Raw genomic sequence first — 51,115 nt, 5'->3', positions numbered from 1 at the left:
CCGGGAGCCGGGAGCCGGGAGCCGGGAGCCGGGAGCCGGGAGCCGGGAGCCGGGAGCCGGGAGCCGGGAGCCGGGAGCCGGGAGCCGGGAGCCGGACTGACGGCGGTGTAGGCGGTTCCGCGGCCGGGCGGAGGCAGGCGGTGGATTCCGGCTCCGGTTCCGGTTCCGGTCCCGATGGACACCTTCTCGTGCCGGTTGGTCCCGAAGCTCAGCGGTGGCGCACCTTCAGCGGCGAGCGGACGCTGGTGGTGGCGGCGCGGACCATGACGTCGCTGGTGCGCGTACTGGATGTGGTGCCCGAGGTGGTGCACGACGATCCCCGCGTGACGGTGGTGTTCGCCTACGACCCGTCGTCGGCCTTCAACGACGGCGTGCTCGACCGTCTCCGGGCGTTGGGCTGCCGGACGCTTCCCTGGTCTCAACTCCCGGACATCACACCGGACTTGATGATCTCCGCCTCCGAGAACATCGATGTCCCCCCGGGCGACTACCCGGTCCTGATCCTGCCGCACGGAGTGGGCTTCCAGAAGTTCGTCCCCGATTCGGCCGGCACGGGCACACGGTTGTCGGGGCTGGTCCCCGACAGTCTGTTGGCCACCAAGCGTGCCTGGCTCGCGGTATCGCACCCCGAGCAGGAGAAACAGCTCGCGGCCGCGCATCCCGGAACGGTCGGCCGGACGGTGCAGGTGGGCGACCCCTGCTACGACCGGCTCCGGGCCAGCATCCGGTGGCGTGAGCGGTACCGGGCCGCCCTGGACGTGCTGCCCGGCCAGCGCCTGATCCTGGTGAGTTCCACGTGGGGGGCCGAGTCACTGATCGGCAGCCGTCCCGGGCTGCCGACGGAGCTGCTGTCCCAGCTTCCCGTCGACGAGTTCCGCGTCGCACTGGTCCTGCATCCGAACGTATGGGCCGGTCACGGCGCCTGGCAAGTCCGGGTCATGCAGCAGGCCGCCCTGGAGGCCGGTCTGATCGGCATCAGCCCAACCGATGGCTGGCAGCAGGCTGTCATCGCCTCTGACCTGGTGGTGGGGGACCATGGCTCGGTGACGCTCTATGGAGCGGCCATGGAACGGCCGGTGCTGCTCGGCGCGTTCGGATCCGAGGCCGTGCCCGGCACCGCTGGATACGCGCTCCAGTCAGCAGCGGATCGGCTGGTTGCCGGCGCACCCCTCCGCGGACAGCTCGACGCGGCGATGGCGGGCCACCGGCCGGACCGGTACACCGATGTCGCCGCCCGGGCTTTCGCCGATCCCGGAACGGCGCTCCCCCGCCTCCGCAGCCTGGTCTACGACCTGCTGAGCCTGGCCCGGCCCGAAGAAACCGGCCGCCACCCCGGCAGAGGTGCGCGGGCCTTCGCCCTCCCTGTTCCGCAGACCGTACGCCCGCAGTCATTGCTGGTCCGTACCACGGCCGAGCGGACATCCGGTGCGGGGGTTTGTGTGGAGGTCAGCCGCTTCCCGGCCGGGACCACCGTGGCAGGTGAAGAGGGCACGCGGTCGTTCTGGCACCTCGCCTGCGATGCGGACGAGCCGGACACGCGCCTCACCGAGAGCGCCGCGGTGGTGCTCTGCGGTTCGACCGTCTACTCCGGGGAATCAGCGATCGCTCGCATGGCCCAGTTGCTGACGGACCATCCCGGTGCCCGGCTCGCGGCGCTGGCCGGCGAGGGCGGGTGCCTGGTCGGCTTGCGGGACGGCAGGGTGCTGGAAGCGAGGGGCACGGCGGGTCCGGGCTCCTGCCCCGACCCCGGCTCGGCAGCGGCGGCGGTGTACACCTGTCTGCGGCTCGGCATGAGCCTGGACGAGACCGCGCTGACGCTGAAGTACGGACAGCTACGGTATGACCTGCTGCTCCGCCCGGTCCGGACGTCGCCGCACCGTCCCCAACCAGGCGATCAGCGCACCAGGCGTGCCCGTACCTCCTCGGCCCGCGGGCTCCCGCCCTCCTCGTAGACGGCGAGGGCTCGCTGAAGGCAGGGCCGGATCTCGTCGGGGTCGTCCAGCAGGTCCGCCAGGTCCTCCAACGCCTGCGCCTCATAGTGGAAGGCGTGGTGCCGGCGCAGCCCGTCGGCCGCGTCGCCCAGTGCCGACGCGGCACCGGCACGGTCACCGAGCCGGGAGCGTGCACGGCCGATGTCCGCCAAGGCCCGTGCCGCCATCCGCCCGTCCGCCAGGGCCACGAACGCGGTCCTGGCAGCCGAGAGCGCTTCGAGTGCGATGTCGTGGTCTCCGGCCGCGCTGTGGGCGCAGCCGAGGAAGTAGCGGGCCAGCGCCTCGCCGCGGTTTTCGCGGGCTTCCGCGTTCAGCGCCAGGGAAGTGCGGTACGCGGCGATCGCGAGGGAGGGATCGTGCCGGTCCCAGTAACGGCCGAGGAACTCCTGTACCGATGCCTGGAGTACGAGGTTCCCCGACTCCACGGCGAGCCGTTCGGCCCGTGCCAGCTCGGTGTACGCCTGCTCGTCGTGGCCCAGGTCGAGCAAGGGCCTGGAGAGCAGGCTGCGGAGCCGGGCCTCGGCGGCCGCCTGCCCGTCCCGCCCGGCCGCCTGCGCCCCCAGGTCGAGGGACTCCCGCCAGTCGGCGAGATGGCGGTGGTGCAGGAACAGGACGGTGAACACCTCGGCGAGCTGCCAGACCTGACGGTCGAAGCCGCACCGGAGCGCGGCGCGGAGTACGGCGAGGATGTTGGGCCGTTCCGCCTCCAGCCAGCTTATGGCGTCCCGCCCGGGATCCTCCGCCTGAGCGAACGGGCCGGCGGTGTCGCGGCCCCCTCGGCCCCGTCCCGGCCCGAGGATCTCGGCGGTCTCGGCGATGCGCAGCCGGTCGGCCCGCACCGTCAGGTCGGCCATGGCGGCCAGGGCCAGGTAGTGGCCGACGGACCGGCGGACGACCTCGCGCTCGGTACCGGGCGGTTCGGTCTCCCTGGCCGCCCCGACGGCATGGAGCCGGACCAGGTCGTGCATCCGGTAGCGGACGTCCGGGGTGACGGTGAGGAGGCTCGCTTCGTCGAGGACGTCCAGGTGACGCTGGGCCTCCTTCCTCCCCAACTCCGCCGCCACGGCCGCGAGAGCGGTGTCGAAGCTCCGCCCCGGCAGGCAGCCGAGTACGCGGTACAGGCGCGCCACGGGTTCCGGAAGGTCACGGTAGGCCAGTTCGAGTGCTGCCGACACGGTGCGCTCCTCGCGGGCCGAGGTCACGGAGATACGGCTGAGGCGGCTCTGCTCGTCGGACAGTTCCTCGACGAGGGCGCGCATTGTCAGACGGCGGTGCATGAGCAGCTTCGCGGCAGTGATGCGCAGCGCGATGGGCAGTCCCCCGCACAGTGCGCTCAGACGGGTGGCGGCGTCCGGTTCGTCGGCGATCCGCTGACGGCCGCAGAGTGCGGTGAGCAGGTCCATGGCGCTCGGGGCGTCGAGGACGTCCAGCGGCAGCAGGGCGGCCCCGTCCAGGGCCAACTCGCCCAGTCGCCAGGTGCTGGTGGCGAGGACGGCGCTGCCGGTGCCCTGCGGCACCAAGGCGGACACCTGAGCCGGGCGGGATACGTCGTCCAGCACCACCAGCAGCCGACGGTCCGCCGACAACGTCCGGTACAGGGTGGTGCGGTCGGCCAGGCCCGTCGGCATGAAGGAGTCGCGCACGCCGAGGGCGCGCAGGCACATGGCCAGGGCCTCGGAGACGTCGGCGCCCGCGCCCGCACGCAGCGCCGCGAAGTCGACGAACAACTGGCCGTCGGGGAACCGGTGCCGGTTGCGGTGGGCCCACTGGCAGGCGGCTGCCGTCTTCCCGATTCCGGGAAGGCCGCTGAACACGCCGATCGGGCAATCGGGTGCGTCACCGTCACCGAATAAGCCGTCGAGTTCCGCCAGGGCGTGCAGGCGGTTCACGAACCAGCGGGGCGGCCGAGGCACGCCGTCCGGTCGTTGGCCCGCGAACTCGGCGGCGTACCCGAAGCGGTAGTTGAACGTGATGCCGCCGTGGACGGCACCTGCTTGCACCGACGGTCCGTGAACGGTGCCGGCCGACGTGTTGACCACGGGCACCGCGGGTCGCGCCGCGTCTCCTTGCGCGCTCATGGACCACCACCTCTCCGGCTCGCCCGACCATCGGCCACGGTACTGGACACGGCCCCGGAAGCAGACGGCCCGCCCCCGGTACGATCAAGGCGATGCCACGGGAGGCACGCGACGATTCCAGGAGCATCGGCACAGACAGCCACAGCAGAAGTGAGTTATCCGATACAATGACCGTTTTGCGGGCAGCGGGCAGCGGGCAGCGGGCAGCGGGCAGCGGGCAGCGGGCAGCGGGCAGCGGGCTGTGCTCGTGGCCGTGCGGTCGGCCGGGGCGCTGCACCGGCTCCTCGATGTGCTGCCCGTGTTCGACGGTGACGAGCGCATCAGCGTCCGGTTCACCCTCGTACCCGGATCGGACTTCGACGTGGACGCCCTCGCGGCCCTGGAACACTCCGGCGCCCGCACCATCACGTGGGACGCGGCCCGCGCCGGCCGGCACGACCTGATCCTGACCGCGAGCCCGAAGGGCGCCCTCCGCGTGCTGTCCGGGCCCCTGGCCCTGCTGCCGCACGGCGCCGGTTTCAACAAGACCATCGACGGTGACGGGTCGCCGTGCCTGCCGTCCGGCCTCGACCCGCACTACCTGCTCACGCGCGGCGAGCCCTGGGCCGATCTGTACGCCCTCGCCCACGACGACCAGTTGGCCCGCCTCGGCCGGTGCTGCCCGCCGGCCGCCGCCCGGGCGACCGTGGTGGGCGACCCGACCCTGGACCGGCTGCTCGCCTCCGCCCACCATCGGGAGAGCTACCGCGAAGCCCTGGGGACGGGCCTGCGCAAACTCGTCGTCCTCACGTCGACCTGGGGGCCGGAATCCCTGCTGGCCCGCCGGCCCGGCCTCCCCGGTGAACTCGCCGGCCGCCTCCCCCACGACGCCTACCAGCTCGCCCTGATACTGCACCCGAACGAACACAGCAAGATCGGCTCCCTCGACCTGTCCCGGCAGCTCGTCCCCGCGTTGGACGCGGGTCTGGTCCTCGCCGCCCCGTACGAGGAATGGGCCGCCGTCCTGGTCGCGGCCGACGCCGTCGTCACCGACCACGGCTCCACCGCCCTGTACGCCGCCGCGCTGGGCCGCCCCGTCATCGGCGCCTACGACGGCACAGACGAACTCATCCCGGACAGCCCCATGGCGCGGCTGCTCCAGCAGGTGCCGGCGCTGTCCGCTGCCGACGCCCTGGAGGACGCCCTTGCGGCTGCCGGGTCGGTGGACACGGTCGGCCTGGCGAATGCCGCGTTCGCCCGGCAGCGGCAGTCCCTCGACCAGTTGCGGCACGAGTTCTACCGGCTGCTCGGCCTGCGTCCGCGCCCCGTCGCGGTGACCGCGTCCTGTCTCCCCTCCCCCACCACCGCACCTCGCCGGCCCGTGGCCTTCGCCGTACGGGCCGCGGTGTCCGGGCAGCGGATCAGCGTCGCGCGCCTCGCCCCGCACACCCGCGAAACCGCGCACCACCTCGCGGTCGAGCAGCCGGTGGCGGGACAGCGTCAGGCGGAGAGCGCCGCCGTGCTGTGGCGTCGGGCCTCGCACCAGGCCCCCGCCCTGCCCGGCGGTGCGTGGACGGCCGACGGCTGGACCGCCCGCATCCTGGACGAATACCCCGGCTGCCGGACCGCCGCCGCGGTGCTCACTCCGACGCGCTGCCTGGTCCGGCATCGCACGGCCGGACCGCTCAGCGTCCGCATCGCACCGCACCGGGCCGACGGGCAGGTCCTGCGCCCCGACCCGGCCGCCGTGGTCTCGGCCGTCCATGCCTGGCTGGGCAGCGCCGCACGGCCGGAACCGCCGGTGTCGCTCGTGTGCGACACCGGCCCGCTCACGGTCCGCGTACACCTCACGGCAGCGCACGCCACCGACCTCGGCTACGAACTCTGACCGTCCTCGGGCAGGCCACCGGCCCGTACGGTCAGCCGTCGCGCCGCGGTGCGGTGCCGCTCGGCCTCGCCGGCGTCCCCCCGTTCGTCGGCCAGCGCCGCCAGTTCGCCCAGGACCCGGACCTCGTCGGTCTCCGAGCCGCGCTCGCGGGCGCCCATCAGGGCCGCACGCACCAGGTCTTCCGCCTCCGCCGCGCGGCCGATACGCCGCAGCGCGCGACCCAACTCGAAACCCGTCCGCGCCGTCATGCGTTCCCGCTGCTGCTCGCGGGCCATCCGGTGCGCCTCGTCCAACAGGCGGACCGCCTGCTCCGCATCGCCCCGGGCCAGGGCCGCGCGCCCCAGCAGGTACGTCTGGAGCAGCACGCCGTACGCGTTGTCGATCCGTACGTGAATCGCCCGCGCGACTTCGAAATCGGCGGCTGCCGCGGCCCAGTCGCCGCGCGCCGACTTCAGCAGCCCGTGGAACTCCATCGTCGACGCCTTCAGCTTCTGTTCCTTCTTGGATCCACCCAGGGAACGGGAGGCGCCGAGTGCCTGCCGCAGATACTCCTCCGCCTCGTCGTAACGCTCCTGTTCCCACAGCGGCCTGGCCAACTGGCAGCGCATCCGCACCATGGCCGGCAGGTACTCCGCGCGGTCGGCGGCCGCCACGCCCGTGCGGAAGGCTTCCGTGACGTCCGCGTAGTGGGGGTGGTCGAGGAAGTGGGTCCACAGGGGCTCGCACAGGGCCCAGGCGTCCTCGTAGCACCCGGCGTCGAACGCGAGCCGGACGCAGCCGTACAGGGCGAGGCGCTCCGACTGCAGCCACCTGAGTGCCCCGGCCTTGTCGGCGAATTCGACGTCGCCCCTTTCCGGACCGGTGCCTCCGGGCAGCTCGGCGACCGTCATTCGGGGGCCGGCCGCCAGCAGGTCCGCACGGCCGGCCTGCCGCCGGTACCACCGCACCAGCCGCCGCCGCGCCGCGGCGCGGTCCGCCCCTTCCGGGTCCGCCTTCCGGGCACAGCGCTCGGCGTGGCCACGCAGCAGACCGTGCATCCGGAACCCCTCGGACCGGCCCTCCAGCAGCCCTGCCGACTCCAGTTCCTCCATCGCGTCGGCCGCTTCCCGCGGCCCGCACCCGAGCAGCGCTGCCGCCACCGCCGCCGTGACGACGGGAGCCGGATGCTGCGGCAGCAGGCGGTAGAGAGACTGCCCCTGCCGTCCGAGCCCCGCGTACGCGGCGTCCCATACCGCCTCGACCATGGGGATGCCCTTCTCGCGCAGTTCGCCGGTCAGTTCGGCGACCAGCCGGGACAGGCTGCGCCTGCGGTACCTGCGGACCCAGTGGCCGGCCACCTGGAGCGCGGCCGGCAGGCCGGCGCAGCCACGGGCCAGTTCGGACACGGCGTCCGGCTCGGCGGCGAAACGCGTGTCGTCCACGATGTTCCGGAGCAGCCGCACGGCATCGTCCGCCGACAGCGGGTTCACCGCCACCTCGACGGCCGACATGCTGTCGAGGTCGTACAGGGACCCCTGACTGGCGACGATCGCCATGCTGCCCGCGGACGCCGGAAGCAGCGGTACGACCTCGCTGCCGTACCGGGCGTTGTCGATGACCACGATGAGTCTCTTGTCGCGGGTCCGCGTCCAGTACTGCTTCGACCGGCCCGCGAAGGATCGCTCCAGCCAGTCCGGTACGACCCCCAGGCCGGACAGCAGTTCACCGACCGCGTCCGCGACCGCGACCGCCCCGTCCCGGCGCAGGTCGTCGAGATCGACGTACAGGACGCCGTCGGGGAAGCGGTCACTGAGCCGACGCGCCATGTGGAAGCCCAACGTCGTCTTCCCGATCCCGCCGATGCCTGTCAGGGCCACGACGAGCGGCCCGGCGTGATCCGCGTGGGCGTCGACCGCCCGCGTGATGCGCTCCTGCTCGGTGTGGCGGTTCTCGAAGCGCGAGAGGACCGGCGGCAACTGGAAGGGGACCGGCTGATGCGATGGCGCGGCGCCGTGCAGGTGCTGATGCAGTTCTCCGATGCGTCCGGCTTGGACCACCACTTCCGCTTGCCCGTTCAGGCTGTTACGCGTCTCCTCGGCCATGCCCCAACACTATGGCCTCACAGGTGGCATGACGGGGCGGCAGCCTGTTCTGTGAGCACGACAGGGCGGCAGTCTCCCGGTCGCCGGTCCAGGGGCCGGCGCCGTGCAAGCGCCCCGCAGACATGCCGAAAACGCGGACCACACTCCGGGGTCGTTCGGTCCCAGGCCGACGATGCGGTGGACGCCCCTAAGCTACGGCTACCAACCACTGAACCAGGGAGCGCACCATGGACCCGATCACCGCCGCGGCCCTTACCTCACTGGCCGGGAGCCTCGGTGGCGAAGCCGGAAGAAACGCCTGGCAGGGCCTCTCCTCGCTGGTGCGACGGCCCTTCCGGCACGCGGCGCGGGAGGAGTCCGGGGACGGCTGCGGCCCGAGTTCGGGCGCGGCGGAACTCACCAGGCTGGAGAGCGACCCGGCCAACCCGGCGCACGCCCAGGCCCTGGCCACGGCGCTGGGCGTGCGCGCGGCCCTCGACACCGAGTTCAGGACGCTCCTGGAAGCGTGGTGGCAGCACGCGCACATCAGTCCGGCCGACGCGGTGCACAACCACATCACCGGCGGAACGCAGAACGGACCGGTTGTTCAGGGCAGGGATTTCTCCCATCTCACGTTCACCATCGGGCAGACCGGTCCCGCCCCCGGGCACAACAGCTAGGGCCGGTTGGGCAAGCGCCGGTCACAGCCGTTCGGGCGGGCCGCGAACACCGTTGCCCCAGATCATCGAGTGGGCAATCATGGAGGGAGCGGCGGTCCGGGGCACGGTGAACTCCCCTGAGGTGCGGCTCAACCGGCGTTCCGTACAACGGCAGTGAGTCCCGTGTCCACCATCAGCATGATCGGCAGCGGGCAGGCCGGCAGCACCCTCGCGCGGCTGGCGGTCGGCGCCGGCCATGACGTCGTGCTTTCCAACTCGCGTGGCCCCGAGACCCTGTGGGCCCGGCTGGGCGCGCTCGGGCCGCGGGCCCGGGCGGCGACGGCCGAGGACACCGCCGAAGCGGGGGACATCGTGGTGGTCACCGTGCCGCTGAAGCACTACCGCCGGCTTCCCGCCGCCGCGTCGGCGGGCAAGACGGTGATCGACACCATCAACTACCACCCCCGACGCGACGAAGCCGTCCCCGCCCTGGACGCGAAACGGACCACCACCAGTCAGCTCGTGCCGGAGCACCTCAAGGACTCCCGACCGGTGAAGTTGTCCAACAACATCTGGTTCCACCACCCGGGCCTGTTGGGCCGTCCCGCCGGCGCCGCCGACCGTGGCGCGCTGCCAGGGATCAGGCCGGCTTCGGCTCGTGCACGCAGGCCGGAGCACGGTTCGCACTCGTCTCGATGGTGGCCTACGGGCCCCAGGTCAGCAGCCGCCGGGCCGCCCGAGCCGGCTCCGGCAAGGCCCCGGCCCGTCACAGGCCCCCTCGCAGGGCTCGGCCGCGCGCCCGGGGGCGGACTTTTCCGGTTGTTCGAACGGCAGGAGCACGGGTTCACCCAACTGAGGAAATCTGCCATGGCGAGAGTAGACATAGGGGTGTGCCGGAGTTAATGTCGAGCTCGTAGCCAAGAGTCGACAAGGCGCGGCAGAGGCGTTGCCGCGCGCGGGTCCCCAGCAGCGGCCCGGCAGTGGTGCGGCGGGGCCGGACGTTCCAAGGGTCCTTCCGCCGACTGCCGGGCCGCGGCCCACCGGGGCCGCAGGCCGTGCCCGCAGGTGCAATGCATTCACCGGCAAGAGAGAAGAAAGAAGGAGGCAGACGCCATCAGGATCGCCCGGGCCGGAAACTGGTCGGCCCGGGTACCGCAGACCCCCGGAACGGAAGGTGGTCCCACGGTCCCCCATCCGCGATCCCCGCACCCGCCCCTCTCCCCCTCGGGGCGGTGCGGACGGAAAAGCCCGGCACCGCAGTAGGCCGGCAGATGGTGTTCATATCCTCGGGGCCCTGGTGCCGTACGGCATCAGGGCCCCTCGACGCGTTCCCCGACAGAGGTGTACATGACCGCAGAAAACCCTCTCGGCCGTCTCGATGACGACGACTATCCCGCCTACACGATGGGCCGTGCCGCCGAGATACTCGGCACCACCCCGGGCTTCCTCCGCGCCATCGGCGAGGCCCGCCTCATCACCCCGCTGCGCTCGCAGGGCGGGCACCGCCGCTACTCCCGCTATCAGTTGAAGATCGCCTCCCGCGCCCGCGAACTCGTCGACCAGGGCACCCCCGTCGAGGCCGCCTGCCGCATCGTCATTCTCGAAGACCAGCTCGAAGAGGCCCAGCGCATCAACGACGAGCTACGGCGCTCCACCGCCGGGCCCGGCCTCGCGGACGACGATTGATCTTCGGTCCCGCCGCGCCCGGGAGCCGGCGCCGGCGCACACCCACCGGCCGGACCCCGGCGGCCCGGCCGGCCCACACCACGCGTGTCGGCGTTTCGACCGACCCGAACCATATCTGTGGCCGCGAAATGAGAAATGCGACCAGGGCGCGATGAAAACACCTGTCATGGCGCACCGAATGGAATTTTCCGCTATTCAGTTCCGGCTCCGGCGTGCTAGTGTCGACCACAGTTGCAGTTGTGGTTCCCAAAAACTTCAAGTGCCCCCGTCGGCCGACTGGCCGTAAGGAGCACTTTTGTTATTCTCGGTCATTTTTCCGAATGGGGTAATCATCGCAGCGACGCGGTATCGGCGCAGTGCTGATACCGAACACTGCCCCTAAGGAGATTGACATGGCATCTGGCACCGTGAAGTGGTTCAACGCGGAAAAGGGCTTCGGCTTCATCGAGCAGGACGGTGGCGGCGCCGACGTGTTCGCCCACTACTCGAACATCGCCGCCCAGGGCTTCCGTGAGCTGCTCGAAGGCCAGAAGGTGAGCTTCGACATCGCGCAGGGCCAGAAGGGCCCGATGGCCGAGAACATCGTTCCCGCCTGACACCGGCGCACCGTACGAGCAGGGGCCCGCACCTCGGGGTGCGGGCCCCTGCTCGTACCGGCCTGCCCGTACCGGGGCCCGCTCCTCGCTTGAGGGCTCGCGCGGTACGACGGCGCAGCGTGCCGGAGCCGGTCCCGGCGGCGGGTAAAGGCCCGCGCCGGCGGACTGCTCAGCACATTCCAGCGGACGGCCCGTCGTTTCTTCGCCTCGGCCCCGCTTGCATTTCTGCTTTCATTCCGGCTCGTTCTCGCGATTCCCGGCGTTGCCCATCTGCCGCGGGAATTCCTTGGTACGCGCCGTATCAAGGAGGTTCCGTATGAACCGCTCACGCACGAACGACCGATTTTCCCGCTCCCGGTCCGGTGGCACCGGTGGTTCCGGCCGGAGCAGCGGCTCCCGCGGGTCGAACCGCTCGGCCGGCCAGAGCCGTCGGCCCGCCGCGTTGCAGGGCGAGTTCGCTCCCCCGAAGACGATCTCACCGGCGCTGCCGGCCGCCGAGACGTTCGCCGATCTCGACATGCCCCGCCACCTGCTCGCCGAGCTGACCGCTCAGGGGATGCGCGTGCCGTTCCCGATCCAGGGCGCGACGCTGCCGAACACGCTCGCGGGCCGTGACGTACTCGGCCGCGGACGGACCGGTTCCGGCAAGACGCTGGCCTTCGGCCTCGCGCTGCTGGCCCGTACCGCCGGGCAGCGCGCCGAGCCCCGGCAGCCCCTCGCACTCGTCCTCGTCCCCACCCGGGAACTCGCGCAGCAGGTCACCGACGCGCTCGTCCCGTACGCCCGGTCCGTAAAGCTGCGGCTGGCCACCGTCGTCGGCGGGATGTCGATCGGCCGCCAGGCCGGTGCGCTGCGCGGCGGCGCCGAGGTCGTCGTCGCCACGCCCGGGAGGCTCAAGGACCTCATCGAGCGCGGCGACTGCCGGTTGGACCAGGTCGGCGTCACCGTGCTGGACGAGGCCGACCAGATGGCCGACATGGGCTTCATGCCCCAGGTCACCGCCCTGCTCGACCAGGTCCGGCCGGAAGGGCAGCGGATGCTGTTCTCCGCCACTCTGGACCGCAACGTCGACCTCCTGGTCCGGCGCTACCTCACCGACCCGGTGGTCCACTCCGTCGACCCCACGGCGGGCGCGGTCACCACGATGGAACACCACCTGCTGCACGTTCTCGGCAGCGACAAGCACGCCGCCGTGACCGAGATCGGCGCTCGCGAAGGCCGGTCCATCATGTTCCTGGACACCAAGCACGCCGTCGACAAGCTGACCAGGCACCTGCTCGGCAGCGGTGTCCGGGCCGCCGCCCTGCACGGCGGCAAGTCCCAGCCGCAGCGCACCCGCACCCTGGCCCAGTTCAAGGCCGGGCACGTCACGGTCCTGGTGGCCACCAACGTCGCCGCCCGCGGCATCCACGTCGACGACCTCGATCTCGTCGTCAACGTCGATCCGCCCGGCGACCACAAGGACTACCTGCATCGCGGCGGCCGCACCGCCCGGGCCGGCGCCTCCGGCAGGGTCGTCACCCTGGTCCTGCCCAACCAGCGGCGCGAAATGGACCGTCTGATGGCTGACGCGGGCATCACCCCGCAGTCCACCCAGGTCCGCTCCGGACAGGCCGAACTGCACCGCATCACCGGCGCCCGGACCCCCTCCGGGATTCCCGTCACCCTCCCCACGCCGCCCGTCGAACCCTCCCGGCGCAGCAGCTCCACCCGGCGCGGCCGGCGTGGCCGCACCGCGCAGACGACGCGCCGAGCCGCCCAGCAGCAGCCGGCGTTCGACGCGGCGGCCTGAAGATCGTCCGTGCACGGGACACCGGTCCATCTCCGCAGGAGGCACCTTGTGACAGTGGTTCAGATACGGTCCTGCCCGGCGGACCCCGCCCCCGTCGGCACCGTGTCCAGGGCGGCGTCCGGACGCCGTGGCCGCCCGGACGCCGCCGGGTCCCGGGGCCGGGACGACATGACCGTCGAAGTGGCCCTGTCCGTCATGGCCGGCGCCCGTACGGAACGCCTGCTCGTCTGCGACGACGACGGCGAGGACGCCCATGTGGTCACCCGGGCCCAGCTCACCGCCGTCCGCGACGGCTCCACATACACCGACCGGGCCCGCCTGCGTGAGGTCCCCGGCGGCAGCGGCCCCCTCGCCGCGCCCGGCCGACGGCCACGGCCGGGCGCGGGGCGTCCTGCCCCGTTGAACCGGCTCACCCCCGGCCTGCCTTCCCACCCCTTTTCCTGCGAGGTCTCATGCGCTGTGTCATCGCCCGCTTCCCCTTCGACCTGACCAAGGCCGGCGTCCTGCAGTCGATGCAGACCGTCCGGCCGGAACCGGTCACCGGCGAGTCCGTGACCATCGGCCGCCGCACCTATCCCCTCAAGCAGGTGGGCCAGGTGATCACCCGCCAGGACCGCCGCGACTTCACCGCCGCCGAAGTCCAGCGGGCCATGACCCGCCTCGGCTTCACCTGCCACACCGCCCCGGCACCGGCCCCGGCCGCCTCTTCCGCGCCCGGCCTCAGCCCGTTCCAAAGGGCGTCCGCGATGCTCGGTACGCCTGAGTCGGCCTGACCGCCCGCACAGCCGAACGACGGTGGGCGCCCCGCCATCGAGACGGGCGGGGGCGCCCACCGTCGTGGTTTCCTTTTCCCGGCGACGCCGGCACGCGTCGGCCGGATGGCGCCCGTACGTCGGTGCCGTGGCGCTCTTCGCCGCGCGGCACGCTGTCCGGGCCGGGGGTCACTCCGTACGGCGTCCCGACGGGCGCGGCGACGGCTCCAGGGCTCGCCCGCGTGACCGCACGCCTGGCCCGGCGTGTCCCGGGCCGGCCGCCCCGCCCGCGCGGCGCTCAGCGTTCGAAGGCGACCGTCGAGACGACGTAGACCACCGGGTGGTCCGGGTCGTCGAAGTTCACGGTGATGTTCTGGCTCGGGTGGGGGTCCTCGGCCTCGATGGAGGTGCCGGCCCACTGGCCGCCGCCGGCCAGGTCCCAGCCGACCTTCGCCGCCTGCGCGCCGGTGATGGTGATCTCGCCGTCCATCAGGGCCTCGCGGCTGGTGCCGGCCCACTTCAGGTAGTGGTCCAGTCCCCAGTCGTTGGTGCGGAACTGCACGTACAGGGAGCTGCGGTGCCAGGCGTTGGACTCGTAGTAGTAGACCGGCGTGGCTCCGACCGGGACCGGGACGTTGTAGATGCGCTGCTGCACCTTGGAGGGGTAGTCGTTGTAGAGGCCGGTGGCGGCCGCCTCCTCCTCCTTGCTCTGGCCGCTGTCCCGGCTCTGCTCGGCGGAGATGACGATGTAGCCCGCCGGGATGGCGATCAGCAGGAAGATCACGAGTGCGGTGAGCCAGCGGCGGCGCCGGCTCGGCCGGGGGGCCGCGGAGGCGCCGGCCGGGGGCCCGCCCGGCGGCTCGGGCCGTTCCGGTGCCTCGCGCCCGGCCCGCCCCGGCTCGGACCGGGCCGGACCGTGTTCCTCGGTCATGGGCGGGTTGGCCGGTTCCGTCATCGGCGGCCCGACCGTTCGTAGCGCTCGTAGCGCTCCACGCGGCGGCGGTTGGCGCGCCGGAAGCGGCGAGCCACCAGGCGCGCCAGGTCGGCGGCGCCGACCATGCCGGCCTCGGGGCCGAGCTGGGCCTTGGCGATACGGGCCTCGGGGCGGTAGCCGCGACCGGTCAGGGTGCGCCGGAAGGCGTCCCGGGCCGGGCCGATGAGCAGGTCGTCGGCGGCGCTGACGCCGCCGCCGATCACGAAGCAGGAGGGGTCCAGCGCGGCGGCCAGGTTGGCGATGCCGACGCCCAGCCACTGGCCGATGTCCTGGAGCAGTTCGACGCACATGGCGTCGCCCTCGCGGGCCAGCTCGGTGATGAGCGGCCCGGTGATGTCGGTGACGCGGCCGCCGACCCGGTCGATGATGTTGTACGCGACCGGGGAGTCCGCGGCGGCCAGCTCGCGGGCCTCGCGGACCAGGGCGTTGCCGGAGCTGTACTGCTCCCAGCAGCCGCGGTTGCCGCACGGGCAGCGGTGCCCGGCCGGCACCACCTGCATATGGCCGAACTCGCCGGCCACGCCGTACTTGCCGCGCTTGACCGCGCCGTCCTCCAGGATCGCGCCGCCGATGCCGGTACCGAGCGTGATCATGACGAGGTGGTCCTCGCCGCGGCCCGCGCCGAAGCGCCACTCGGCCCAGGCGGCCGTGTTGGCGTCGTTGTCGACCATGACGGGGACCGCGAGGCGGCCCGCGAGGCGGTCCCGCAGCGGCTCGTTGCGCCAGTTCAAGTGGGGTGCGAACAGGACGGTGCTGCGCTCGGCGTCGACCCAGCCGGCCGCGCCGATGCCCACCGCGTGCACGTCGTGCCGGTCGGAGAGGTCCAGCACCAGCTCGGTGATGACATCCTCGACGACCTTGGGGCTCTTGGACTTGTCCGGCGTTTCGGTGCGGACCTTCTCCAGGATCGTGCCGTCCGCGTCGACGACGCCGGCCATCACCTTCGTCCCGCCGATGTCGATGCCGACGGTCGGCACGCGGGGCGCGCTCAGATGGGAGCGCCGCTCGCGGGTGCCCACCGTGCGCAGCACGGTCGCTCTGGCCGATCCTCGGTGCACCCGGTCCCGGTACGTGCTCATCGACCCACCTCTTCGCCGTTGCGGTGGCGGCGGCTGCGTGCTCGCAAGAGTCGTCTCGTCCCTGCGGGTGTCGGGAGGCCGGGGCCTCGGGCGTGCATGGTCCGGTGTCGTGCTTCGTTCGGTGCGGTACGCCTACGGTGCCGTACGCGTACGGGCGCGCTCCCGGGGGCCGGGCCCCGGGGTGTGCGAGGCCGTGCCCGGCGGCGGTGACGTGCACGGTCCGGTGCGATTGTGCCCTAACAGCGGTACCCGGCGCATGGCGGCGCGGGCCCTTCGGAACCCGCGCCACCGCCCGTGGCGGCCCCGCTCAGTGCGTGGGGTGGCCGCCGAGGTGGCTGGGCTCGGGCGCGCGGGCCAGCTCGTGGCTGAGCTGTTCCAGCTCGCTGCCGCCCGCCATCTGGCGCGTCAGCTCGTCCAGGGTGATCTCCGACCTGGTGTGGCGGCCGGCCATCGTGCCGCGCTTGAGGAGGACGAAACGGTTGCCCACGAGGTAGGCGTGGTGCGGGTTGTGGGTGATCAACACCACGCCGAGGCCGGCGTCCCGCGCGGCCGCGACGTACTTGAGCACCACGCCGGACTGCTTGACCCCGAGCGCCGCCGTCGGCTCGTCCAGGACCAGCACCTTCGCGCCGAAGTACACGGCGCGGGCGATGGCCACGCACTGCCGCTCACCGCCGGAGAGGGTGCCGATGGGCTGGTCCACGTCACGCAGGTCGATGCCCATGCGCAGCAGCTCGGAGCGGGTGGTCTCGCGCATGAGCTGCACGTCGAGCCGTTTGAAGGGGCCGGCGCCCTTGGTGGGCTCGGAGCCGAGGAAGAAGTTGCGCCAGACCGGCATCAGGGGGACGACGGCCAGGTCCTGGTAGACGGTGGCGATGCCGCGGTCCAGCGCCTCGCGCGGAGACGACAGCCGGGTCTCCTCGCCCTCGATCGCGAAGCGGCCCGTGTCGTGCTGGTGCAGCCCAGCGATGATCTTGATGAGGGTGGACTTGCCCGCGCCGTTGTCACCGAGCACACAGGTGATCTCGCCCGCGTGCACCTCCAGCGAGACACCTTCGAGGGCCTTGACGTTGCCGTAGAACTTGCTGACGTCCGTCAGCTCCACCAGGGGCGGTGCGGCGGGGGCCGCGGCCTCCCCCGCGCCCTCCGGGGCCCCCGCGCCCGCCGCGTCGTCCCTGCTCTCCGGCGTGTCCGGGGTACTCATTTCGTCGCCTCCGCGCGCTTGCGGACCCATGCGTTCAGGAGCGTGGCCAGCAGCAGCATCGCCCCGAGGAAGAACTTGTACCAGTCCGGGTTCCACTGGGCGTACACGATGCCCTTGCTGGCCATGCCGAAGATGAAGGCGCCGACGGCGGCGCCGATCGCCGAACCGTAGCCGCCGGTCATCAGGCAGCCGCCGACCGCGGCGGCGATGATGTACAGGAACTCGTTGCCGACGCCGTCGCCGGACTGGATCGCGTCGTACGAGAACAGCAGGTGCTGCCCGGAGATCCAGGCCGCCAGCGCCACGCCCATGTACAGGCCGATCTTGGTCCGGGTGACCGGCACGCCGACCGCCCGCGCGGCGTCCGAGCCGCCGCCCACCGCGAAGATCCAGTTGCCGACGCGGGTGCGCAGCAGGACCCAGGTGGCGAGCGCGACCAGGCCGATCCACCACAGGATCGTGATCTGGATGTCCACGCCGCCGAGGCTCAGATGGGACGCGAAGAGCGCCCGGGCCGAGTCGAAGCCCTCCATGTCCGCGATGGACTTCGTCGAGACGGTGCCGCTGATCAGCTTGGTGAAGCCGAGGTTGAGGCCGGTCAGCATGAAGAACGTACCGAGCGTGATGATGAAGCTGGGCAGCTTCGTCCGGGTCAGCAGGAAGCCGTTGAAGACTCCGATGGCCAGGGTGACCAGCAAGGACACCCCGACGCCCACCCAGACGTTCGCCGTCATCCGGTAGCTGAACATCGACGAGACGAGCGCCGAGCTGACGACCATGACACCGGCCGACAGGTCGAACTCACCGCCGATCATCAGCAGGGCCACCGGTACGGCCATGATGCCGATCGTCGACGACGCGTACAGCACCGTCGAGAGGCTGGACGCCTGGAGGAACGTGTCGGCGGCGAAGGAGAAGAAGAGGAAGACCGCCGCCGCACCGACCACCGCGCCCAGCTCGGGACGGCTCATCAGGCGGCGCGCCGGCGACCGGTGCACCAGACGCTCGTCCGGCCCGTCGCCGCCCTGCGGGCCGCTGTCCTTCACGGGTGTTTCCGCGGTGCTCATCGGGTCCCCCGCTTCGTGTACTCCTGCAGGGCCGCCGCGTCCTTCTTGGTGATCACCTGCGGACCGGTGAAGACCGGCTTGCCGCCGCCGAGGACATCGGCGTTGTACTTGTAGAGCCACAGCAGGTCGACGGCCTGGTAGCCCTGGAGGTACGGCTGCTGGTCGACGGCGAAGCCGAGCGAGCCGTCCTTGAGGCCGTCGGCGACCTTCGCGTTCAGGTCGAAGGTGTCGATCTCGGCGTCACTGCCGGACTGCTCCTTGGCCTTGACGGCGGTCGGCGCGAACGGCGCGCCCAGCGTCACCACGGCGTCGATACCGCGGTCCGACTGGAGCTTGGCCTCGATGGTGGACTGCACGTCGGGCATGTTGGTGCCCTCCACGTACAGCTTCTGCAGGTCGCCCTCGAAGGTCTTCTTCGCGCCGTCGCAGCGCTGCTCGTGGCCGACGTTGCCCTGCTCGTGCAGGACGCACAGCGCCTTCTTGCGGCCCCGCCGGTTCAGCTCCTCGCCGACGGCCTCGCCGGCCACGGTCTCGTCCTGGCCGATGTGGGTCAGGGCGCCGTAGGCCTTGGACGCCTCGGCGCCGGAATTGACGGTGATCACCGGGATGCCGGCCTTCTCGGCGCGGGCGACCACGTCCTTCATGGCGTCGGGCTTGGCCAGGGTGACGATCAGCCCGTCCACCTTCTGGTCGATGTAGGACTGCACGAGCTGGCTCTGCCGCTGTGCCTCCTTGTCGTGCCCGTAGACGAACTTGATGTTGTCCTTCTCGGCCGCCTGCCGGGCGCCGTTCTGCACGATGTCCCAGAAGGTGTCGCCGTCGCCCGAGTGGGTGACCATGGCGAAGGTCCACCTGGGGGTGTTGACGGCCGCCTTGCCGCCGGCGGTCTGGGCGGCGCGCGCTTCCTCGGCGCGCTTGCCGCCGGTGCTGCTGCACCCCGCCAGGGACGCGGCGAGCACCGCTGCCAGCACCGCGGTCACCGCGCGTACCCCTGTCCGAACCCTTGCCACGAGGTCGAGCCCTTCTCGTTGCTGTCGTTGCTGTCACTGTGCGCCTGGGGCGCTCTGCCGGGTTTGGGCCGAAAATGATCGGTCCCGGCCGCCCAAGTATCCGTTACGCCTGTTCCGCGTGGGGTCAGCGGGTCCCGCGCCCGGTGTACTCCGCCGGCTCCGGACGACGGCCGTACGGGCGACGGGCGCGGGGAGGGCGGCCGTGCCGAGGACGGTCGTGGGGGTGATGACCGTGGGGGCGGCGGCGTACGGTGCCTGCGGCTCGGCGGGGAGTGACGGGCAGCCCGGCGGTCTTCCGGTCGGCCTGGGCTCTGCGGCCGACGCGGCCCTTGCGGTCGTCCTGACGGACCTTCCGGTCGACCTGATGGATGAAGGTGCGCACGGTACGCCTCATGGAACCGCCCTCTCTCCCGCGCCGCCCGGTGGCGGATGGAGGAGTTCTAGCGGCGCGCGCCGAGCCCCGTCAATGGTTTGTCCGAACATTCTTACCCGGGCGGCCGGATTCGGTGTCGGGATCCGCCGTGTGGCGCCGGCGGGGCCGTACGGGCCGCCGGATCTCGGGCGCGCGACACCCTCGGGGCCGTACGGGCTCAAGGCCGTACGAGCAACTGGAACTCGAAGGCGTACCGCGAGGCCCGGTAGACGTGCGAGCCGAACTCGACCGCGCGGCCCGTGTCGTCGAAGGTCGTGCGCTGCATCGTCAGCAGCGGGGCGCCCTCGGGCTCGCCGAGCCGTTCGCCCTCCTCGACCGTCGCGGCGCGCGCGCCGACGGCCTGGCGGGCGCTGTGCAGAGTGATACCGGCCGCCCGCATCAGGCGGTACAGGCCGGTCTCCTCCAGTTGCCCGGTGCCGATGTCGAGGAGTCCGGTGGGCAGGTGGTTGCGCAGGTGGGCAACGGGTTCTCCGTGCGTGAGCCGCAGCCGCTCGACGAGTACGACCTCGGCGCCCTCCGCGACCCCGAGCGCGGCGGCGACCTCGGCGGTGGCCTCGGTGGTGGTGTGGAGCAGCACGCGGGTGGCGGGCTTCTGCCCGGCGGCCTCCAGGTCGTCGTAGAGGCTGCTCAGCTCCAGCGGGCGCTTGACCTGGCTGTGCACGACCTGCGTACCGATGCCGCGGCGCCGCACCAGCAGCCCCTTGTCCACCAGCGACTGGATGGCCTGGCGGACGGTCGGCCGGGACAGACCGAGGCGCCCGGCCAGCTCGATCTCATTGCCGAGCAGGCTGCCCGGGGCCAGCCGGCCGGTCTCGATCGCCGCTTCCAGTTGCTGGGACAACTGGAAGTACAGCGGGACCGGGCTGCTCCGGTCCACGCTGAACTGGACGGGGCTGCCGCCCTTGGAGTCTGTATCGCGTTTCCCCACGGCTGGGAGCGTATCCGGCCGGGAAGATGACGGGAAGTCCAGAGGTCACATTGTCCGGACAATCACGTCCCGGCTGGTACGTACCAATCCTTTCGGCCGCCGTCACCGGACACCGCCCGCCCCCGTCACCCCGTCACTTCGCCATCCAGGCGTCCTCGTACTTCCGGTACGTGCCGTCGTGCTTCGCCAGGTGCACCCACTGGTCGACGTACTCCCGGAACTGGCTGTCGGCGCGCGGTACGGCATACGCCTTCTCGGAGAAGGTGAAGGGCCGGTCCGGGTGGACCGCGCACAACTCAGGGTGGATCTTGGCCTGGTAGCGGGTCTCGCTCGCGTCGGTCATCATCACGTCGGCGCGGCCCGCGATGATCTCGTCGAAGATGGTGGTGTTGTCGGGGTGCGGCTTGATGGTCGCGCGCTTGATGACGGACCGGGTGAACTGTTCGTTGGTACCGCCGGGATTGACGATCACCGTGGTGCCCGGGCGGTCGATCTCGTCCAGCGTCCGGTACCTGTCCTTGTCCACACAGCGCACGACGGGGGTTTTCCCGTCGGTACGGGTCGGTTCGCCGAACGCCACCTCGCGGGCGCGCGGAAGGGTGACCGACACGCCTCCCATGGCGATGTCACAGCGCCCCGCCGCCAGGTCCCCGACCAGCTTCGCCCAGCTCGTGGCCACGTACGTCGGCTCGGCGTCCAGGCTCTCGGCGAGGTCCCGGGCCATCGAGATGTCGATACCGCTGTACACCCCGGACGCGGGGTCGCGATGGGTGAAGGGGCGGTAGTCGCCGGTGGTACAGACGCGGAGGACGCCCCGGCGGGGGACGGTGTCGAGGAGGGACGCGGAGCGGGAGAAGGCGGACGGCCGGTCCTGGCGGGCGGGCGGCCCGGTGGGCGCGGCGGCGGTGGCGGTGGCGGCGAGGACGCAGGTCAGGGCGGAGAGAGTGACGGCGCGGCGCATGGTGCGGCTCCTGTACGCGACGGCATGGGGCGGATCGGGCCGTCAGCGTGGCAGAGGGCGGGAGGCGGGTGAAGGGCGTGACCGGGTGGTGGGACGGCTCACGGGACGTCACCCCGGACCCGTGGCCCGGTGTTCGCGGGCGAGGACGGCGAGGACGGCGAAAGCCGCGAACGGGCGGCGACCCCGGTGCCGTACGAGGTGGACGCCGACCATGGGCCGGCAGGTCCACGGCCCGGTCCACGGCAGGACCGCCACCTCGCCACGCGCCGCCACGACGGCCGCCTCGCCGCGCGCCGTCTCGCCCGCCGCCACGACGGGCAAGGAGCGGCGCCACGCCGAGGTATCGGCCGAGCCCCTTGATGAGGTGATCCTCGGGCCGGCCGACCGTTCCGCTCGTCGCACTGCGGTGCCCGGCCCGGATGCCGGCCGGGCCCCGGCCCCAGGGCCCGTGACGCGCGGGCTCAGCGCGCCGATCGTGCTCAGCGCCAGCGCACCGGCAAGTGTTGCGGGCCTCGGATCGTCATGCCCGGGCGCCAGGTCAGCCTGTCGTTCTCGGTGTCCAGGGCCAGCTCGGGACAGCGTTCCAGGAGCGTGCGGACCGCGACGCGGCCCTCCATACGGGCCAGCGGGGCGCCGAGGCAGAAGTGGATGCCGTGGCCGAAGGCCATGTGGCCGCGTGTCTCGCGGGTGATGTCGAAGGCGTCGGGGGCGGTGAAACGCTCGGAGTCACGGCCCGCCGCCGCCAGTCCGACGAGGACGATCTCACCGGCCGGCAGGACCGTGCCGCCGATCTCGACGGGCTCGGTGGTGAATCGCCAGGTGGCGTTCTCCACGGGGCCGTCGTAGCGCAGCATTTCCTCCACGGCGTTGTCCAGGAGGGAGAGGTCGGCGCGCAGGGCGGCCAGTTGCGCGGGGTGCCGGAGCAGTGCGCGCGTCCCGTTGGCGATCAGGTTGACGGTGGTTTCGTGGCCGGCGACGAGCAGCAGGAAGGCCATGCCGAGGAGTTCCTGCCGGGAGAGCTGGTCGCCGTCCTCGTCGCTCGTGCGCACCAGCGCGCTCAGCAGGTCCTCGCCCGGCGTCCGGCGCTTGGCCTCGATCAGGCCGTCCAGATAGGCGGCCATCTCGCGGGCGGCGGCCGCCGACGCTTCCGGGCCGGTCGGTGAGACCAGTTCGTTGGACCAGGCGCGGAAGGACTCCCGTTCGATGTCGGGCACGCCGAGCAGTTCGCAGATGACGGTCATCGGGAGCGGGAAGGCGAGCGCCTCGACGAGGTCGGCGCGGCCGTCGGGGGCGGCCAGCATGGCGTCCAGGAGGTCATCGGTGATCTGCTGGACGCGCGGGCGCAGCGCCTCGACGCGGCGGGTGGTGAACTCCCTGGCCACCAGCTTGCGCAGCCGGGTGTGCTGCGGCTGGTCGGCGTCGAGGAGGTTCATCAACTGCCACTCGACGTCCCCTTCGGGGCCCAGGAGGGGCGCGCCGCTGCGGGTCCAGTCCTTGGCGAGCCGGGCGTCGGCGAGCGCGGCCCTGGCCTCGTCGTACCCGACGACGAGCCACACCTCCATACCCTCGGGTATCCGGACCCGGTGGACCGGCCCGTGGGCGCGCAGCTTGGCGTAGTACGGGTGCGGGTCGGTGACGAAATCCGGGCCGTACGCGCTCAGATCGATGACTTCCGGCATGGTCCAGTCCGCCCCTCGTAGACGTTTTCGTCACCGTACGTACACCAGGGGTGGGGCGGCATCGGCCCCACGGAGGAGCCCGGGGGCCGGGCATCCTCCATGGGGAGTGCTTCACCTGCGGTACGGCCGCGGGCGGGGCGGCCTCAGATTTCGTAGAGGCCCGGCGTCCCCGGGCCGACGGGCGGCAGCGGCGCGGCGTCCGCGAGGCGGGCCAGCAGGTCGGTGGCGCGCTTGGCGACCGTCTCGCGGTCGCCTTCCGAGAGCGCCGCGCCCATGCCCACGGCCACCGCGCCGGCGGCTATCCACTCGGGCGCCGTCTCGACCGTCACGCCGCCGGTCGGCAGCACCGGCGCCTGCGGCAGGGCCGCGCGCACGTCACGGAGCCAGTCCGGGCGGTGCGCGGAGGCGGGGAAGAGCTTGAGCGCGTCGGCGCCCAGCTCCAGGGCGCGCACCATCTCGGTGGGGGTGGCGACGCCGGGGAAGACCGGGACGCCGTAGCGGTGGCCGGTGCGGATGACCTCGGCGTCGAGGCTGGGCGAGACCAGGAAGCGGGCGCCGGCGTCCACGGCCATCCGCGCCGAGACGGCGTCCAGGACCGTGCCGGCGCCGATGACGGCGTCGTTGCCCAGCTCGCGGCTGAGGGTGGTGACGGCCTCCAGCGCGAACGGGGTGGTCAGCGATATCTCCAGGCTGGTGATCCCGGCGGACAGCAGGGTGTCAGCGGTGGCGCTGGCCTCGTCGTAGGTCTCGCTGCGGACGACGGCGAAAACACGCTGCGCCAGAGCGGCCCGGGTGATCTCCCAGCGGTACACGGCAGTTCGCCGCCTTCCTTGTCTCAGTCGCCAAACCCGTCGCCGCGCCCCCGAGGAACAGCCGGGCGCACGGCGCCTCCTGGGCCGTGCCGCGTCGCAGGTGACCACCTCCTGGTCCCTTTGCCACCGTTGCCCGCCCATTCGTCGTTTCCACCGAAACGCTACCGGGAACCGCTGACAATCCTCTCGCGGGGGTGCGTACCGGCGCCCGCCGAACCGGAGGAACCGTTGGTCCGGCCGTCGAGTCGAGTACGGCGCGTGGCGCGTCCCGGTCGCCGGGAACGGTGCCGGCCGGTCGGGGCGGCGGAGGCCAGGAGACGGCGGCAGCCGGGAAAACGGCGGCGGAGGCCGGGACCCCGCCCCGTGCCTCCGCCGCCCGGCCGGCTGACCGTTTCAGCAGCCCCGGTCGACCAGGTCGAACGACTTGTAGTGGTCGGCGGTGTAGTAGTCCTCGTCCTTCTGCTCACCGGTCACGATGCGCCGGGCGCCGCGGTCCGGGGAGCCCGGCGTCTTCACGGTGTACTCGTGGTAGTAGCCGCTCTGCTGCTGGGGGAGGACGCCCTCCCGGTTGCTGAAGACCGTGCCGTCCTGCGGGTACGGGAAGGGGCCGCCCTTGGCGATCAGGTCCAGGGTCTCGTGGGCCTGCGCGGGCAGCTTCGAGTAGCAGATGCTGCCGACCGCCGCGAGGTGCGTGGCGGTGCGGACGGTGGCCGTGTGCGCCACGGGGGCGGCGGCCGTCGTGATGGGTGTGGCGGCGAGGGCGGGCCCGCCGACGAGCAGGGCCGACGCGAGGGCGCCGACGGCGCCGAACCGGATGATGCGTGGGGGGATCTTCATGGACACAGCATGACGCGCGTAGACAGGTACCTGTCAATGCCAAGGGGCGGTTGTTCCCCGCGTGTTCACCGGAGACCACCCGGCCGGACGCGCGGAACGCCCCGAAATGGACCACTTGCCTGTGAGGCAAAACTTTTGCCCGAGGGGTGAATCCTGGCTATACCGGGTGCATGAGCGACACCGCTGCCGAGCCTGCCCGGGGCGAACTGCCCGAGGATCTGCCCTCCGTCGCGCCCCGGCTGCGCGAGCTGCGGCGCCGTACCGGCCTCACGCTGGAGACCGCCGCCCGGCGGGTGGGGCTGTCGCCCGCGCATCTGTCGCGGCTGGAGACCAACCAGCGCCAGCCGTCGCTGCCGATGCTGCTGGCCCTGGCGCGCATGTACGGGACAACGGTATCGGATCTGCTGGGTGAGGCGGCGCCGGAAAGGGACCCCATCGTGCGGGCCGGGCGCGCCGAGCCGTCCGAGGCGGGCGGCTGGACGTACTGGACCCTGGGCGGCGCCGGGCGGGCCATGCAGGCGCTGCGGGTGCACGTACCGCAGCGCGCGCAGGGCGACCTGGTACGGGTGCACCCGGGCGAGGAGTGGCTGTACGTCCTCAAGGGGCGGCTGCGGCTCACGCTCGGCGAGACGGCCCACCTGCTCGACCCCGGCGACGCCGCCCACTTCGACTCGCTGACCCCGCACCGCATCGCCGCCGCCGCCCGCGGCGGCACGGAGCTGCTGTTCGTCCACACGCTGATGCAGAGCGGGGCGGCCGAGCTGTGCCTCGGCGACACCGCGCCGCGCCGCGGCCTGTGACCCGGCACCCGGACCGGCGCCCCGTGCGGACGCCGGTGAACCAGGCCCCCGAGCAGGGCCTGTGACCGAGGAAGGAACCCCTGCCATGTCCGAAGACCCCACCCCCCAGACCGCGCCCGCCGCCGCTTCAGCCCCCACGCGCAAGTACGTGGAGAACAAGCCGCCGCGCGGCGTCTACGTACGCGTCTTCATCTACGTCGTGGCCACCCACGCCCTGCTGGCCTTCATGAGCCTGCTCTTCCTCATCGCCAAGAACCGCTGAGCGGGGCCCCGCCGCCGGAATGTCCGGCCACCCGGCGCAAAAGTCCATTGTCCTCCGCCCCCGCCGGGTGAACCCTGCTGTCGCTCGTCGCGCACGCACCACGGCTGTTCCGCGCACCTCGTGGCACCGAGGAGGACCGAAGGATGCACCGTACGCGCACCGCGGCCACCGCCGCCCTCGTCCTGGCCCTGGCCGCCGTCCCCCTGGCCGGCCCGCCCGCCGGGGCCGCCGGCTCCGGCGGCGGACGGGACAGACCGCCGGCCGCCGGGCCCGCCATCACCCCGGCACCGCAGTCCGTCCGCGCCCTCGGCGGCCGGATCACCATCACCCCGACCGTCACGGTCGTGGCCGGGCCGCGGGCCGACGGGCCGGCGCTGGAGGTCGTCGAGCGGTCGCTGCGGCGGGCCGGGGCCGACCGGGTCGTCCGGGCCGCGAAGGCGGGCCGGGGCCTGACCGTGTACGTGGACGGCGCGGGCGCCGCGCGGACCCTGGCGGACCTCGGCGCGCGGGGCGCCGCGGGGCTGCCCGCCGAGGGGTACGCGCTCGCCGTCGGCGGTGGCCGGATCGCGCTGGCCGGCGTGGACGCCACCGGCACGTACTACGCCGCCCAGTCGCTCCGCCAGCTCCTCCCGCACCGCGACCGCCCCGGCGCCCGGGTGCGCGCCACCGCGGTGCGCGACTGGCCCGCCACCCCGCTGCGCGGCGTCATCGAGGGCTTCTACGGCACCCCCTGGTCACACGCCGCGCGCCTGGACCAGCTCGACTTCTACGGCGCGCACAAGATGAACACGTACGTCTACTCGCCCAAGGACGACCCGTACCTGCGGGAGAAGTGGCGCTCGCCGTACCCGGCGGACCAGCTCGCGCGGCTCAAGGAACTGGTGGACCGCGCGCGGGCCCGGCACGTGGAGTTCAGCTACGCGCTCTCCCCCGGCCTGTCCGTCTGCTACGGCTCGGACGCCGATCTCAAGGCGCTGACCGGCAAGTTCCAGGCCCTGTGGGACATCGGCGTACGGACCTTCGCGGTGCCGCTGGACGACATCAGCTACACGGACTGGAACTGCGCCGCCGACAAGGAGCGGTTCGGCACCGGCGGAGGCGCCGCCGGCGCCGCTCAGGCGCACCTCCTGAACCGGGTGAACCGGGAGTTCATCGCCGGGCACCAAGCCGAAGGGGCGCAGCCGCTCCAGATGGTGCCGACCGAGTACTACGACGTACGGGCGACGCCCTACAAGGCGGCGCTGAAGGCGCAGCTCGACCCGGACGTGCTGGTGGAGTGGACCGGGGTGGGGGTCATCGCGCCGGTGATGACCGTCGCCCAGGCGGACGCGGCCCGGCAGGTCTTCGGGCATCCGATCCTGACCTGGGACAACTACCCGGTCAACGACTACGTCACCAACCGGCTGCTGCTCGGGCCCTTCAACGGGCGGGAGGAGGGGCTGCCCGGGCGGCTGGCGGGGATCACGGCCAATCCCATGATCCAGCCCGCCGCCTCCAAGATCGCCCTGTATACGGTCGCCGACTACGCCTGGAACGACCGCGCCTACGACGCCCGCGCCTCCTGGGCCGCGGCGCTCAAGGAACTCTCCGGCGGCTCCCCGCGGACCGAACGCGCCCTCCGCGCCTTCGCCGACGCCCATTACGCCTCCGCCCTCAACCCGCGGCAGTCCCCCGAACTGGCCGCCGCCATACGGCGTTTCCGGGACGGCGGCAGCGCGAAGTGCCTGGACGCGACCTTGCGCGGCCTCCAGCGCGCCCCGGGAATCCTGCGCGCCTCGCTTCCGGACCGCGGCTTCATCGCCGACAGCGGGCCCTGGCTGGACGCGACCGCCGCGTGGGGCCGCGCCGCCCGCACGGCGCTGCGCATGATCCAGGCGTCGCGTACGGGTGACGACGCCACGGCACAGCGGCTGCGCAAGCGGCTCCCGGCGCTGGTCGGGGCCGCGAAGTCGCATGTCTACGTCGACATGAACGGCAAGCGGGTGCCGGTCCTCGTCGCCAACGGGGTGGTGGACACCTTCGTCGCGGACGCCATCGCCGAACACGACGGCCGTGGGCGCGGCGCGGCCGCCGGGCAGGGCCGTACCCAGGGCGGCACGGCCCCGCGCTGACCGTCCGGCCTCCCCCCGCACAGCCTCCTCCGTGCGGGCCGCGCGGCGCTCTGGACTTGCCGCACGCACCCGGTCGCATACCCGGTGACGCACCACCGGCTCCCGCCGCTCCGGTACGTCCGCTCCGGCAGGTCCGCCGCACGAGACCGCACGCGGGGAGGCCCGGCCATGGCCCGTGAGAACGGCGCGTCCGCCCGGGAAGCGGCCGGGGACCTCCTGGCTGCCGCGGTCCGCGCGCCGGCGCCCGACGCGGCGGACAACCGCCTGGTCGCCCGGATCGCCGTCGGCGAGGCGCCCCGTGAGGTCTTCGCCCTGCCGGCCCTCGAACAGCACCAGATCATCGCCTCGGACCGGCACGGCTTCCGTCACCTGGCGCGGCGCTCCGACGGCGACCCGCCGGTGGCGGCCTTCTTCGAGGCGCTGACCGAGGGCGAGTCGATGGCGCTCGGCGCACTGGGCGGTTTCGCGGACGCCTGCGGGCTCTGCGCCGACGCCGTACGGGACCACGAGCCGCCGGCCGGGTGCCAGGCATGTCCGTCGTACGTGGCGCGGCCGGCGCTGGACGCGGAGCCCGTCGACGTGGTGATCGCCCGGACCGCCGACTTCGCGGCCTGGGGCGGTCACTGCGCGACCGTCGCGCACGCGCTGCGTACCCGCTACGCCTTTCCCGGCGCGGCGTGCGCGTTCTTCGACTTCTTCGCCGAGCCCGCGCCGGAACTCACCGGACTCGCCCGTGCCGCCGTCCGGTACGGCGTCGACACGTCCCGGGTGACGCCCCGCCTCGCGCACCGTTACGGCCGACTGCTCCAGGAGTACGAGCTGATGTTCTGGGCGACACTCGCGAAATGACCGCATGACGGATGACCGGTGACCGCATGACGGATGGCCGATGACCGCATGACCGATGACCGCCCGCGCGCGGCGCATCGCGCGGCCCGCAAAAACAGGTGAACCCTATTTTTTCCCAATTCCCTTAGCAACAGCCGTCCTTCCTGTCAGAATGACCGCTCATGTCCACCGGTCAGGGGAGAATCGTGAAACACCGCACCACCGTCGCCTTGTCCGCCGCCCTCGTCGCCGCCGCGGGCCTCACCGCGTGCGGTGGCAGCGCCAAGAGCGAGAGCCGGCCGTCCTCCTCGCCGACGGGCGCCGGCGCTCCGTCGGAGCAGGCACCGTCCAAGGCGATCGCCGACGCGGAGGCACGGCTGGGCATTCCCCCGAAGCCGGACGCCGCGACACAGGCGCGCTACACCGCCGCCCTCGACGCGATTTCCCGGGACATCGTGAACGGGAAACCGGAGCGCGCGGTGAGCCGCGGCAGAAGCACCTGCGGCACGATCCACTCCTTCCCGAACGACCACGCCAAGCAGGTGGACCAGACCCGGCAGCGTTTCTCCGGGACCACCCAATTCACCCCGGAGCAGGCGGAGAAGATACTGCAGGCCGTGCACACCCATCTCTGTCCGAAGAATTAGCGGCGGCGGCGCATTCGCACCGCGCATCTCCCGGACGCCCATGGGCGGGACCGTCATTCCTCGACGGCCCCGCCCACGGCCCGTAGATGCTCGCGGAATGTCAGTGCGGGGTGCCGCCGACGCCCGGCGAGATAGTCGGCGAACCCCAACTGCTCGCGCAGCGACACGCCTTCGCGGACCCGGTCGGCCTGGCGGCGTTCGGTGTCGCGGATCGTCTCCGCCAACGTGAAGAGCGCACCGGCGGCCGCGGTGGGCAGGAAGAGCACACCGTCGTCGTCGCCCGGCGCCAGGTCGGCGCGGCCGACCGGCCACTCCCCCACCGTGGCCGTCTCCGGCGCGCCGTCCGGGCGGGCGTCCAGGCGCCGCGGCCCGGCCGGGGTCGCGCCCAGGCTGGAGACCGGCAGCCCGATCTCCCGCAGGTCGGCCGTGTCGCGGTGCAGGCCCCAGACGACGATGCCGGTCAGCCCGGCGGCCCGGGCCTCCAGCGCCACGAGGTCGCCGACGCAGCTCTCGTCGGCCCGTCCGCCGTTGTCGGCCACCAGCACGTCGCCGGGGGCGACGGCTTCCAGCGCTTCGAGGAAGACGTCGACGCTGCCCACGTGCCGGGCGGGCAGCACCCGGCCGGCCGGGTGCCCGGCACCAGGGCCCGCAGCGGCGGGGGCGCGCAGCGCACCGGGGTGCGGGCGCGCAGGGCTGCGTCCGCGAGATGGGCCGTGGTCAGCGTGGCGAACCGGTGTCGCAGCTCTTCGTGTTCCATGCCGCTTCCATGCCGCACTCCTCCCCCGGGCAGGCCCGGCGCCCGGTGTCCCGGACGGACGTTGTGGGCCCACCCTCCAACGCCGCCGCCCCGGAGCGCCAGCTCCTGTGGCAGGCTCACGCCATGGATCACAGCACCGGCGCCCCGCCCGCCTCCCCGGAGTTGTTCGCCTTCGCCGTCCGTCTCGCCGCGCGCGCCGGGCGGATGAGCGCCGACGCGTGTCACGGCGGCCGGCCGTCGGCCGTACACGAGGCGGACGGCACCGAGGTGGCCTCGGTGGACCTCGCCGTCGAGGACTTCGTACGGAAGGAACTGGCTGCGGCGTTCCCGGCGGACGCGGTGTTCGGCGAGGAAGGCGGGGAGCGGGCCGGGGCGTCCGGGCGGCGCTGGGTGCTCGGTCCGGTCAACGGCACCCGGCAGGTCACCGACCGGGTGCCCGGCTTCTGCTTCTCCGGTGCCCTCGCGTACGAGGACGAGCACGGGCCCGCGATCGGGGTGATCAGCCTCCCGATGAGCGGGCAGACGGTGGCGGCCGGGCGCGGCCTCGGCTGCCGGCTGCTGCCCGGTCCGGACCCGGACCCGCTCGAAGCGCTGCGCTCGGGCCACGGGCGGCTGCACGCCGGCCGGCGGACGGAGCTGACCGGTGCCCGGACGCAGGCGCACGACATCGCGGAATGGCCGGAGTCGCTGCTGACCGCGCTGCACCGGCGGGTGCGGCTGGTGCCGGCCGGCGGCGGCACGCTGGACGTGCTCGCGGGGCGGGCGGACGCCTTGGTGATCGCGGGCCCCGGGGTGGGGTACGCGGACCTCGCCCCGCTGCCCGTGATCGTCGCGGAGGGCGGCGGCCGGGTCACGGACCTCGCGGGCGCGCCCGTGCTGGAGGGCGACGGCTCGGTGCTGGTCACGAACGGATGCCTGCACGACGCGTTCCTGGACGTCGTGGCGGAGTCCGGGCAGGACGACCGGACGCGGGCCGTACTGGTCGACGCGCACCCGGCCTGGGCGGCCGAAGGCGCGGCGCTGGCCGCGGAGTTGCTGTCCGGGCTCGCCCCGGTGGCCCGGCGGGCCGAGCACATCGGGAGCACGTCCGTCCCCGGCATGGCGGCCAAGCCGGTCTACGACCTCCAGGTGAGCGTGGCGGACCTGGCGGAGGCCGACGACGCCTTCGACGCGCCACTGGCGGCACGGGGTTTCGTCCGCTCGCGGTACGAACGCGACCACGTGCCGGCGGGCCGGGACGACGATCCGGCCCGGTGGGCGAAGCGGCTGTGGACCCGGCGCGGCGGCCCCGGGCCGGACGTCAACCTGCACGTCCGGCGCGCGGGTTCGCCGAACGAGCGGCTGGCGCTGCTGTTCCGCGACTGGTTCCGCGCCCATCCGGAGGCGGTCCCGGCGTACGCGCGCTTCAAGCGCGAACTCGCGCACCGGACAGCGGACCTGGGCAGCTACGCGGAGGTCAAGGACCCGGTCGTGGACCTGGTGGCGGAGGTCGCGGAGGTGTGGGCGAGAGAGACCGGATGGCGGCCTTGAGGGGCGCGCCGCAAGGCCGGGCGGCAACCCTGGCGGCGCGCCGGAAGGCCGGGGGTGCCCCTGAGGCGCGCCGGAAGGCCGGGGGTGCGGCCCTGCCCCTGCGAACGCGCCGCGAGGCCGGGGCGGCCGGCGTCGAAGGGCGGGCCGGTGCCCTACGGCTGCCGGTCCAGCAGCTCTCCCGACGGCTCGGTCAGTGTCCCGCCGTCGTTGATCCGGCGGCCGCGCAGCCAGGTGGACCGTACGACGCCGTGCAGGGTGCGTCCCGCGTACGCCGTGATCTTGTTGCGGTGCTGGAGTCCGGCCGGGTCGACGGTGAACGTCGCGTCCGGGTCGAGCACCGCGAAGTCGGCGTCCCGGCCGGGCTCGATGGCGCCCTTGTGGTGCAGGCCGACGAGCGCGGCCGGCGCGGTGGCCATCCAGCGGGCGACGTCCTCCAGGGTGTGGCCGCGCTCGCGGGCGGCGGTCCAGATGGCGGGCAGGCCGAGCTGAAGGGAGGAGATGCCGCCCCAGGCGGTGCCGAAGTCGGGGGTCTTGAGGTCGGCGGTGGAGGGCGAGTGGTCGGAGACGACGCAGTCGATCGTGCCGTCGGCGAGGCCCTGCCAGAGCGCGTCCTGGTTGGCCGCCTCGCGGATCGGCGGGCAGCACTTGAACTCGGTGGCGCCGTCCGGGATCTCCTCGGCGGTCAGGGTGAGGAAGTGCGGGCAGGTCTCGACGGTGATCCGTACGCCCTCGTCCTTGGCGGCGGCGAGCAGCGGCAGCGCGTCGGAGGAGGACAGGTGCAGGACGTGCACCCGCGCTTCGAGGCGCCGGGCGAGCGCGATCAGCCCGGCGATCGCCTCGTTCTCGGAGGCCCGGGGGCGGGAGGCGAGGAAGCCGGCGTACTCGGGGCCGTGCGGCTGTGGCGCGGCCTCCAGGTGGTCCGGGTCCTCGGCGTGCACGATGAGCAGGCCGCCGAAGCCGGCGATCTCGCCGAGCGCGGCGGCGAGCTGCTCCTGGTCGAGCTGCGGGAACTCGTCCACGCCGGACGGCGACAGGAAGCACTTGAAGCCCAGGACGCCGGCGTCGTGCAGCGGCCGCAGATCCTTGACGTTGCCGGGCACGGCGCCGCCCCAGAAGCCGACGTCGATGTGCGCCTTGGGGCGCGCGACCTCGCGCTTGGTGTGCAGGTTCGCTTCGGTGGTGGTCGGCGGCAGGCTGTTGAGGGGCATGTCGACGAGGGTGGTGACGCCGCCGGCCGCGGCCGCGCGGGTGGCGGTCCAGAAGCCTTCCCACTCGGTGCGGCCGGGGTCGTTCACGTGCACATGGGTGTCGACGAGGCCGGGCAGCAGCACGTCGTCGCCGAAGTCCTCGACCCGCGCCCCGGCCGGTGCGGGGGCGTCGTGCGGGAGCAGCTCCGCGATCTTCCCGTCCCGGACGGTGACGGTCGCGGCGCGCGTCCCCCGCGGGGTGACGACGCGCGTGGAGCGCAGCACCAGATCGATCTCGGACACCCGGACCCCTCCTCGTGCGGTTCCCATGGGCTTCCGCACCACGGAATTCAACTTTCTGTTGAAGGAGTCTTCCTCCGGGGCCGGGACCCGTCAAGACCCCAACCGCCGCCGGACGGTGGCGCGGAACGCGCCGGTCGAGACGTCGGCGGATACCGGTTCATGGCGGAATCGCGCGCCCCGACCGGACGGTTTCCGGGATCACGGCCACCACCCGGACGTTTGGAGGATTCCACAGAATGGATACGGAATCTCGCCCAGCAGAACGTAGCTCCGGCCACTGGTCCCGCCCGGTGATCGCGGGCAGCGCCCGGGCGCGGCCGGAGCACGGGTCCTGACCGGCGGGAACGAGTGTGCGACAGGCCGTGTGCCGACCGGAGGGGACCGGTAGGCTGCTCCGGGTCGGTCCCGGCACCCGTACACCCCAGCCCTGCGCCGAGCCCGCCACCACCTGCCCCGAAAGGAACGCGTCGTGCCGCCGTCCAGCGCCAGCACTTCCGCCGCCGCAGCCAAACCCGCCGCCGGTGGCGTCCAGTCCCTTGAGCGCGCCTTCGACCTGCTGGAGCGGATGGCCGACGCCGGTGGCGAGGTCGGTCTGAGCGAGCTGTCGACGAGCAGCGGACTGCCGCTCCCCACGATCCACCGGCTGATGCGCACCCTCGTCGCCTGCGGTTACGTCCGCCAGCAGCCGAACCGCCGGTACGCGCTCGGGCCCCGCCTGATCCGGCTCGGCGAGAGCGCCTCGCGGCTGCTCGGCACCTGGGCCCGGCCGTATCTGGCGCGCGCGGTCGAGGAGACCGGCGAGACGGCCAACATGGCACTGCTGGACGGCGACGAGATCGTGTACGTGGCACAGGTGCCCTCCCGGCACGCGGTGCGGATGTTCACCGAGGTCGGCCGCCGGGTGCTGCCGCACTCCACGGGCGTGGGCAAGGCGCTGCTGGCGGGCCACCCGCCGGAGGAGGTGCGCGCGCTCCTCGGCCGTACGGGAATGCCGGCCGCGACCGAGAAGACCATCACCGATCCGGACAGCTTCCTGGACGCCCTCGAAGAGGTCCGCAGGCTCGGGTACGCGATGGACGACAACGAGCAGGAGATCGGCGTCCGGTGCATCGCGGTACCGGTGCCCGACTCCCCCACCGCGGCGGCCATCTCCATCTCCGGGCCGACGGGCCGGGTGACCGAAGCCTCCATCGACAAGATCGTCCCGGTGCTCCAGGAGATCGCGGCCGAACTCTCCGTGGCCCTGGCCAACCAGAACCCGGCCTGACCCGCCGACGCCGGCCGCGGGCACGGCGGGGACCTCGTACGGTCCCCGGACCCCGGCCGGCTCCCGGCGCGCCCTCAGAACCGGCGCGGCACATCCCCGTACATGCCGATCAGATCGCGCACGTCCGCGAGCGCGGGCGCCAGCGCGCTGACCGAGCCGACCGCTCCCGCGATCAGCAGCAGGGAACGGCGCAGCCGGGAGACCTCGGGATCACCGCCGCCCACCAGGGCGTACAGCGCGGCCAGTTCCTCGTCGGCGGCCGCGCGGTCGGGCAACTCCGCCGGGTGGGCGGCCAGTTCCCGGCGCAGCCGGGCCACCGCCCCGCGCAGGGCGACGGCCCGTGGATCGTCTTCGGCCCCCGCGCTTCGCCTGTGCTCCTGCCTCTGCTCCACAACGACGGTACCCTCCACGGCCGTTGGCCCCGCTCCACGACGCGGGCCAGTTAACGCCACCCTGTGCGGCCCGCGCCATACGGAGAGCGAAATCAGGATCACCGAATTCCGCTGCGCAGCGGACGTCGTCATGCGGTACCGTCCCGGCCCGGCCCCGCTCTCCACCGCCACGCCCGCCCCGCAGGCCCCGCAGGCCCCGCAGGCCCCGGCCATGAGGTAAGCAGGCCCCATGGCACACATCGCATCCTCCACACCGGGCCCCCCTTCCGTACGCCGCCCGGTCGCCGGGCTGCTGCTCGCCGCGGGTGGTGGCCGACGCCTGGGCGGCCGCCCCAAGGCCCTGCTGGATTTCCGCGGCAGGCCGCTGGTCGAGAACGCGGCCCGGGTGCTGCGGGAGGGCGGCTGCGGCCCGGTGCACATCGTCCTGGGCGCGGCGGCCGAAGCCGTACGGGAGCGGGCGGACCTCTCGGGGTACGAGACGTCCGACAACCCGGACTGGACGCGGGGTATGGGGTCCTCGCTGCGCGTCGGACTGGCCGCGCTGGCGGGCTCCGGGGCAGGTGCCGTACTGGTCTCGCTGGTGGATCAGCCGGGCATCGGCGCCGCGGCGGTGGCGCGGGTGATCGCCGCGTACGCGGGCGGAGCCGGTCTGGCCGCGGCGGCGTACGGCGGGAAGCGCGGGCATCCGGTGCTGTTCGGGGCGGACCGGTGGGCGGCGGTCGCGGCCGGCGCGACGGGTGACCGCGGGGCGCGCGCGTATCTGACGGAGCACGAGGGCGACCTGACGCTCGTCGAGTGCGGGGACGTGGCCGAGCCGTACGACATCGACACTCCGCCGGATCTGTCCCGCCTGGCGTCGCCGGGCGCGCCGCGGGCAGGCGAGGGGCAGTGACCGCAGTGGCACTCCGAGTCATGTGATCACCGCTTCTGTCGACGGAGAGAATCTCGACATCAACAAACCATTGAAGTTCCGCGATAAGGAAACTACTCTCCACTGGTCAGAAGCGCCTTGCATCCCTACGGCGCCCGCCACCGTCGGCTGCGGCCCGCGGCACCCCGTGCCGCGCACCGCCCGGCGGCCGTCCGGGCACCGCCGCTGAATGGAGTGACAGCTCATGTCCGCACCAGCGCCGTCCCCGCTGGCCATCGTCGACGTCGACCCCGGCAAGACCCCCGCCCGGCAGGACGAGATCCTCACGGAGGCCGCGCTGACCTTCGTCGCCGCGCTCCACCGCCGGTTCACCCCGCGCCGCGACGAACTGCTCGCCCGCCGCGACGCGCGCCGCGCCGAGATCGCCCGGACCAGCAGCCTGGACTTCCTGCCGGAGACCGCGCACATCCGCACGGACGAGAGCTGGCGCGTCGCCCCGGCGCCCGCTCCGCTCGACGACCGCCGGGTGGAGATCACCGGCCCCACCGACCGCAAGATGACCATCAACGCGCTCAACTCCGGCGCGAAGGTCTGGCTCGCCGACTTCGAGGACGCGTCCGCCCCCACCTGGGAGAACGTCATCGGCGGCCAGGTGAACCTGATCGACGCCTACGAGCGCCGGATCGACTTCACCGACCCGGGGAGCGGCAAGTCCTACGCCCTCAAGCCCGCCGAGGAGCTGGCGACCGTCGTCGTCCGGCCGCGCGGCTGGCACCTCGACGAGCGGCACCTCCGGCTCGACGGCACGCCCGTACCCGGTGCCCTGGTCGACTTCGGCCTGTACTTCTTCCACAACGCCCAGCGCCTGCTGGACCTCGGCAAGGGCCCGTACTTCTACCTGCCGAAGACCGAGTCCCACCTGGAGGCCCGCCTCTGGAACGAGATCTTCGTCTTCGCGCAGGACTACGTGGGCATCGCGCAGGGCACCATCCGCGCCACCGTCCTCATCGAGACCATCACCGCCGCGTACGAGATGGAGGAGATCCTCTACGAGCTGCGCGAGCACGCCTCGGGTCTGAACGCGGGCCGCTGGGACTACCTGTTCTCCATCGTGAAGAACTTCCGCGACGGCGGCGCCAAGTTCGTGCTGCCGGACCGCAACGCGGTGACCATGACGGCGCCCTTCATGCGCGCGTACACCGAACTCCTCGTCCGCACCTGCCACCGGCGCGGCGCGCACGCGATCGGCGGCATGGCGGCGTTCATCCCCAACCGCCGCGACCCCGAGGCCAACGAGACGGCGCTCGCGAAGGTCCGCGCCGACAAGGACCGCGAGGCCGGTGACGGCTTCGACGGCTCCTGGGTCGCCCACCCCGACCTGGTCCCGGTCGCCCGCGCCTCCTTCGACGCGGTGCTCGGCGACCGGCCGCACCAGAAGGACCGGCTGCGCGAGGACGTCGCGGTCTCGGCCGCCGACCTCATCGCCGTCGACTCGCTGGACGCCAGGCCCACCTACCAGGGCCTGGTGGACGCGGTCCGGGTCGGCACCCGCTACATCGAGGCGTGGCTGCGGGGCCTCGGCGCGGTCGCCATCTTCGGCCTGATGGAGGACGCGGCCACCGCCGAGATCTCCCGGTCGCAGATCTGGCAGTGGGTCGACGCGGGGGTCGTCTTCGAGAACGGCGAGAAGGCCACCGCGGACCTGGTCCGCACGATCGCCGACGCCGAACTGGCCGCCCTCCGCGCGGAGCTCGGCGACGAGGCGTTCGCCGCGGGCAAGTGGCAGCAGGCCCACGACCTGCTGCTGAAGGTCTCCCTGGACACCGACTACGCCGCGTTCCTGACCCTGCCGGCGTACGAGCTGCTGGACTGACCGGCCACCGCACCTGGTACCGGAAGGGCCCGTACACGCCGGATCCCCGGCACGTACGGGCCTTTTCGGTTAGGGTCACCTAACCAACTCGGGGAGGACGTCCATGACCGCCACACAGCCGAACCGCACCCCGGATCTGCGCCCGACGGAAGCACCGCGCTTCGACCATCTGCTGCACTGCGTACCGGACGTGCCCGACGCCGTACGGGACTACACGGCCGCCGGGCTGCCCGCGCACACCAACCCGGTGCACGAGGGCTTCCGGAACGGGGCCTGGCGGCTGGACGACCGGTACGTCGAGATCCTCACCGTCGTCGACCGCGCGGTGTACGCGTCCTCCGCCTTCGGCCGGGCGACGGCCGGATGGCAGCCCCGCATCGACGCGCTCCTGGCGGCCGGCGGCGGCCCGCTGAACTTCGCGGTCCACGTCACCGACACCGCCGCCACCGCCGAGCGGCTGCGCCGCGCGGGCCACGACGTCGAGGTGCACGACTTCTCCTTCCAGGAGGGCCGGGTCACCTTCCGGGAAGCGATCCTGACGGGCCCCGGCGTCCCGCCCTGGGCGCCGTTCTTCCTCACCGTCCACGCCGACCCCGCGCTCCGCCGCGAGCACGAGGCCTCGGGGCGCGTCGACCGCGGCGCCTTCGACCTCGCCGGCCTCCTCGTCGAGACGGCCGACCCGCACGGCGCCGCCGCCTGGCTCGCTGCGCTCACCGGCGTCCCGGTGGACACGGCCGGCACCGTCGTACCGCTGGAAGGCGGCCGGGTGCACTTCACCGCGGGTCCGGCCGACCGCATCACCACGATGCTGCTGACGGGTGACCGGCCGCCGCGTACCGAGATCGCCGGGCTGCGGATACGCGGGGCGGCGGACGGGGACGCTTGGGCACGGTGACCCGGAACCCGGCGGCGATCGGACCACCGTACGGGCGGGTCACATGAGAGGCTGGGGGCCCAGGCTCCATTCCTGCTCACCCTTGTCGAGGCATGATGCGTGTCACCATCGCCGGCGTCTTCTTCTACCTACAGGCGAACGAGGTGGAGCAGAAGATGAGCGCGGTCGAACCGGAGCCCATCCACGGGGAGTCCGTGGTCATCGGCTCCGTCGCCTACCCCGTCAAGCAGGTCGGCCGGATCGTCACCGGCCAGGACCCGCGGGATTTCAGTGCCGGGGAGATGGTGCGGGCACTGGGCCGGCTCGGCTTCACGTGCCGGCCCCGGCCCTCGTCGGCCGAGCCGCCCGCCTTCATGTGACGCGCGGGCCGGCGGCCGGCGCACCCGCTCAGGTCATCGCCGCCCCCAGCCCGACGAACGCGCAGATGAGGACGGCGAGGATGGCCAGCAGGGGCCAGACGAAGCGCAGGTACTTGTCGTAGCCGACCTTCGCCAGGGAGACACCGCCCATGATGACGGCGGTGGTCGGCACCCACAGGTTCATCCAGCCGCTGGCCGCCTGCCAGGCCGTGACGACCACCGCGCGCGAGACGTCCGCGAAGTCGGCCAGCGGCGCCAGGATCGGCATGGCGAGGGTGGCGTGGCCGGACGTGGAGGGGATGAGGAAGGCCAGCGGCAGGTTGACGACGAAGACCATGATGCCGAACAGTGCGGAGGGGGTGCCGGAGACGGCGCCCTCGACGGCGTGCAGCACGGTGTCCGTGATCTTCGCATTGTTCATGATCGTCGTGACCCCGCGGGCCAGCACGATCACCAGGGCCGGCGAGACGAACTCGGCGACGCCCTGTACGAAGGTCGAGCTGAGCCGCTGCTCGCCCATCCGCGCGATGAGCCCGACGAGGATCGAGGCGGTGACGAACAGCGCGGCGAGCTGGGGAAAGGACCAGCCGAGTTCGAAGGCGTACGGCGCGGCGTCGGCGTCCCCGGTGAGCGCCCCGGACCACGGGATCACCGAGAAGATCATGAAGGCGAACACCAGCGCCACGGTGACCAGCACGGCCTTGTGCAGCCCGGTCAGCGGCGGCGGCTCCGCCGCGTCGTCGGCGGCCCGCGCCCGGTCCCGGTCACCGGGCAGGAAGCCGACGAGGGAGCGGTCCGGGTCGGCCCGTACGCGCCGCGCGTAGCGCACCACGTACCCGATGGTGACGCCGGTCAGCACCAGCCACATCACCACCCTTAGCCCGATGCCGTCGCCCAGCGAGATGCCGGCGGCGGAGGAGGCGACGCCGGTGGCGAAGGGGTTGACGGTGGAGCACAGGACGCCGATACCGGCGCCCAGGATGATCGTCGCGGTGGCCACCATGCGGTCGTACCCGAGCGCCAGCATCAGCGGGACGACCAGGCCGTAGAAGCCGAGCGTCTCCTCGGCGAAGCCCTCGACCGTGCCGAGCAGCGAGAAGACCGCCATCACGCCGACGATCAGCAGGGCACCACGGTCGCGGAGGCGGTGGGCCAGCCGGCCGATGCCGCGGTCCAGCGCTCCGGTGGAGAAGACCACCGTGATGAACGCGCCGATGGCCAGCACGAACAGGAACACGCCCGCGCTGCCGTACAGTTCGCCCACCAGCGTCGGGCCGACCTGTCCGGTCTTGGCGTCCTGCACGCCGTACAGGCCGTTGACCGGTGACAGGAACAGGTCGTTGAGGCGGTCGGTGAAGGACTGCCCGGAAGGCGTGCGGTGGTAGGTGCCCTGGAGCGGGGTGCCCTCGCCGTCGCGGTCGTAGGCGCCGGAGGGGATGAAGAAGGCCAGCACCCAGACCGCGAGGGTCACCACGACCAGGACGGTCAGGGCGCTGGGGAAGGTGAACCCGCGCCGGGGGCGCTCCGGGCCGCGGTCGTCCTCCGTGCCGGTGGCCTGGGGCTGCTCGGCGGGCCGGGGGCCCTCGTCGGGCATCGGGGCGCTCACGCGGCGGCTCCGGTACGGAACGCGGCGGCGTACTCACGCAGGAAGACGGCCTCCGCCAGGACCGCGCCGCGCAGTTCCGAGAGCAGCACCCGTTCGTCGGGCGCGTGCAGATTGCACTGCTTGTCCTCGGCGCCGAAGATCAGCACCTCGGCTCCGGGGGCGGCCCGCGCGAGGCCGTTGACGAGCGGGATGGAGCCGCCGCCCGCGGCGTGCACGGGCTCGGCGCCCCACGCGCGGCGCAGCGCGGCCTCGGCGGCGCGATAGGCGGGGCCGCCGGTGCGGGCCTCGAAGCCGGCGCCCGCGTCGCCGGGCGTCACGGTCAGCGGGATGCCGAACGGGCGCAGCCGCTCCAGATGCCGTACGAGCGCGTCGAGGGCCTCCTGCGGGTCCTGGCGTGGGTGGCAGCGCAGGTTGAGCTTGGCGCGGGCGTACGGCACGACGGCCGAGGCGGCGTGGTCCACCGAGGGGGCGTCCAGGCCCATGACGGTGACGGCCGGGCCGCTCCACAGGCGTTCGCCCAGGCTGCCCGAGCCGAGGAGCGGCAGGCCCGCCCGCACACCGGCCAGGTCGCGGAACTCCGGTTCGGTGAGGGCGGTGCCGGTCCACGGTTCGCGGCGCAGCCCTTCGACGGCGACGTCGCCGTGCACGTCGTGCAGGGTGGCGAGGGCGTTGAGCAGGGCGAGCAGCGCGTCCGGGGCGGCGCCGCCGTACTCGCCGCTGTGCACGGCCTCGTCGAGCGTGCGCACCTCGACGGTGAGTTCGGCGGCGCCGCGCAGGCCGGTGACGAGGGTGGGGGTACCGGCGCGGAGGTTGCCCGCGTCGGCGATGACCATCGCGTCGCAGGCGAACCGCCCGGGGTCGGTGGGCGGATAGTCGTCGAAGGCGCTGCCGTACTCCTCCTGCCCCTCGAAGAGGATCTTGATGCCGACCGGGGGCCGGCCGCCGTGGGCGCGCAGCGCGCCGAGGTGGACGAGGAGGTTCGCCTTGCAGTCGGCGATGCCGCGGGCCCGGATGGCCGGGCCGCCGTGCGGGTCGACGAAGTCGGTGGGCTCGAAGGGCGGGGACGTCCACAGCCGGAGGTCGCCCGCGGGCTGGACGTCGTAGTGGCCGTACAGGAGGACGGTGGGGGCGTCCGGGGTGGGGGGCGCAAGGGTGCCCGTGATGACCGGGGCGGTGCCGGGGAGGTCGAGCCGGCCGAGGTCGGTGACGCCGGCGGCGCGCAGCAGGGTGCGGAGTTCGTCGTGCGCCGCCAGGACCGGCTCGGGCGGGTGGCCGGGGAAGGCGACCGAGGGGATGGCCGCGAGCCGCTTGAGGTCGTCGCACAGGCCGGGCATCAGGCCGTCGACGACGGCTTCCAGGTCGTCGGCGGCCGGCGGAGCGGGGTCCGCGGCCGCGCCCGGGGGTGCCGTGCCGGGCGGGGGCCCGGCGCTCCGCGGGGGCTCGGTGTCCGGCTGCCGGGCGTGCGGGTGCTGGGCGTTCGGGTCCACCGCGGAACCCCTCTCCGTGGCGTCGGGCGCTCACTTGACTGACTTTCAGGTCCAATGCAGCATATCGGGCAAATCGCCTACGCCCTCGGCATGCGCCGCCCCTCAGGCCGGCGGTCCGCCCAGAGTCAGCGCCGCCCGCATCGCCGCGTTCCGCAGGCCCGTGAACCGTCGCACGTGCGCCATCCGGCTCATCAACCGCGCCGTGCGCGCCAGCCGCTGGGTCACGGAACGCCGTTCATGATCATACGTACGGAGGGCCGCCGCCACGTCGGGCGACCCCCGCAGGGCCCGCGCCAACTCCACGGCGTCGGCCAGCGCTTCACAGGCGCCGCGCCCCAGGTCGGGCGTCATGGCATGGGCGGCGTCCCCGATGAGCGCGGTGCACCCTTCGACGTACGAGGGCAGCGGCGGATCGAGGTGGTACAGGTCCAGGCGCAGCACGCCGGACTCGTCCAGCCGCTCCAGTACGTGCCGTACGCCGGCGTGCCAGTGCCCGAAGCGGGAGCGCAGCGCGTCGGCCTCCCGGCCCGGCTCGCGCTGCCCCTCCGGGACGACCGCGCAGGCGAACCAGTTGGTGCGCCCGCCGGTGGTGGGCGTGACGCCGAACCGGAGCCCTTCGCCCCAGGTCTCGGTGACGGCGCCGGTGTCACCGTCGACCGTGCCGCGCCAGGAGGACGCCCCGGCGTAACGGGCCCGGTGGCGCGGGCCGAACAGGGCCGTGCGGGCGGCACTGTTGAGGCCGTCCGCCGCGATCACCACGTCGTAGGCGCCGTCCAGCGCCCGGATGTCGTCGACCGGGCGGCCGAAGGCGACCGAACCCTCGCCGCCGGCCGCCTCGTACAGGAGCCCCAGCAGTTCGGGGCGGGAGATCAGGCGGACCACGTCGCCGGTGCGCCGCTGGAGGGCGGCGACGTCGAGGGTGGCGATCCGGCCGCCGTCGGGGCGCAGGAAGGCGCCGGCGGCCTGCGGCCGGCTCCGGTCCCGCACCTGTTCCCCGAGGCCGAGGGCGTCCAGCGCGGCCAGCGCGCCGGGCCACAGCCCGAGGGCGGTACCGGCCGCGGGGAGGCGGCGGGCACGCTCGAAGACATCGACCGACCAGCCGCCCTGGCGCAGGTGAAGGGCGGCGGCGAGGCCGCCGATCCCGCCGCCGACGACGGCTGCCGTGCGTGAAGTCAGCTCCATGCCCCAGCACGCTACTATGTTTATAGTGAATCGGCACTACAAACATAGTAGAGAGAGGTGCGCGGGGTGGCACGACGGCGGGACCAGGTGCTGGACGCGGCGATCGAGGTGCTGGGCACCGAAGGGCCGCGCCGGCTGACCTACCAGGCGGTGGACGCCGCGGCAGGGGTGCCGTCGGGCACCACCTCCAACTACTTCCGCAACCGCGCCGCCCTGATCGACGGCATCGTCGGCCACCTGGAAGCACTGGAGCGCCGCGACTGGGAGGAGTTCGCCCGGCAGGCCGCCCCGTCCGACGTACCCGGACTCGCGGCCGCCGTGACGCGGTTCCTGCTGCTCGCGACCGGCCCCGAGCGCGCCAGGACCGCCGCCCGCTACGCCCTCTGCCTGGAAGCCTCGGCCCGGCCCGAGCTGCGCCCCGCGCTCACCCGGGGGCGCGCGGCCGTCGTCGGCTGGGGCACGGAGTGGATGCGGCGCTTCGGGTCACCGGCCCCGCGGCGGCACTGCGAAATCCTCTTCGACTACCTCGACGGCGTCGCCTTCCACCAACTCTCCTTCCCCGCCGAGACCTTCGAGCCGGGCCCGGGCATCAGGGAGCTGCTCACCGGACTGCTCGGCACCCCGGCGGAGCCCCCCACGGAGTCCCCCGCGACGCCCTGAGCCGACGCGCCGGGCCACGGCCGAAATCGATGGCCACGGACCGCGGCCTGTGGTGGAGTGACGCCGGTGACCACACACGACACCGAGCGAGCACGCGCCGCCGCCTACCGCGCGGCCTACGACGAGCAGATGCGGGAGCGCGGCTGCACACCGGACACCGAGCGGGTCGGCCCCGTACTGCGCACGACCTTCCCCGCGCGGGGCGGCCTGATCCTCTACCGTGACCTCGGCGGACTCGACGGGGCGGAGCTGGACGCCTTCATCGCCGCCCAGCGCGACCACTTCGCCGCCCGCGGCCTGCCGGTCGAGTGGAAGTACCACGGCCACGACCTGCCCGCCGACCTGCCGGACCGGCTGGCCGCGGCCGGTTTCGTGCCGGATGAGCAGGAGACGGTCGTCATCGGCGAGACGGCGGAGATCGCCGGTCCGCCCGGCGCGGCGCCGCTCCCCGAAGGCGTACGGCTGCGGGAGGTCACCGAGCGCGCCGACTTCGAGCGCATCGGGGAACTGGCCGCGACCGTCTGGGCCGACGACCGGAGCTGGCTGGCGCCGGCCCTGGAGGAGTGGACGGCGGGGCGCGACGGCGACGCGTGCACGGTAACGGTGGCGGAGTCGCTGGCCGGTGAGGTGGTCTCGGCGGCGTGGGTGCGCTTCCACCGGGGTACGGCGTTCGCCTCCCTGTGGGGCGGCTCGACGCTGCCCAACTGGCGCGGCAAGGGCGTCTATCGCGCCCTGGTCGCCCACCGGGCGGCGCTGGCCGTGGCGCGCGGGTTCCGCTACGTGCAGGTCGACGCGCTGGAGACGAGCCGCCCCATCCTCAACCGGCTGGGCCTGGTCAGCGCGGCCACGACGGTTCCGTACACATGGCAGCCGCCGACCGAGGCGGACAAACCTGTCTGATACGCCGCTGATTGGCGGGATCTGGCCGGTGACGGCCCTCTCCGCAGTCTGATAGGAAAGCTTCCTAACGATTGGGATCCCTCACCGCACCCCGGCCACCCGGCCCGCTCCCCCTGGAGGACAACCATGCGTGCCCGATCCATAGGCAAGGCCATCCGCAAGCCCGCCACCGGCCTGACCCTCGGTCTGGTCCTGCTCGCCGTGCCGGCGACCGCCGTCGCCGGCACGGCGGTCGCCGCCACCGGCCAGGCGCCCGCCGCGGCCCACGTCGCGGCCAAGGCCGCGGCCGGACTGGACGACCCGGCGAAGAAGGAGATCGCCATGCAGTTGGTCTCCAGCGCCGAGAACTCCTCGCTGGAGTGGAAGAAGCAGTACAAGTACATCGAGGACATCAAGGACGGCCGCGGCTACACCGCCGGCATCATCGGCTTCTGTTCCGGTACGGGCGACATGCTGGACCTCGTCGAGCTGTACACCAAGCGCAAGCCCGGCAACATCCTCGCGAAGTACCTGCCCGCGCTGCGCAAGGTCAACGGCAGCGACTCGCACGCGGGCCTGGACCCGAATTACAAGAAGGACTGGGAGAAGGCCGCCCAGGACCCCGCCTTCCAGCAGGCGCAGAACGACGAGCGGGACCGGGTCTACTTCAACCCGGCGGTCAAGCAGGGCAAAGCCGACAAGATCGGTGTGCTGGGCCAGTTCGCGTACTACGACGCGATCGTCATGCACGGTGACGGCAGCGACAAGACCAGCTTCTCCGGCATCCGCAAGCGCGCCATGGCCCAGGCCAAAACGCCCGCCCAGGGCGGCGACGAGAAGTCGTACCTCAACGCCTTCCTGGACGCCCGGGTGTGGGCGATGAAGCAGGAGGAGGCGCACAGCGACACCAGCCGCGTGGACACCGCGCAGCGCGTCTTCCTCAAGAAGGGCAACCTGAACCTGAACCCGCCGCTGGACTGGAAGGTGTACGGGGACTCGTACCACATCGGCTGAGCGGCGCGGCGGCCCGTACCGTACCGGAGACCCGGTACGGTACGGGCCGCCCGGCCGTCCGGACGCGCCCGCCCGGCCCCGTACGGCGGGTCAGTGCGCCGGAGCCGTCCGCGGGTCCGGCGCCCCGCACTCCGGCTGCTGCGGGATCACTTCCAGCGGCGGTTGGCCGCGCCGCTTGCCGAAGTGGTTGAAGGCCAGGTTGAGCACGATGGCGACGAGGCAGCCGGTGCTGATGCCGGAGTCCAGGACGACCAGCATGTCCTTGGGGAAGTCGTGGTAGAACCGCGGCGCCGCGATCGGTATCAGGCCGATGCCGACCGAGGCCGCGACGATCAGCGCGTTCTCGCCCTTGTCCATCGCGGCCGTGGCCAGGGTCTGGATGCCGCTGGCGGCGACCGAACCGAACAGCACGATGCCCGCGCCGCCCAGCACCGGCAGCGGCACCAGGGATATCACCGAGGCGGCGACCGGGCACAGGCCCAGCACGATCAGGATCAGACCGCCGGTGGCGACGACGAACCGGCTGCGCACCCCCGTCATCGCGACCAGGCCGATGTTCTGCGCGAACGCGCTGTTGGCGAAGCCGTTGAAGAGCGGGCTGAGGGCGGTGCCGAGGGTGTCGGCGCGCAGGCCGCCCTCGATGGTGCGCTCGTCGGCGGGCCGGTCCACGATCTTGCCCAGGGCGAGCATGTCGGCGGTGGACTCGGTCATGCAGACCAGCATGACGATGCACATCGAGACGATCGCCGCGACGTCGAACTGCGGTGCGCCGAAGTGGAACGGCGTCGGGAAGCCGACGGCGTCCGCCTCGGTGATCGCCCCGAAGTCGGTGATGCCGACGGGTATCGCGATCAGCGTGCCGGCGACCAGGCCGAGCAGGATGGATATCTGCTGGAGGAAGCCGCGCAGCACCCGGCGCAGCACCAGTACGATGCCGAAGGTGAGCGCCGCCATGCCGATGTTGGTCAGCGAACCGTAGTCATGGGCCTCGGCGTTGCCGCCCTGCGACCAGTTGAAGGCGACGGGCAGCAGGGACACCCCGATCAGGGTGATGACGGTGCCGGTGACGACCGGCGGGAAGAACCGCACCAGTTTGGAGAAGTACGGGGCGACGAGGAAGCCGAGGACACCGGCGACGATCACCGCGCCGAAGATCACGGGCAGCGCGTCGCCGGGGCTCTGCGCCTTGCCGACGGCGACCATCGGGGTGACGCCGGCGAACGAGACACCGTTGACGAACGGCAGCTTGGCGCCGATCTTCCAGATGCCGAGGGTCTGCAACAGGGTGGCGATGCCCGCGGTGAAGAGGCTGGCGCCCATCAGGAAGGCGGTCTCGGCGGGGCTGAGCCCGCAGGCCGGGCCGACGATCATCGGCGGGGCCACCACACCCGCGTACATCGCGGCCACGTGCTGCAGACCGCTGGTGAACATCTTGACGGGCGGGAGGGTCTCGTCGACCGGGTGTTTCCGGTCGCCCTGCGGCGTCCGCCCTGGAGTTGCGGCCACTGCGGGCCTCCTTCGATTTCTGCGCCGCGAGGGGGCGGCGGCGCGAGGCTGTCACGGAGGGCATGCGTCGGTGCGGTGGTGCAGCGGACCGCGCTCGTGGCGCGTCGAAAGACATGACGGGTCGTCATTTGTCGGGTCGGGTACGGCGATACCGGCCCGGGGGGCACGAAGAGGACCTCCGTGCCCCCCGGGTTGCGGCGCTTGTGGGTCCCGCTCGGATCCACAAGCCCCCGGCCGGGGCCGTCCCCCCGGCCGAGTTCTCGGGTCGCCGCCGGGCGGGGATCAGCCCTCGGCGGCGATACGGGCCAGGCGCTGGGCCTCGGCCCGCGCGGTGCGGGCGACGGCGTCCTCGTCGACGTTGGTCAGCCGGCCGTCCTCGACCACCGGCGCGCCGCCGACCAGGGACAGCGTGACCGGCGCCGCGGCGCCGAAGACCAGGGCGGTCACCGGGTCGGCGATGGTGGAGTGGGCCAGGCCGTCCAGCTTCCACAGCACCAGGTCGGCCAGCTTGCCGGCCTCCAGGGAGCCGATCTCGGCCGTCCGGCCCAGCACCTGGGCCCCGCCATAGGTGCCCAGGCGCAGCGCCTTGCGGGCGTCGAGGGCGGCTTCCCGGTGGGCGCCGAGCCGGTTGATCAGCAGGGCGTTGCGCAGTTCGGTGTGGAGTTCACCGCTCTCGTTGGAGGCGGTGCCGTCCACCCCGAGGCCGACCGGTACGCCCGCCGCGAGCATGTCGGGGACGCGGGCGATGCCGGCGGCGAGCCGCGCGTTGGAGGACGGGCAGTGTGCCACGCCGGTCCGCGTCCGGGCGAAGGCGGCGATGTCGGCGTCGTTCATGTGGACGCAGTGCGCCATCCACACGTCCTCGCCGAGCCAGCCGGTGGACGCGAAGTAGTCGGTCGGGCCCATGCCGAACAGCTCGTGGCAGAACTGCTCCTCCTCGACCGTCTCCGAACCGTGGGTGTGCATCCGCACACCCTTGCGGCGGGCCAGCTCGGCGCCCTGCCGCAGCAGTTCGGTGGATATGGAGAACGGGGAGCAGGGGGCCACGGCGATGTGCACCATCGAGCCGAAGGACGCGTCGTGGTGGGTGTCGATGGCCTCTTCCGTGGCCTTCAGCGCGCCCTCGGTGGTCTCGACGGCGAAGTCCGGCGGCAGCCCGCCGTCCTTGACGCTGCGGTCCATCGAGCCGCGGGCCAGGGTGATGCGGGCGCCGATCTCCCGGACGGCGGCCAGTTCGGCGCCGACCAGGTCGCCGGAGCCCTGCGGGAAGACGTAGTGGTGGTCGGAGGCGGTGGTGACGCCGCCCTTGACCATCATGGCCAGCGACCCCTGGGTGGCGGCGGCGAGCATCGGCGCGTCGATGCGGGCCCAGGTCGGATAGAGGGCCACCAGCCAGTCGAAGAGGTTGTGGTCGGTGGCCAGGCCGCGGGTGAGCCACTGGTAGAAGTGGTGGTGGGTGTTGACCAGGCCGGGGGTGACGAGGTGGCCCGTACCGTCGATCCGGCGGACGACGTTCGCCAGGCCGGCGGGGGCCCGGCCCGCGCCCACCGATTCGATGCGGTTGCCGGCGACGACGACATGGCCCGAGGCGTACTCGGTGTCGTGGGCGTCGACGGTCGCGATGGCGCAGTTCTCGATGACGACGCGCCGCGGCATCGCGCTGTCAGGGGCTGCCGGTGCTGCCATGGTGCTTCTCCAAAGATCTACCTGGGGTCCCCCTGCCCGGGAGCACGGGGAGGGCACGGCAGGGCCCTACGGGATTTGAGTGCCGGAGCCGGGCGAGGCGGCTGACAGTACCGCTGCCCCCTTGGTGCTCCGGGTGCCGAGATGGTGGAAGAACAGGTTGAGCAGGACCGCGACGAGCGCTCCGGCGCTGATGCCGGAGCCGAGCACGGTCTGTGCCCAGGCGGGGAAGTCCTCGTAGAACGTCGGTGCGGCGAGCGGGATGATGCCCGCGCCCAGCGACACGGCCACCAGGATGATGTTGGAGCTGTCGTCGAGGCCGGCCTCGGCGAGCGTACGGATGCCGCTGACCGCGATCGAGCCGAACAGGACGATGCCGGCGCCGCCGAGGACGGGCATCGGCACGAGGTTGACCACCGCGCCGAGGACCGGGAAGGCGCCGAGGACCAGCAGGGTGGCGCCGGCCACGGCGACGACGTAGCGGCTGCGCACCCGGGTCAGCGAGACGACCCCGACGTTCTGCGCGAAGGCGCTGGTGGGAAAGCCGCCGAAGACCGGTCCGAGGAGGGTGGCGAGGCCGTCGGTGCGCAGGCCGCGGGTGATGGTCCGCCCGGTCGTGGGCCGTTCGCAGATCTCGCCGACGGCGAGCATCCCGGCCGCGGACTCGGTCATCAGGACCAGCATCACGATGCACAGGGACAGGACGGCGGCGGGCTGGAACTCCGGCGGGCCGAAGGCGAAGGGGGTGGGCAGCGCGGCGACGGGTGCCGTGCGCAGCGAGTCGAAGCTCGCCATGCCGAACGGGACGGCGGCGAGGGTGCCGGCGGCCAGGCCCAACAGGAGGGCGATCTGCTTGACGAAGCCGCGGGTGAAGCGCTGGATCAGCAGGATGACCACGAGGGTGAAGGCGGCCAGCGCCAGGTACTTCATGGCGCCGAAGTCGGCAGCTTCCTTGTCGCCGCCCTGGGCCCAGCCGACCGGTACGGGCATCAGGGTGACGCCGATGAGCGCGATGACGACGCCGGTGACCAGCGGCGGGAAGAAGCGCAGCAGTCTGCCGAAGAACGGGCCGACGGCCAGGCAGAAGGCACCGGCGATCATCACCGCCCCGTATATGGCGGGGAGTTGGTGCCCTCTGGCGGTGGTCTCGGCGATGGCCAGCATCGGTGTGATGCCGGCCGAGGAGGCGGCGTTGACGAACGGCAGCCGGTTGCCGGCGAACCGGCCGGCACCGAGGGTCTGCAGGAGGGTCGCGAGACCGGCGATCAGCAGGCTGGCGGCGATCAACCGGGTGCGGCCCGGGGTGTCCAGGCCGGTGGCCTGGCCGATGATGAGCGGAGGGGTGACGACGCCGGCGTACATGGCGGCGATGTGCTGCAGGGCGGCGGGGACGAGCCGCTTGGGGGCCGGCTTCTCGTCCACCGGGTGGACCGGTGGGACGGGGTGTTTCTCAACGTGCGGTGGCTGTGCGGCCATGGGTCGCGTTCCCCTCAGGAGGCGCGGGCCCCTCCCCGCTGCGGGACGGGGAGGGACGGCGAGGCACGGCGCTGCGTCGGGAGCCGTCAGAGGTTGGTCAGATCCGTCGGGATCTCGGCTTCGACACCGTCGCGCAGGACAGTGGCTTCTATCAGGCCGTACGGGCGGTCCGCCGCGTAGTAGACGGCGCTGTCGGCGGTATCGTTCTTCAGGCCGAAGGGCTCCAGGTCCACGAGGAAGTGGTGCTTGTTCGGCAGCGAGAACCGCACCTCGTCGATCTCCGCGCGGTGGGTGATGATCCGCGAGCCCATCTGGTACAGGGTCTGCTGGAGCGAGAGGCTGTAGGTCTCCGCGAAAGCGTCCAGCAGGTGCTTCCTGACCTGGGCGTAGGACCGCTCCCAGTTGGGCATCCGCTGGTCGTCGTCGGTCCAGTTGAACCGCCAGCGGCCGGAGACCTCGGTGGCCAGGACGCGGTCGTAGGCCTCCTTGAGCGTCGTGTACCTGTCCTTGATGTAGCCCCAGAACTCGGAGTTGGTGGAGTTCATCACGACGAGGTCCTTCAGGCCGGAGACGACCTGCCAGCGCTCACCGTCGTAGGTGATCTGGGTCAGCCGGGTCTCCTGACCCTTGCGGACGAAGGAGTGCTTGACCTCGTCGGCGCCGATGAACTTCGCGTGGGCCTCGGGGGTCTCGATGCGCTCCCAGGCGTACTCCTCGATGCGGATCCGGGCCCGGTGGATCGGCTCCTGGCTGGTGACGAAGTGCCGGGCCAGATGGATGCCGAACTGCTCGGCCGACTCGATGCCGTGTTCCTTGGCGAAGGCGAACACGGTGTTCTTCGTCGTGTCGGTGGGCAGGCAGTGGGCGTTGGAGCCGGAGAGGTGGACCTCTTCGAGGTCGCCGGAGAGCGCGACCGAGACGTTGAGGTCCTTGATGTGGTGGGTGTCGCCGTCCCGGGTGATCCGGACGACACGGTTTTCCGCCTTGCCGTACTGGTTCTGGCCGAGAATCGCCGGGCGGGCCGGGCGGGAGGAATGGGTCATGGTCGGTGCTAG

Annotated in this window: 47 protein-coding genes (1 of these 47 cut by a window edge); 23 read left to right on the top strand and 24 right to left on the bottom strand. The window is 72.7% G+C overall.

The features are described 5' to 3' along the window. Positions 1-188: 188 nt before the first annotated feature. Positions 189-1,952: a hypothetical protein gene (locus ACH4EB_RS05675; RefSeq protein WP_398346044.1), complete on the top strand. Its 1,764-nt coding sequence runs from the start codon at positions 189-191 to the stop codon at positions 1,950-1,952. Here ACH4EB_RS05675 and ACH4EB_RS05670 read toward each other — a convergent pair. Continuing rightward, positions 1,895-4,069: an ATP-binding protein gene (locus ACH4EB_RS05670; RefSeq protein ID WP_398346043.1), complete on the bottom strand. Its 2,175-nt coding sequence runs from the start codon at positions 4,067-4,069 to the stop codon at positions 1,895-1,897. The two genes, ACH4EB_RS05675 and ACH4EB_RS05670, sit on opposite strands and share 58 nt — an antisense overlap. A 253-nt stretch (positions 4,070-4,322) precedes the next feature. Between ACH4EB_RS05670 and ACH4EB_RS05665 the strand changes: the two genes are divergently transcribed. Then, the gene (locus ACH4EB_RS05665; RefSeq protein ID WP_398346432.1) at positions 4,323-5,936 is read left to right on the top strand and encodes a translation initiation factor 2; all 1,614 of its coding nucleotides are present in this window, start codon (positions 4,323-4,325) and stop codon (positions 5,934-5,936) included. Here ACH4EB_RS05665 and ACH4EB_RS05660 read toward each other — a convergent pair. Beyond that, on the bottom strand, positions 5,924-8,017 hold the full coding sequence (locus ACH4EB_RS05660) for an NB-ARC domain-containing protein (RefSeq protein ID WP_398346042.1): 2,094 nt from the start codon (positions 8,015-8,017) through the stop codon (positions 5,924-5,926). The genes ACH4EB_RS05665 and ACH4EB_RS05660 overlap by 13 nt on opposite strands. Before the next feature lie 227 nt (positions 8,018-8,244). On the opposite strand from ACH4EB_RS05660, the gene ACH4EB_RS05655 reads away from it, so the two are divergent. The 7 genes from ACH4EB_RS05655 (at position 8,245) to ACH4EB_RS05625 (ending at position 13,502) form a co-directional block, all read left to right on the top strand. Continuing rightward, entirely contained in the window at positions 8,245-8,676 is a 432-nt protein-coding gene (locus tag ACH4EB_RS05655; RefSeq protein WP_398346041.1) for a hypothetical protein, read from the top strand. Between the two features lie 162 nt (positions 8,677-8,838). Then, positions 8,839-9,558 (top strand): NADPH-dependent F420 reductase, encoded by a 720-nt coding sequence (locus ACH4EB_RS05650; RefSeq protein WP_398346039.1) that lies wholly within the window; start codon positions 8,839-8,841, stop codon positions 9,556-9,558. Between the two features lie 444 nt (positions 9,559-10,002). Continuing rightward, the gene (locus tag ACH4EB_RS05645) at positions 10,003-10,341 is read left to right on the top strand and encodes a MerR family transcriptional regulator (RefSeq protein WP_398346037.1); all 339 of its coding nucleotides are present in this window, start codon (positions 10,003-10,005) and stop codon (positions 10,339-10,341) included. 392 nt (positions 10,342-10,733) lie between these two features. Beyond that, a complete protein-coding gene (locus tag ACH4EB_RS05640; RefSeq protein WP_398346036.1) occupies positions 10,734-10,937 on the top strand; it encodes a cold-shock protein in 204 nt (67 codons plus the stop codon). A 316-nt stretch (positions 10,938-11,253) separates the two neighbouring features. Then, the gene (locus ACH4EB_RS05635) at positions 11,254-12,729 is read left to right on the top strand and encodes a DEAD/DEAH box helicase (RefSeq protein ID WP_398346035.1); all 1,476 of its coding nucleotides are present in this window, start codon (positions 11,254-11,256) and stop codon (positions 12,727-12,729) included. A gap of 48 nt (positions 12,730-12,777) precedes the next feature. After that, complete coding sequence (locus ACH4EB_RS05630) at positions 12,778-13,218, top strand: CBS domain-containing protein (RefSeq protein ID WP_398346034.1); 441 nt, start codon at positions 12,778-12,780, stop codon at positions 13,216-13,218. Then, positions 13,182-13,502 (top strand): SCO5918 family protein, encoded by a 321-nt coding sequence (locus ACH4EB_RS05625; RefSeq protein WP_398346033.1) that lies wholly within the window; start codon positions 13,182-13,184, stop codon positions 13,500-13,502. Before ACH4EB_RS05630 ends, ACH4EB_RS05625 begins: the two co-directional genes overlap by 37 nt. Positions 13,503-13,779: 277 nt before the next feature. On the opposite strand, the gene ACH4EB_RS05620 is transcribed toward ACH4EB_RS05625, so the two are convergent. From ACH4EB_RS05620 to ACH4EB_RS05570, 11 genes are all read right to left on the bottom strand, one after another. Further along, positions 13,780-14,436 carry a hypothetical protein gene (locus tag ACH4EB_RS05620; protein WP_398346032.1) on the bottom strand — a complete coding sequence of 219 codons (657 nt, stop codon included), beginning with the start codon at positions 14,434-14,436 and terminating at the stop codon, positions 13,780-13,782. Further along, positions 14,433-15,554 carry an ROK family glucokinase gene (locus ACH4EB_RS05615; RefSeq protein WP_030023694.1) on the bottom strand — a complete coding sequence of 374 codons (1,122 nt, stop codon included), beginning with the start codon at positions 15,552-15,554 and terminating at the stop codon, positions 14,433-14,435. Before ACH4EB_RS05615 ends, ACH4EB_RS05620 begins: the two co-directional genes overlap by 4 nt. 307 nt (positions 15,555-15,861) lie before the next feature. Continuing rightward, positions 15,862-16,758, bottom strand: a complete 897-nt coding sequence (locus tag ACH4EB_RS05610) for an ATP-binding cassette domain-containing protein (protein ID WP_398346031.1) — start codon at positions 16,756-16,758, stop codon at positions 15,862-15,864. After that, positions 16,755-17,825, bottom strand: coding sequence for an ABC transporter permease (locus tag ACH4EB_RS05605; protein WP_398346030.1), 1,071 nt, complete (start codon positions 17,823-17,825; stop codon positions 16,755-16,757). The genes ACH4EB_RS05610 and ACH4EB_RS05605 overlap by 4 nt, the downstream gene beginning before the upstream one ends. Then, complete coding sequence (locus ACH4EB_RS05600) at positions 17,822-18,796, bottom strand: sugar ABC transporter substrate-binding protein (protein ID WP_398346431.1); 975 nt, start codon at positions 18,794-18,796, stop codon at positions 17,822-17,824. The genes ACH4EB_RS05605 and ACH4EB_RS05600 overlap by 4 nt, the downstream gene beginning before the upstream one ends. 629 nt (positions 18,797-19,425) lie before the next feature. Continuing rightward, a complete protein-coding gene (locus ACH4EB_RS05595; RefSeq protein ID WP_398346029.1) occupies positions 19,426-20,196 on the bottom strand; it encodes a GntR family transcriptional regulator in 771 nt (256 codons plus the stop codon). Between the two features lie 133 nt (positions 20,197-20,329). After that, the gene (locus ACH4EB_RS05590; protein ID WP_398346028.1) at positions 20,330-21,157 is read right to left on the bottom strand and encodes a transporter substrate-binding domain-containing protein; all 828 of its coding nucleotides are present in this window, start codon (positions 21,155-21,157) and stop codon (positions 20,330-20,332) included. Positions 21,158-21,265: 108 nt separating this feature from the next. Next, the gene (locus ACH4EB_RS05585; RefSeq protein ID WP_398346026.1) at positions 21,266-21,478 is read right to left on the bottom strand and encodes a hypothetical protein; all 213 of its coding nucleotides are present in this window, start codon (positions 21,476-21,478) and stop codon (positions 21,266-21,268) included. A gap of 158 nt (positions 21,479-21,636) precedes the next feature. Further along, positions 21,637-22,836, bottom strand: coding sequence for a cytochrome P450 (locus tag ACH4EB_RS05580; protein ID WP_398346025.1), 1,200 nt, complete (start codon positions 22,834-22,836; stop codon positions 21,637-21,639). 143 nt (positions 22,837-22,979) lie between these two features. Then, positions 22,980-23,648 (bottom strand): bifunctional 4-hydroxy-2-oxoglutarate aldolase/2-dehydro-3-deoxy-phosphogluconate aldolase, encoded by a 669-nt coding sequence (locus ACH4EB_RS05575; protein WP_398346024.1) that lies wholly within the window; start codon positions 23,646-23,648, stop codon positions 22,980-22,982. Between the two features lie 393 nt (positions 23,649-24,041). Beyond that, on the bottom strand, positions 24,042-24,485 hold the full coding sequence (locus ACH4EB_RS05570) for a ribonuclease domain-containing protein (protein WP_398346023.1): 444 nt from the start codon (positions 24,483-24,485) through the stop codon (positions 24,042-24,044). A 170-nt stretch (positions 24,486-24,655) separates the two neighbouring features. On the opposite strand from ACH4EB_RS05570, the gene ACH4EB_RS05565 reads away from it, so the two are divergent. The 5 genes from ACH4EB_RS05565 to ACH4EB_RS05545 all read left to right on the top strand — a co-directional run bounded on the left by ACH4EB_RS05565 (position 24,656) and on the right by ACH4EB_RS05545 (position 29,133). Then, a complete protein-coding gene (locus ACH4EB_RS05565) occupies positions 24,656-25,285 on the top strand; it encodes a helix-turn-helix domain-containing protein (RefSeq protein ID WP_398346021.1) in 630 nt (209 codons plus the stop codon). Positions 25,286-25,370: 85 nt separating this feature from the next. Continuing rightward, the gene (locus ACH4EB_RS05560; protein ID WP_398346020.1) at positions 25,371-25,547 is read left to right on the top strand and encodes a DUF6126 family protein; all 177 of its coding nucleotides are present in this window, start codon (positions 25,371-25,373) and stop codon (positions 25,545-25,547) included. A gap of 143 nt (positions 25,548-25,690) precedes the next feature. Beyond that, on the top strand, positions 25,691-27,658 hold the full coding sequence (locus ACH4EB_RS05555) for a beta-N-acetylglucosaminidase domain-containing protein (protein WP_398346019.1): 1,968 nt from the start codon (positions 25,691-25,693) through the stop codon (positions 27,656-27,658). Between the two features lie 168 nt (positions 27,659-27,826). Beyond that, positions 27,827-28,507, top strand: coding sequence for a transcriptional regulator (locus ACH4EB_RS05550; RefSeq protein WP_398346018.1), 681 nt, complete (start codon positions 27,827-27,829; stop codon positions 28,505-28,507). A 161-nt stretch (positions 28,508-28,668) separates the two neighbouring features. Next, a complete protein-coding gene (locus ACH4EB_RS05545) occupies positions 28,669-29,133 on the top strand; it encodes a DUF732 domain-containing protein (protein WP_398346017.1) in 465 nt (154 codons plus the stop codon). Positions 29,134-29,186: 53 nt separating this feature from the next. Here ACH4EB_RS05545 and ACH4EB_RS05540 read toward each other — a convergent pair whose 3' ends face one another. After that, complete coding sequence (locus ACH4EB_RS05540; RefSeq protein ID WP_398346016.1) at positions 29,187-29,732, bottom strand: RraA family protein; 546 nt, start codon at positions 29,730-29,732, stop codon at positions 29,187-29,189. 281 nt (positions 29,733-30,013) lie between these two features. Here ACH4EB_RS05540 and ACH4EB_RS05535 point away from each other — a divergent pair, with 281 nt between their 5' ends. Further along, positions 30,014-31,420, top strand: a complete 1,407-nt coding sequence (locus ACH4EB_RS05535) for an inositol monophosphatase family protein (protein ID WP_398346015.1) — start codon at positions 30,014-30,016, stop codon at positions 31,418-31,420. 152 nt (positions 31,421-31,572) lie between these two features. Here ACH4EB_RS05535 and allB read toward each other — a convergent pair whose 3' ends face one another. Continuing rightward, positions 31,573-32,937, bottom strand: coding sequence for an allantoinase AllB (allB, locus tag ACH4EB_RS05530; protein ID WP_398346014.1), 1,365 nt, complete (start codon positions 32,935-32,937; stop codon positions 31,573-31,575). 442 nt (positions 32,938-33,379) lie between these two features. On the opposite strand from allB, the gene ACH4EB_RS05525 reads away from it, so the two are divergent. Further along, positions 33,380-34,177: an IclR family transcriptional regulator gene (locus ACH4EB_RS05525; RefSeq protein WP_398346013.1), complete on the top strand. Its 798-nt coding sequence runs from the start codon at positions 33,380-33,382 to the stop codon at positions 34,175-34,177. A gap of 74 nt (positions 34,178-34,251) precedes the next feature. On the opposite strand, the gene ACH4EB_RS05520 is transcribed toward ACH4EB_RS05525, so the two are convergent. Beyond that, positions 34,252-34,569 carry a DUF5955 family protein gene (locus ACH4EB_RS05520; RefSeq protein WP_398346012.1) on the bottom strand — a complete coding sequence of 106 codons (318 nt, stop codon included), beginning with the start codon at positions 34,567-34,569 and terminating at the stop codon, positions 34,252-34,254. Between the two features lie 229 nt (positions 34,570-34,798). Here ACH4EB_RS05520 and ACH4EB_RS05515 point away from each other — a divergent pair, with 229 nt between their 5' ends. The 4 genes from ACH4EB_RS05515 (at position 34,799) to ACH4EB_RS05500 (ending at position 38,567) form a co-directional block, all read left to right on the top strand. Further along, positions 34,799-35,461, top strand: coding sequence for an NTP transferase domain-containing protein (locus ACH4EB_RS05515; RefSeq protein WP_398346011.1), 663 nt, complete (start codon positions 34,799-34,801; stop codon positions 35,459-35,461). 223 nt (positions 35,462-35,684) lie between these two features. Continuing rightward, the gene (gene aceB, locus ACH4EB_RS05510) at positions 35,685-37,313 is read left to right on the top strand and encodes a malate synthase A (protein ID WP_398346010.1); all 1,629 of its coding nucleotides are present in this window, start codon (positions 35,685-35,687) and stop codon (positions 37,311-37,313) included. A 103-nt stretch (positions 37,314-37,416) separates the two neighbouring features. Then, positions 37,417-38,208 carry a VOC family protein gene (locus ACH4EB_RS05505; RefSeq protein ID WP_398346008.1) on the top strand — a complete coding sequence of 264 codons (792 nt, stop codon included), beginning with the start codon at positions 37,417-37,419 and terminating at the stop codon, positions 38,206-38,208. 92 nt (positions 38,209-38,300) lie between these two features. After that, a complete protein-coding gene (locus ACH4EB_RS05500; protein ID WP_398346007.1) occupies positions 38,301-38,567 on the top strand; it encodes an SCO5918 family protein in 267 nt (88 codons plus the stop codon). A 28-nt stretch (positions 38,568-38,595) separates the two neighbouring features. On the opposite strand, the gene ACH4EB_RS05495 is transcribed toward ACH4EB_RS05500, so the two are convergent. The 3 genes from ACH4EB_RS05495 to ACH4EB_RS05485 form a co-directional block, all read right to left on the bottom strand. Continuing rightward, a complete protein-coding gene (locus ACH4EB_RS05495) occupies positions 38,596-40,161 on the bottom strand; it encodes a YfcC family protein (RefSeq protein WP_398346430.1) in 1,566 nt (521 codons plus the stop codon). A gap of 8 nt (positions 40,162-40,169) precedes the next feature. Then, positions 40,170-41,531, bottom strand: coding sequence for a M20/M25/M40 family metallo-hydrolase (locus ACH4EB_RS05490; RefSeq protein ID WP_398346429.1), 1,362 nt, complete (start codon positions 41,529-41,531; stop codon positions 40,170-40,172). 231 nt (positions 41,532-41,762) lie between these two features. Then, a complete protein-coding gene (locus tag ACH4EB_RS05485) occupies positions 41,763-42,842 on the bottom strand; it encodes an FAD-dependent monooxygenase (RefSeq protein ID WP_398346006.1) in 1,080 nt (359 codons plus the stop codon). Between the two features lie 66 nt (positions 42,843-42,908). On the opposite strand from ACH4EB_RS05485, the gene ACH4EB_RS05480 reads away from it, so the two are divergent. The 3 genes from ACH4EB_RS05480 (at position 42,909) to ACH4EB_RS05470 (ending at position 45,395) form a co-directional block, all read left to right on the top strand. Continuing rightward, complete coding sequence (locus ACH4EB_RS05480; RefSeq protein ID WP_398346005.1) at positions 42,909-43,502, top strand: TetR/AcrR family transcriptional regulator; 594 nt, start codon at positions 42,909-42,911, stop codon at positions 43,500-43,502. A gap of 66 nt (positions 43,503-43,568) precedes the next feature. Further along, positions 43,569-44,402 (top strand): GNAT family N-acetyltransferase, encoded by an 834-nt coding sequence (locus ACH4EB_RS05475; protein WP_398346004.1) that lies wholly within the window; start codon positions 43,569-43,571, stop codon positions 44,400-44,402. A gap of 126 nt (positions 44,403-44,528) precedes the next feature. After that, positions 44,529-45,395: a chitosanase gene (locus ACH4EB_RS05470; protein ID WP_398346003.1), complete on the top strand. Its 867-nt coding sequence runs from the start codon at positions 44,529-44,531 to the stop codon at positions 45,393-45,395. A 90-nt stretch (positions 45,396-45,485) separates the two neighbouring features. Here the strand turns inward: ACH4EB_RS05470 and ACH4EB_RS05465 are convergent, their stop codons facing one another. The 5 genes from ACH4EB_RS05465 to uraH form a co-directional block, all read right to left on the bottom strand. Then, positions 45,486-46,901 carry a nucleobase:cation symporter-2 family protein gene (locus ACH4EB_RS05465; protein ID WP_398346002.1) on the bottom strand — a complete coding sequence of 472 codons (1,416 nt, stop codon included), beginning with the start codon at positions 46,899-46,901 and terminating at the stop codon, positions 45,486-45,488. A 282-nt stretch (positions 46,902-47,183) separates the two neighbouring features. Further along, positions 47,184-48,587, bottom strand: coding sequence for an 8-oxoguanine deaminase (locus tag ACH4EB_RS05460; RefSeq protein ID WP_398346001.1), 1,404 nt, complete (start codon positions 48,585-48,587; stop codon positions 47,184-47,186). 66 nt (positions 48,588-48,653) lie between these two features. Continuing rightward, entirely contained in the window at positions 48,654-50,060 is a 1,407-nt protein-coding gene (locus ACH4EB_RS05455; RefSeq protein WP_398346000.1) for a nucleobase:cation symporter-2 family protein, read from the bottom strand. A gap of 86 nt (positions 50,061-50,146) precedes the next feature. Beyond that, a complete protein-coding gene (gene pucL / locus ACH4EB_RS05450) occupies positions 50,147-51,103 on the bottom strand; it encodes a factor-independent urate hydroxylase (RefSeq protein WP_398345998.1) in 957 nt (318 codons plus the stop codon). 8 nt (positions 51,104-51,111) lie between these two features. After that, positions 51,112-51,115: the 3' portion of a hydroxyisourate hydrolase gene (uraH, locus tag ACH4EB_RS05445; protein WP_398345997.1), read on the bottom strand. The gene runs 413 nt beyond the window's last position; only the last 4 of its 417 coding nucleotides appear in the window; its start codon lies beyond the right edge, outside the window; it ends in the stop codon at positions 51,112-51,114.

This window comes from Streptomyces sp. NPDC018045 (assembly GCF_044327445.1).
Lineage (GTDB): Bacteria > Actinomycetota > Actinomycetes > Streptomycetales > Streptomycetaceae > Streptomyces.
This window is presented reverse-complemented; position numbering and strand designations above follow the sequence as displayed.

Excerpts from the sequence above, each read along its gene's own strand:
- ACH4EB_RS05670 (WP_398346043.1), bottom strand. The coding sequence starts at position 4,069 with ATGAGCGCGCAAGGAGACGCGGCGCGACCCGCGGTGCCCGTGGTCAAC.
- ACH4EB_RS05660 (WP_398346042.1), bottom strand. The coding sequence starts at position 8,017 with ATGGCCGAGGAGACGCGTAACAGCCTGAACGGGCAAGCGGAAGTGGTG.
- ACH4EB_RS05655 (WP_398346041.1), top strand. The coding sequence starts at position 8,245 with ATGGACCCGATCACCGCCGCGGCCCTTACCTCACTGGCCGGGAGCCTC.
- ACH4EB_RS05645 (WP_398346037.1), top strand. The coding sequence starts at position 10,003 with ATGACCGCAGAAAACCCTCTCGGCCGTCTCGATGACGACGACTATCCC.
- ACH4EB_RS05640 (WP_398346036.1), top strand. The coding sequence starts at position 10,734 with ATGGCATCTGGCACCGTGAAGTGGTTCAACGCGGAAAAGGGCTTCGGC.
- ACH4EB_RS05635 (WP_398346035.1), top strand. The coding sequence starts at position 11,254 with ATGAACCGCTCACGCACGAACGACCGATTTTCCCGCTCCCGGTCCGGT.
- ACH4EB_RS05625 (WP_398346033.1), top strand. The coding sequence starts at position 13,182 with ATGCGCTGTGTCATCGCCCGCTTCCCCTTCGACCTGACCAAGGCCGGC.
- ACH4EB_RS05620 (WP_398346032.1), bottom strand. The coding sequence starts at position 14,436 with ATGACGGAACCGGCCAACCCGCCCATGACCGAGGAACACGGTCCGGCC.
- ACH4EB_RS05615 (WP_030023694.1), bottom strand. The coding sequence starts at position 15,554 with ATGAGCACGTACCGGGACCGGGTGCACCGAGGATCGGCCAGAGCGACC.
- ACH4EB_RS05610 (WP_398346031.1), bottom strand. The coding sequence starts at position 16,758 with ATGAGTACCCCGGACACGCCGGAGAGCAGGGACGACGCGGCGGGCGCG.
- ACH4EB_RS05605 (WP_398346030.1), bottom strand. The coding sequence starts at position 17,825 with ATGAGCACCGCGGAAACACCCGTGAAGGACAGCGGCCCGCAGGGCGGC.
- ACH4EB_RS05590 (WP_398346028.1), bottom strand. The coding sequence starts at position 21,157 with ATGCGCCGCGCCGTCACTCTCTCCGCCCTGACCTGCGTCCTCGCCGCC.
- ACH4EB_RS05580 (WP_398346025.1), bottom strand. The coding sequence starts at position 22,836 with ATGCCGGAAGTCATCGATCTGAGCGCGTACGGCCCGGATTTCGTCACC.
- ACH4EB_RS05570 (WP_398346023.1), bottom strand. The coding sequence starts at position 24,485 with ATGAAGATCCCCCCACGCATCATCCGGTTCGGCGCCGTCGGCGCCCTC.
- ACH4EB_RS05565 (WP_398346021.1), top strand. The coding sequence starts at position 24,656 with ATGAGCGACACCGCTGCCGAGCCTGCCCGGGGCGAACTGCCCGAGGAT.
- ACH4EB_RS05560 (WP_398346020.1), top strand. The coding sequence starts at position 25,371 with ATGTCCGAAGACCCCACCCCCCAGACCGCGCCCGCCGCCGCTTCAGCC.
- ACH4EB_RS05555 (WP_398346019.1), top strand. The coding sequence starts at position 25,691 with ATGCACCGTACGCGCACCGCGGCCACCGCCGCCCTCGTCCTGGCCCTG.
- ACH4EB_RS05550 (WP_398346018.1), top strand. The coding sequence starts at position 27,827 with ATGGCCCGTGAGAACGGCGCGTCCGCCCGGGAAGCGGCCGGGGACCTC.
- ACH4EB_RS05545 (WP_398346017.1), top strand. The coding sequence starts at position 28,669 with ATGTCCACCGGTCAGGGGAGAATCGTGAAACACCGCACCACCGTCGCC.
- ACH4EB_RS05535 (WP_398346015.1), top strand. The coding sequence starts at position 30,014 with ATGGATCACAGCACCGGCGCCCCGCCCGCCTCCCCGGAGTTGTTCGCC.
- allB (WP_398346014.1), bottom strand. The coding sequence starts at position 32,937 with ATGGGAACCGCACGAGGAGGGGTCCGGGTGTCCGAGATCGATCTGGTG.
- ACH4EB_RS05515 (WP_398346011.1), top strand. The coding sequence starts at position 34,799 with ATGGCACACATCGCATCCTCCACACCGGGCCCCCCTTCCGTACGCCGC.
- aceB (WP_398346010.1), top strand. The coding sequence starts at position 35,685 with ATGTCCGCACCAGCGCCGTCCCCGCTGGCCATCGTCGACGTCGACCCC.
- ACH4EB_RS05505 (WP_398346008.1), top strand. The coding sequence starts at position 37,417 with ATGACCGCCACACAGCCGAACCGCACCCCGGATCTGCGCCCGACGGAA.
- ACH4EB_RS05500 (WP_398346007.1), top strand. The coding sequence starts at position 38,301 with ATGATGCGTGTCACCATCGCCGGCGTCTTCTTCTACCTACAGGCGAAC.
- ACH4EB_RS05495 (WP_398346430.1), bottom strand. The coding sequence starts at position 40,161 with ATGCCCGACGAGGGCCCCCGGCCCGCCGAGCAGCCCCAGGCCACCGGC.
- ACH4EB_RS05485 (WP_398346006.1), bottom strand. The coding sequence starts at position 42,842 with ATGGAGCTGACTTCACGCACGGCAGCCGTCGTCGGCGGCGGGATCGGC.
- ACH4EB_RS05470 (WP_398346003.1), top strand. The coding sequence starts at position 44,529 with ATGCGTGCCCGATCCATAGGCAAGGCCATCCGCAAGCCCGCCACCGGC.
- ACH4EB_RS05460 (WP_398346001.1), bottom strand. The coding sequence starts at position 48,587 with ATGGCAGCACCGGCAGCCCCTGACAGCGCGATGCCGCGGCGCGTCGTC.
- ACH4EB_RS05455 (WP_398346000.1), bottom strand. The coding sequence starts at position 50,060 with ATGGCCGCACAGCCACCGCACGTTGAGAAACACCCCGTCCCACCGGTC.
- pucL (WP_398345998.1), bottom strand. The coding sequence starts at position 51,103 with ATGACCCATTCCTCCCGCCCGGCCCGCCCGGCGATTCTCGGCCAGAAC.